At 71.9% G+C, this 53538-nt stretch carries 39 protein-coding genes (1 of these 39 only partly in view); 28 read left to right on the forward strand and 11 right to left on the reverse strand.

Going from position 1 to position 53538, the window contains the following annotated elements:
* The 13 genes from ACFWEE_RS05835 to ACFWEE_RS05895 all read left to right on the forward strand — a co-directional run.
* Positions 1-27: the end of an LLM class flavin-dependent oxidoreductase gene (locus ACFWEE_RS05835; protein ID WP_386886698.1), read on the forward strand. 1125 nt of this gene lie to the left of the window's left edge; only the last 27 of its 1152 coding nucleotides appear in the window; its start codon lies off the left edge, out of view; its stop codon occupies positions 25-27.
* A gap of 68 nt (positions 28-95) precedes the next feature.
* Positions 96-929, forward strand: coding sequence for an ABC transporter ATP-binding protein (locus ACFWEE_RS05840; RefSeq protein ID WP_386886700.1), 834 nt, complete (start codon positions 96-98; stop codon positions 927-929).
* A gap of 73 nt (positions 930-1002) precedes the next feature.
* Positions 1003-2019, forward strand: coding sequence for an aliphatic sulfonate ABC transporter substrate-binding protein (locus ACFWEE_RS05845; protein ID WP_386886702.1), 1017 nt, complete (start codon positions 1003-1005; stop codon positions 2017-2019).
* Entirely contained in the window at positions 2016-2933 is a 918-nt protein-coding gene (locus ACFWEE_RS05850) for an ABC transporter permease (RefSeq protein WP_386886704.1), read from the forward strand. The genes ACFWEE_RS05845 and ACFWEE_RS05850 overlap by 4 nt, the downstream gene beginning before the upstream one ends.
* A 697-nt stretch (positions 2934-3630) precedes the next feature.
* Entirely contained in the window at positions 3631-4662 is a 1032-nt protein-coding gene (locus ACFWEE_RS05855) for an amino acid ABC transporter permease (RefSeq protein ID WP_386886706.1), read from the forward strand.
* The gene (locus tag ACFWEE_RS05860; RefSeq protein WP_386886707.1) at positions 4659-5465 is read left to right on the forward strand and encodes an amino acid ABC transporter ATP-binding protein; all 807 of its coding nucleotides are present in this window, start codon (positions 4659-4661) and stop codon (positions 5463-5465) included. The genes ACFWEE_RS05855 and ACFWEE_RS05860 overlap by 4 nt, the downstream gene beginning before the upstream one ends.
* 117 nt (positions 5466-5582) lie before the next feature.
* Positions 5583-6602 (forward strand): transporter substrate-binding domain-containing protein, encoded by a 1020-nt coding sequence (locus ACFWEE_RS05865; protein ID WP_386886709.1) that lies wholly within the window; start codon positions 5583-5585, stop codon positions 6600-6602.
* Positions 6603-6672: 70 nt separating this feature from the next.
* On the forward strand, positions 6673-7782 hold the full coding sequence (locus ACFWEE_RS05870; protein ID WP_386886711.1) for an FAD-dependent oxidoreductase: 1110 nt from the start codon (positions 6673-6675) through the stop codon (positions 7780-7782).
* Positions 7783-7852: 70 nt separating this feature from the next.
* Entirely contained in the window at positions 7853-8620 is a 768-nt protein-coding gene (locus ACFWEE_RS05875) for a GNAT family N-acetyltransferase (protein ID WP_386886713.1), read from the forward strand.
* 65 nt (positions 8621-8685) lie between these two features.
* Entirely contained in the window at positions 8686-9921 is a 1236-nt protein-coding gene (locus ACFWEE_RS05880) for an LLM class flavin-dependent oxidoreductase (protein ID WP_386886714.1), read from the forward strand.
* The gene (locus ACFWEE_RS05885; protein ID WP_386886715.1) at positions 9918-11267 is read left to right on the forward strand and encodes an NtaA/DmoA family FMN-dependent monooxygenase; all 1350 of its coding nucleotides are present in this window, start codon (positions 9918-9920) and stop codon (positions 11265-11267) included. Before ACFWEE_RS05880 ends, ACFWEE_RS05885 begins: the two co-directional genes overlap by 4 nt.
* 101 nt (positions 11268-11368) lie before the next feature.
* Entirely contained in the window at positions 11369-11788 is a 420-nt protein-coding gene (locus ACFWEE_RS05890) for a hypothetical protein (protein ID WP_386886717.1), read from the forward strand.
* A 150-nt stretch (positions 11789-11938) separates the two neighbouring features.
* Positions 11939-13081 (forward strand): winged helix DNA-binding domain-containing protein, encoded by a 1143-nt coding sequence (locus tag ACFWEE_RS05895; RefSeq protein ID WP_386886719.1) that lies wholly within the window; start codon positions 11939-11941, stop codon positions 13079-13081.
* A 63-nt stretch (positions 13082-13144) separates the two neighbouring features.
* Here the strand turns inward: ACFWEE_RS05895 and ACFWEE_RS05900 are convergent, their stop codons facing one another.
* Entirely contained in the window at positions 13145-14218 is a 1074-nt protein-coding gene (locus ACFWEE_RS05900) for an endonuclease/exonuclease/phosphatase family protein (RefSeq protein WP_386886721.1), read from the reverse strand.
* Positions 14215-14715, reverse strand: coding sequence for a MarR family winged helix-turn-helix transcriptional regulator (locus ACFWEE_RS05905; protein WP_386886723.1), 501 nt, complete (start codon positions 14713-14715; stop codon positions 14215-14217). The genes ACFWEE_RS05900 and ACFWEE_RS05905 overlap by 4 nt, the downstream gene beginning before the upstream one ends.
* Positions 14716-14912: 197 nt before the next feature.
* On the opposite strand from ACFWEE_RS05905, the gene ACFWEE_RS05910 reads away from it, so the two are divergent.
* Together ACFWEE_RS05910 and ACFWEE_RS05915 are read left to right on the forward strand one after the other, a co-directional pair.
* Positions 14913-16406 carry an MFS transporter gene (locus ACFWEE_RS05910; RefSeq protein WP_386886725.1) on the forward strand — a complete coding sequence of 498 codons (1494 nt, stop codon included), beginning with the start codon at positions 14913-14915 and terminating at the stop codon, positions 16404-16406.
* A gap of 68 nt (positions 16407-16474) precedes the next feature.
* A complete protein-coding gene (locus ACFWEE_RS05915) occupies positions 16475-18037 on the forward strand; it encodes an LLM class flavin-dependent oxidoreductase (protein WP_386886727.1) in 1563 nt (520 codons plus the stop codon).
* A gap of 95 nt (positions 18038-18132) precedes the next feature.
* On the opposite strand, the gene ACFWEE_RS05920 is transcribed toward ACFWEE_RS05915, so the two are convergent.
* The 4 genes from ACFWEE_RS05920 to ACFWEE_RS05935 all read right to left on the reverse strand — a co-directional run bounded on the left by ACFWEE_RS05920 (position 18133) and on the right by ACFWEE_RS05935 (position 22472).
* Positions 18133-19500, reverse strand: a complete 1368-nt coding sequence (locus ACFWEE_RS05920; RefSeq protein WP_386886729.1) for an NtaA/DmoA family FMN-dependent monooxygenase — start codon at positions 19498-19500, stop codon at positions 18133-18135.
* Positions 19501-19510: 10 nt separating this feature from the next.
* The gene (locus ACFWEE_RS05925; RefSeq protein ID WP_386886731.1) at positions 19511-20626 is read right to left on the reverse strand and encodes an LLM class flavin-dependent oxidoreductase; all 1116 of its coding nucleotides are present in this window, start codon (positions 20624-20626) and stop codon (positions 19511-19513) included.
* A complete protein-coding gene (locus ACFWEE_RS05930) occupies positions 20619-22097 on the reverse strand; it encodes an MFS transporter (protein ID WP_386886733.1) in 1479 nt (492 codons plus the stop codon). The genes ACFWEE_RS05925 and ACFWEE_RS05930 overlap by 8 nt, the downstream gene beginning before the upstream one ends.
* Positions 22098-22331: 234 nt before the next feature.
* The gene (locus ACFWEE_RS05935) at positions 22332-22472 is read right to left on the reverse strand and encodes a putative leader peptide (protein ID WP_386886735.1); all 141 of its coding nucleotides are present in this window, start codon (positions 22470-22472) and stop codon (positions 22332-22334) included.
* A 276-nt stretch (positions 22473-22748) separates the two neighbouring features.
* On the opposite strand from ACFWEE_RS05935, the gene ACFWEE_RS05940 reads away from it, so the two are divergent.
* Entirely contained in the window at positions 22749-23573 is an 825-nt protein-coding gene (locus ACFWEE_RS05940; protein WP_386886737.1) for a DUF1684 domain-containing protein, read from the forward strand.
* 203 nt (positions 23574-23776) lie between these two features.
* Complete coding sequence (locus ACFWEE_RS05945) at positions 23777-24802, forward strand: PLP-dependent cysteine synthase family protein (protein WP_386886739.1); 1026 nt, start codon at positions 23777-23779, stop codon at positions 24800-24802.
* Between the two features lie 78 nt (positions 24803-24880).
* Here the strand turns inward: ACFWEE_RS05945 and ACFWEE_RS05950 are convergent, their stop codons facing one another.
* A complete protein-coding gene (locus ACFWEE_RS05950) occupies positions 24881-26425 on the reverse strand; it encodes a polysaccharide lyase family 1 protein (RefSeq protein WP_386886741.1) in 1545 nt (514 codons plus the stop codon).
* A 1141-nt stretch (positions 26426-27566) separates the two neighbouring features.
* Entirely contained in the window at positions 27567-28706 is a 1140-nt protein-coding gene (locus ACFWEE_RS05955; protein WP_386886743.1) for a hypothetical protein, read from the reverse strand.
* Positions 28707-29310: 604 nt separating this feature from the next.
* Between ACFWEE_RS05955 and ACFWEE_RS05960 the strand changes: the two genes are divergently transcribed.
* Together ACFWEE_RS05960 and ACFWEE_RS05965 are read left to right on the forward strand one after the other, a co-directional pair.
* Positions 29311-30834: a glycosyl hydrolase family 18 protein gene (locus ACFWEE_RS05960; protein WP_386886745.1), complete on the forward strand. Its 1524-nt coding sequence runs from the start codon at positions 29311-29313 to the stop codon at positions 30832-30834.
* 561 nt (positions 30835-31395) lie between these two features.
* The gene (locus ACFWEE_RS05965) at positions 31396-32895 is read left to right on the forward strand and encodes a peptide ligase PGM1-related protein (RefSeq protein WP_386886747.1); all 1500 of its coding nucleotides are present in this window, start codon (positions 31396-31398) and stop codon (positions 32893-32895) included.
* 59 nt (positions 32896-32954) lie between these two features.
* Here ACFWEE_RS05965 and araA read toward each other — a convergent pair whose 3' ends face one another.
* Entirely contained in the window at positions 32955-34466 is a 1512-nt protein-coding gene (araA, locus tag ACFWEE_RS05970) for an L-arabinose isomerase (RefSeq protein WP_386886748.1), read from the reverse strand.
* A gap of 53 nt (positions 34467-34519) precedes the next feature.
* Positions 34520-36166 (reverse strand): ribulokinase, encoded by a 1647-nt coding sequence (locus tag ACFWEE_RS05975; protein WP_386886786.1) that lies wholly within the window; start codon positions 36164-36166, stop codon positions 34520-34522.
* Between the two features lie 676 nt (positions 36167-36842).
* Between ACFWEE_RS05975 and ACFWEE_RS05980 the strand changes: the two genes are divergently transcribed.
* From ACFWEE_RS05980 to ACFWEE_RS06005, 6 genes are all read left to right on the forward strand, one after another.
* The gene (locus ACFWEE_RS05980) at positions 36843-37838 is read left to right on the forward strand and encodes an ABC transporter substrate-binding protein (RefSeq protein ID WP_386886749.1); all 996 of its coding nucleotides are present in this window, start codon (positions 36843-36845) and stop codon (positions 37836-37838) included.
* Between the two features lie 358 nt (positions 37839-38196).
* Positions 38197-39756: a sugar ABC transporter ATP-binding protein gene (locus ACFWEE_RS05985; protein ID WP_386886751.1), complete on the forward strand. Its 1560-nt coding sequence runs from the start codon at positions 38197-38199 to the stop codon at positions 39754-39756.
* Entirely contained in the window at positions 39753-40853 is a 1101-nt protein-coding gene (locus ACFWEE_RS05990) for an ABC transporter permease (protein ID WP_386886753.1), read from the forward strand. The genes ACFWEE_RS05985 and ACFWEE_RS05990 overlap by 4 nt, the downstream gene beginning before the upstream one ends.
* Entirely contained in the window at positions 40850-41875 is a 1026-nt protein-coding gene (gene yjfF / locus ACFWEE_RS05995; protein ID WP_386886755.1) for a galactofuranose ABC transporter, permease protein YjfF, read from the forward strand. The genes ACFWEE_RS05990 and yjfF overlap by 4 nt, the downstream gene beginning before the upstream one ends.
* Positions 41876-41944: 69 nt before the next feature.
* The gene (locus ACFWEE_RS06000) at positions 41945-43066 is read left to right on the forward strand and encodes an aldose epimerase family protein (RefSeq protein ID WP_386886757.1); all 1122 of its coding nucleotides are present in this window, start codon (positions 41945-41947) and stop codon (positions 43064-43066) included.
* Between the two features lie 137 nt (positions 43067-43203).
* Positions 43204-45906, forward strand: a complete 2703-nt coding sequence (locus ACFWEE_RS06005) for a beta-L-arabinofuranosidase domain-containing protein (protein ID WP_386886759.1) — start codon at positions 43204-43206, stop codon at positions 45904-45906.
* A 59-nt stretch (positions 45907-45965) separates the two neighbouring features.
* Here ACFWEE_RS06005 and araD read toward each other — a convergent pair whose 3' ends face one another.
* On the reverse strand, positions 45966-46685 hold the full coding sequence (gene araD, locus ACFWEE_RS06010) for an L-ribulose-5-phosphate 4-epimerase AraD (RefSeq protein WP_386886761.1): 720 nt from the start codon (positions 46683-46685) through the stop codon (positions 45966-45968).
* 519 nt (positions 46686-47204) lie between these two features.
* On the opposite strand from araD, the gene ACFWEE_RS06015 reads away from it, so the two are divergent.
* The 3 genes from ACFWEE_RS06015 to ACFWEE_RS06025 all read left to right on the forward strand — a co-directional run bounded on the left by ACFWEE_RS06015 (position 47205) and on the right by ACFWEE_RS06025 (position 53457).
* Positions 47205-48242, forward strand: coding sequence for a LacI family DNA-binding transcriptional regulator (locus ACFWEE_RS06015; protein WP_386886763.1), 1038 nt, complete (start codon positions 47205-47207; stop codon positions 48240-48242).
* 605 nt (positions 48243-48847) lie between these two features.
* Positions 48848-52261: a CARDB domain-containing protein gene (locus ACFWEE_RS06020; protein WP_386886765.1), complete on the forward strand. Its 3414-nt coding sequence runs from the start codon at positions 48848-48850 to the stop codon at positions 52259-52261.
* 167 nt (positions 52262-52428) lie between these two features.
* Positions 52429-53457 (forward strand): bile acid:sodium symporter family protein, encoded by a 1029-nt coding sequence (locus tag ACFWEE_RS06025; protein WP_386886766.1) that lies wholly within the window; start codon positions 52429-52431, stop codon positions 53455-53457.
* Positions 53458-53538: the final 81 nt, after the last annotated feature.

The following is a 53538-nucleotide window of genomic DNA, read 5'->3' on the forward strand; positions in this document are numbered from 1 at the left end:
ATCGTCCCGTTCGCGGGGCGGTCGTGAGCCGGGCGGGCTCCGCGCCGGGGGTGGCAGCACCGGAGGCTGCTGGGCGGAACAAGGCCGGGCCGGACATGGCCGGGCACGAGGCTGCGGTGCCGAGGGCGGCCGGGCCCGGGGAACGGTCCGGTACGGGTGCCGCGGCCGTCTCCCTGCGGGGCGTCGGGCGGGACTTCGGGCAGGGCCGGCGTGCCCGGAGCGTGCTGGCCGGAATCGACCTGGAGATCGCAGCGGGCGAGACGGTCGCGGTGCTGGGGCCGTCCGGGTCCGGCAAGTCGACGCTGCTGAGGATGATCGGCGGGCTGGACGTCCCCACGTCGGGTCAGGTGCTGGTCGACGGGCGGCCCGTCGTCGCGGGCGATCCGCGCACGGCGGTGGTGTTCCAGGACCCGCGCCTGATGCGCTGGCGCACCCTGTCGTCGAACGTCGCCTTCGGCCTGCCGAGGGGCACCGACCGGACCGAGGGGCGGGCCAGCGTCGCCCGGCGGCTCACCGAGGTGGGCCTGGACGGGTACGGCGGCCACCGCCCCGGCCAGGTCTCCGGCGGTATGGCGCAGCGGGCCGCGCTCGCCCGGGCCCTGGCGCGGGAGCCGGGTGTGTTGCTGCTCGACGAGCCCTTCGCGGCGCTCGACGCCCTCACCCGGATGCGTATGCAGGACCTGCTGGACACGATGCAACGCGCGGCGGGCACCACGGTGCTGATGGTCACGCACGACGTGGACGAGGCACTGCACCTCGCGGACCGGATCGTGCTGCTCGGGTCCGGCCCCGCCGCCACGATCGCCGCCCGGATCGACGTACCCGTCGCCCGGCCCCGGCCACGTGGGCATCCGGAGTCGGCGCCGCTGAGAGCCGATCTGCTGCGCCGACTCGGCGTCGGCGCCCCCGACCGTCCCCACCAGCCCTGAGAGACAGGCCATGAGAGACACCTCCGCGAGGACCACTGTGACCACCGCCGCGCGGACCGCCGTGCGAAGAGCCGTGCGTAGAGCCGCTGGAGCCGCTCTCGTCGCCGGTCTGCTGCTGACCGCCACCGCCTGCGTGTCGGGCGAGTCCGCGGACGGCTCCGCCGCGGCCGGCACCGAGCCCGGCGGCGCCTCCGTGACGGTCCGGCTGGACTGGGCGTACTACAACCCGGAGAGCCTCGTCCTGCGGGAGAAGGGCTGGCTCGGCACGACGCTCGCCGGCCAGGGCGCCGCCGTCACCTGGACCCAGTCCCTCGGCAGCAACAAGGCCAACGAGAACCTCCGCGCGGGGGCGATCGACTTCGGCTCGACGGCGGGCACACCCGCTCTGCTGGCCCGTGCCAACGGGACCGAACTGCACACGGTCGACGTGTACAGCCGGCCCGAATGGTCCTCGCTCGTCGTCGCGAAGGGCTCCCCGATCCGCTCGGTGCGCGAGCTGAAGGGCAGGAAGGTGGCCGTCACGAAGGGGACGGACCCCTACTTCTTCCTGCTCCAGGCGCTGGAGACCGCCGGCCTCGGCGCCGACGACGTCACGGTCGTCAACCTCCAGCACGCGGACGGCCGGACGGCTCTGGAGCGGGGAGACGTGGACGCGTGGGCGGGACTGGACCCGTACCTCTCGCAGAGCCAGATCGAGAACGGCTCCCGGCTGATCTACCGGAACCTCGCGTTCAACTCGTACGGCTTCCTCAACGTCTCGGCGGACTTCGAGCGGAACCACCCCGAGCTGGTCCAGACGGTCGTGGACGGTTACGAGAAGGCCCGTGCCTGGATCGTCGCCCACCCGGACGACGCCGTGCGCCTGCTCGCGAAGGAGTCCAAGGTGAGCGAGGCCGTCGCCCGACAGCAGCTGACCGGGCGCACCGAGCTCGACATCTCACCCGTCCCCGGCGACGAGCAGCGCGCGGTGCTCGACCGGATCGCGCCCGTCCTCGTGGAGGAGAACCTGGTGCCCGACCGCACGGCCGTCGACGGCGCGCTGGACTCGCTCTTCCTCCCCGAGTACGCGCGGAAGGCGGACCCCTCATGAGCGCCGACACCACGGAGACGACCGCCCGGACCACGGAGAAGACGGAGGCGGTGACGGTGACGGGCCGGGACGCTCCGGCATCCGGGTCGGTGACCGGCTCGGACGCCGTGCCGGTCACCGGCGGGCGGGCGCGCGTCGGCGGTGACCGGCTCGCCGCCACCGGGCGGGCGGCCGGGCGCGTGGCCGTGGGGCTGCTGGTCCCGGTCGCGCTCCTCGTCGCCTGGAACACGGCGGCGCGGTCGGGGGCGTACGCGCCGAGCCAGCTGCCCGAGCCGCTGGCGGTGGCCCGCGCCGCCCGGGTGCTCTGGGAGCGGGGCGAACTCCTCCACCACGTGGCGATCAGCGTGCAGCGGGTCCTGCTGGGCTTCTCCGCCGGGGCCGGGGCCGGGCTCGTGCTGGGGGGCTTGGTCGGGCTCTCGACCGCGGTGCGCCGGCTGCTGGGCCCGACCGTCCAGGCACTCCGTGCGGTGCCGTCGCTGGCGTGGGTCCCGCTGCTGCTGCTCTGGCTCGGCATCGGTGAGACACCGAAGATCACCCTGGTGGCGGTCGGCGCCTTCTTCCCCGTCTACACGACGGTGGCCTCGGCGCTCGACCACGCCGACCCCGGTCTCCGCGAACTGGGCCATGCCTACGGCCGCCGGGGTCCCGCGCTGCTCGCCCAGGTGCTGATCCCCGCGGCGGCGCCTTCGGTGCTTTCGGGGCTACGGCTGGGGCTCGCCCAGGGGTGGCTCTTCCTGGTCGCGGCCGAGCTCATCGCCTCGTCGATGGGGCTGGGCTTCCTCCTGATCGACAGTCAGAACACCGGGCGGACCGACATCCTGCTGCTGGCGATCGTGCTGCTGGCCCTGCTCGGCAAGGCGACGGACGCGGTGCTGGGGGTGGTGGAGAGGGCCGTGGCCAGGAGGTGGACCTGACCGCGCGGTCCGGCCTCGCGCGACGGAAGGTGCTCCGGTCACCGCGGTCGCCCTGTGACCGGACATGAAGCCCGTGTTACAGGGTCACGAAATGAACGCCGCCCGTGGCGGCGTCCGGCACCTGTCCGGACGCCGCCACCGGCCACCGCCCCGGTGACGTTTCCGCTGGTCGAGCCGGTGGAAGCGGGCCGCCCCAGCACGGTGGGGCCGACCCCGTACACCTGTTCACACAACTCAGGATCATATTGACGCCTTCTCCCTCGGATGGGTTAACTGACGCCGGACCGGCCCGGTGATTCCCCGGCGGTCCGGCGACCACGATCCCGTGGACCGCCCGTTCCACCGAGCGTGTCCCAGCGGCTCGCTCACTGCGGCGGAGAGACCAGGATGACCAGCATGGAGAGCGCACCGGAGAGGACGGCAGGCGTTCGCCGCCTCCGCTCCGCCGCGCCCTCCGCCACGCTGTCGCTCTCCTCCTCGCGTACGCCGTCGCACGAACGCGGTGCCTGCCACTCGTGTACCAGCGGGCTGCCGGCCTGCGCACCGCACTGCGGCTGCTGACCGGCCGGACCACCTCCGCCCCGCCCGTCTCGCGTTCCCCCGCACCCCCGCCCGGACTCGGGCCGGGGTTCCCGATCCGGCCCGACCGCGTGCCGCGCGCGCCGTCCGGCCACCCTTTGACCGCTGGAGCACCCACATGCCCGAGACGTCCGCGCCCCCGGAAGATCCGGTCACCGCCGGCTCTCCCTCCGCCCCGCCCGCAGAGCCGCCGGTCCCGAAGGCCGCCGCCCGCGCCGCTTCGGCACAGGATCCGCGTCATGCGGCCGAGCGGGTGCTGCCGCTGCGCCACCCGTGGCGGTGGGTGCTCACCGCGGCGGTCCTCGTCCTGGTGGCCCAGTTCGTCCACGGGCTGGTGAGCAACCCGTTCTACCAGTGGAGCCGGTTCTCGTACTGGTTCTTCCGCCCGGTGGTGCTCGACGGTCTGCTGATCACGCTCGAAGTCGCCGCCCTCAGCGCGGTGTTCGGCCTGATCGGCGGGGTGGTCCTCGCACTGGGGCGGCTGTCGCCCAATCCGGTGCTGCGGTCGGTCTCCTGGGTCTACATCTGGCTGCTGCGCTCGGTACCCCTGATCGTCGTCCTGCTCTTCCTCTACAACTTCAGTGCGCTGTACCAGACGTTGAGCCTCGGGGTTCCGTTCGGGCCGGCCTTCTTCGAGTTCGACGAGTCCCGGCTCGCCACCGACATGACCGTCGCCGTGGTCGGCCTCAGCCTCAACGAGGCGGCGTACGCGGCCGAGGTGGTCAGGTCCGGTGTGCTCTCGGTGGACCAGGGCCAGCACGAGGCGGCTTCGGCGCTCGGACTGCCCCGCGGGTACCAGTTCCGCCGCATCGTCTTCCCGCAGGCGCTCCGGGTGATCGTGCCCTCCTACGTCAACCAGCTCATCGGTCTGGTCAAGGGCACCTCGCTGGTCTTCTACGTCTCGCTGCTCGATCTGTTCGGCACCGTCCAGAGCCTCGGCTCCACCTACTCCGGGGACATCGTCCCCCTGCTGCTGGTGGCGACGCTCTGGTACGTCATCCTCACCAGCGTCATCTCGGTGATCCAGTTCTACGTGGAGCGCCACTACTCGCGCGGCGCGCTGCGCACCGTACCCCCGACCCCGCTGCAGAAGCTCCGGGCCGGTGTCCGCGCCGCCCGTTCCAGGACCGCGATCGGATCGAGCACATGAGCGTCATCACCCCTCGGAGCACGAAGAGCCCCGTCCGCGCCGAGCCGGTGGCGGTGGAGATCCACCAGGCCCACAAGTGGTTCGGTGAGCACCAGGTCCTGCGCGGCATCGACCTGACGGTCGAACCGGGATCGGTGACGGTGATCCTCGGGCCGTCCGGGTCCGGCAAGTCGACGCTGCTGCGTACGGTGAACCACCTGGAGAAGCTGGACATCGGCCACGTGACGGTCGGCGGCGAGCCGATCGGCGTGCGGCACCACCGCGGCCGGCTGAAGGAACTGCCCGAGCGCACCATCCGGGCGCAGCGCAGCCGCATCGGTTTCGTCTTCCAGAACTTCAACCTGTTCCCGAACCTCACGGTGCTGGAGAACGTGGCCGCCGCGCCCACCGCCATCGGTCTCGCGGACCGCGACGGCGCCCGCGAGCTGGCCCGTACCCTGCTCGACCGGGTGGGGCTGGCGGACAAGGCGGACAGCTACCCGCGCCAGTTGTCCGGGGGCCAGCAGCAGCGGGTCGCCATCGCCCGCGCGCTCGCCCTGGAACCCGGAGTGATCCTCTTCGACGAGCCGACCTCGGCGCTCGACCCGGAACTGGTCGGCGAAGTCCTCTCCGTCATCAAGGAGCTGGCCACCGGTGGCACGACGCTGATCGTGGTGACCCATGAGATCGGTTTCGCCCGGGAGGTCGCGGACCAGGTCGTCTTCCTGGACCAGGGCGTGATCGTCGAACAGGGGAGGCCCGCCGACGTGCTGGACAACCCGCGCGAGGCCCGTACCAGGGAGTTCCTCGGCAAGGTCCTCTGACTCACCGCACCCGCACCTGATAACTGGTCAGCCATACGTCTGAGCCGGCCTGTTCGGCCTGGCTCTCCTCCCCCACACGTCCTCTCACCTGAGCTCCATCACCCACAAGGAACCGACATGTCCCGCCGCAGATCCCGTCTGTCCACCCTCGCCACCGCCGGCACCGTCCTGGCCCTCGCCGCCGGGCTCAGCGCCTGCGGTGACAGCGACACCGAGGACTCCGCCGGCACTTCGGCCGCCGCCAAGGGATCGGTCGTCATCGGCGCCGCCTCGAACGGGGCCGCCAAGGAGATCACGCTGGACGTCCCCGAGGTCGCCTCGATCCGCGCCCAGCTGCCCAAGTCCGTCACCGAGGACGGGAAGTTCACCATCGGCCTGGGCATGCTCCCCGCCGGATCCCCGCCCCTCGGCTACGTCGGCGACGACCAGAAGACGATCACCGGTTCCGAGCCCGACCTCGGCCGCCTGGTCGCCGCCGTCTTCGGCCTGAAGCCCGAGCCGAAGAACGCGACCTGGGAGAACCTGTTCGTGGGGATCGACAGCGGGCGCACCGAGGCCGGCTTCTCCAACATCACGGACACCGAGGAGCGCAAGAAGAAGTACGAGTTCGCCTGCTACCGACAGGACAACCTCGGGTTCGAGGTGAGCAAGGAAGCGGCCTGGGACTTCGGCGGCGACTACGAGAACCTGGCGGGCAAGACCATCGCGGTGGGCTCCGGCACCAACCAGGAGAAGATCCTGCTGGAGTGGCGGGACAAGCTGAAGGCCGAAGGCAAGAAGCTCGACGTCAAGTACTTCGCGGACAACAACAGCGCCTATCTGGCGCTGAACGCCAAGAAGATCGACGGGTACTTCGGCCCGAACCCGGCCATCGCCTACCACATCACCCGGTCCGCGAGCACGCCGCAGGCCACCACCAGCGGCGGTACGTACTCGGGTGCCGGGGCTTCGCTCCAGGGGCTCATCTGCGCCACGGCGAAGAAGGACAGCGGGCTCGCGAAGCCGCTGGCGGAGGCCATCAACTACCTGATCGAGCACGGCCAGTACGCGAAGTGGCTGGAGGCGTGGAACCTCAAGGACGAGGCCGTGCAGAAGGCCGAGGTCAACCCCCCGGGCCTGCCGATCACCAACTCCTGATCCACCGGACCGCACCCCGGCCCGGCCGGGGTGCGGTCGCCCGCACGACAGCAAGAGAGGAGAGCCCGTCATGGCACCCAGCGTGGTGGTCGTCGGCGGAGGGGTCATGGGCGCCTCGGCGGCCTGGCGGCTGGCGGCCCGCGGCCACCGGGTCACGGTGCTGGAGCGGTTCGGGCCCGGTCACGACCGGGGCAGCTCGCACGGCAGCTCCCGCATCTTCCGGCTGACGTACGCCGATCCCTGGTACGTGGGGCTCGCCCTGCGGGCGCTGCCGCTCTGGCGGCGGCTGGAGGAGGAGGCGGAACGTCCGGTGCTGACGGTCACCGGGGCGGTCGACCACGGATCGCCCCGGGCCGTCGGGGAGCTCGCCGCCACGCTGGCGGCGGCAGGCCGCCCGGGGCAGGTGCTCAGCCCGGCCCAGGCGGCCGGGCGCTGGCCCGGACTGCGCGCCGACACGACCGTGCTGCATCACGCGGAGGGCGGCCGGCTGCACGCCGACGCCGCCGTGGCGGCGCTGCTCGCGGCGGCGTCGGGCCTCGGCGCGGACGTGCGGCACGGGGTGCGGGTGCGCGGCCTGCGCCCGACGGGGAGCGGCGTCGCCGTCGAGACCGGCGAGGGCGGGCCGGTCGTCGCGGACGCGGCCGTGGTCGCGGTCGGCGGCTGGTCGCCGTCGGTGCTGCCCGGCCTGGTGGACGGGCTGCCGCCGCTGCGGGTCACCCAGGAGCAGCCGCTGCACTTCGCGGTGGACGGTGCGCTGGAGTGGCCGGCGTTCGTGCACCACCCCGGCGCCGGGATCGACGAACCGGGCGGTGTGTACGGGCTCGGCAGCGCGGACGGCGTCAAGGTCGGGTTCCACGCGGTCGGGCCGGTCGTCGACCCCGACCGCCGGGACCGCACCCCGGATCCGGTGGCGGTCGAGCGGCTGGAGGCCTACGCGCGTACCTGGCTGCCCGGTCTGGCCCCGGCCGCGCCCGAGCCGGTCACCTGTCTCTACACGTCCACCCCCGACCACGACTTCGTGGTCGACCGGAGCGGCCCGGTGACGGTGCTCGCCGGCTTCTCCGGTCACGGGTTCAAGTTCGCCCCCGCCATCGGCGAGCTGGCGGCGGACCTGGTCGAGGGCCTGCCGGGTGCCCGGCGCTTCGCCCTCGGACGCCCCTTGCCCGCCGCCGCCCGCTGACCCGGACCCGCCCCGCCCCCGTGCCGTGCCGGAAAGCGGCACGGTCCCACCGAAGGAAGAACGGCCTCACATGTCCACCGAAGTCCAGCCACCGCGCTCCCTCCCCGGGACCGACCCCGTCTCCGCCCGGCCCACGCTCCCCGAACCGCACGTGCTGGACAACGCCGCCTGGGCCGCTCTGACCGGGGCGCACCGCCGTTTCGCGGAGACCGTCGGCTCCGCCGCCCGCTACCGGAGCGACGTCGCCCCCTTCGTGGCGCTGCGCGACCCCTCGGACCCGCGTGCCTGGGACGATCTGGCGGCGCTCCTCGGGCCCGGCGCGCAGACGGCGGTGACCGGGGTGAGCAGCGTGCCGGACCACTGGGAGACCGTGGAGAAGGCGGGGGGTGTGCAGCTCGTCGCGGACACGCTGGTCACGCGGTCCGACCCGGAGGCCGTCCGGCTGACCACGGCCGACGTCCCCGAGATGCTGGACCTGGTGGGGCGGAACAGGCCGGGGCCGTTCCTCCCGCGCACCATCGAGCTGGGCGCGTACTGGGGGATCCGGCGCGGCGGAAAGCTGGTGGCGATGGCCGGTGAACGGCTGCGGCCCCCCGGCCACACCGAGATCAGCGCGGTCTGCACGGACGCCGAGCACCGTGGCGAGGGCCTCGCCACCCGGCTGGTCCGGCATGTGGCCGACGGCATCCGGGACCGGGGCGACATTCCGTTCCTGCACGCGGCGGCCACCAACGAGAACGCCATCCGCCTCTACCTCTCGATCGGGTTCGCCCTGCGCCGGCGCAATCTCTTCGCCGTCGTCCGCGTCCCCGGGGGTGCCCCTGCCGGGGCGAACTGACCCCCGGAGCGGACCGGCCGCGTCTTCCCGTACTCCACAGCCGATCAGGAAAGGCACTTCCCGCCATGTCGCAGTCCCCCTCCTCACCTCCCGAACCCCTCCATCTCGCCGTGGCCCTGGACGGCACGGGCTGGCACCCCGCGTCCTGGCGCGAGCCGGGGGCCCGCGCCTCCGAGCTCTTTACCGCCGGCTACTGGCTGGACGCCGTCGAGGAGGCGGAGCTCGGCCTCCTCGACTTCGTCACCTTCGAGGACGCGCTGTCGCTCCAGTCCACCGACCCGACCGCCGACGACCGGCGCACCGATCAGGTGCGCGGCCGACTCGACGCGGTGCTGATCGCCTCCCGGGTGGCGCCGCTGACCCGGCACGTCGGACTGGTGCCGACCGTGGTGGCCACCCACACCGAGCCGTTCCACCTGGCGAAGGCCATCGCGACGCTGGACTTCGTGAGCGGTGGGCGGGCCGGGGTCCGGGTCAAGGTCGCCGCCTCGCCCCACGAGGCGGCGCACTTCGGCCGCCGGGACCTGCCGCCGTTCCGTCCGCAGGACTATCTGCTGCCCGAGACGCAGGTGCTGGTGCGCGAGCTGTTCGCCGAGGCCGCCGACTACGTCGAGGTGCTCCGCAGGCTCTGGGACAGCTGGGAGGACGACGCGGAGATACGCGACGCCGCCACCGGGCGGTTCATCGACCGCGAGAAGCTGCACTACATCGACTTCGAGTCCAGGCACTTCAGCGTCAAGGGCCCCTCGATCACCCCGCGTTCGCCGCAGGGCCAGCCGCTGGTGACCTCGCTGGCCCACGCCTCCCTTCCGTACGAGCTGGTGGCCGGGTCCACGGACGTCGGTTACGTCACCCCGCACGACACCGCCGAGGCGCGGGCGGTGACCGAGGAGATCCGGGCCGCCCAGGAGGCGGCCGGGCGGGGCGGGGAGACCGTCCACGTCTTCGGGGACCTGGTGGTCTTCCTGGACGAGACGGCACACGGGGCACAGGAGCGCCGCCGGCGCCTCGACGACGTGGCGGGCGCTCCCCTGACGAGCGACGCCGAGATCTTCACCGGCACCCCCGCCGAGCTGGCCGATCTGCTGCTGGACCGGCAGCGGGCGGGCCTGACCGGATTCCGGCTCCGTCCGGCGGTCGCGGCCCACGACCTGCCGGCCATCAGCCGGGGGCTGGTGCCCGAGCTCCAGAGCCGGGACGCGTTCCGCCGCGCGTACGAAGCCGACTCGCTGCGCGGCCTCCTCGGCCTCCCACGTCCCGCCAACCGTTACGCCCGGGTCCGGGCCGGAGGACAGTCATGAGCGACCACCTGAAGCAGATCCACCTCGCGGCCCACTTCCCCGGGGTCAACAACACCACGGTCTGGAGCGATCCGGAGGCCGGCAGCCAGATCGACTTCGCCTCCTTCAGCCACTTCGCGCGCACAGCGGAACGGGCCAGGTTCGACTTCCTGTTCCTGGCCGAGGGGCTGCGGCTCCGCGAGCAGGGCGGTGCGATCTACGACCTGGACGTGGTGGGACGCCCGGACACCTTCGGCATCCTCGCCGCGCTGGCGGCGGTCACCGAGCGGATCGGCCTGGCCGGTACGATCAACTCCACCTTCAACGAACCGTACGAGGTGGCACGGCAGTTCGCCTCCCTGGATCACCTCTCGGCGGGTCGTGCGGCGTGGAACGTCGTCACCTCCTGGGACGCGTTCACCGGCGAGAACTTCCGCCGCGGCGGCTTCCTCGCGGAGGAGGACCGCTACACCCGCGCCGAGCAGTTCCTGCGGACGTCCTGGGAGCTGTTCGACTCCTGGGCCGAGGACGACGTCCTCGCGGACGCGGAGGGCGGGCAGTTCCTGCGCAGCGCGGACGCCGGTACGTTCGCCCACCGCGACCAGCACTTCGACATCGCGGGCCGCTTCAACGTGCCGCGCTCCCCGCAGGGCCGCCCGGTGATCTTCCAGGCCGGGGACTCCGACCAGGGCCGGGAGTTCGCGGCGGCCACCGCGGACGCCATCTTCAGCCGTCACTCCGCCCCGGAGCCGGGCCGCGCCTTCTACCAGGACGTCAAGGACCGGCTCGCCCGCCACGGACGCGAGCGGGACGACCTGCTGATCCTGCCCGCGGCCACCTTCGTGCTGGGCGACACGGACGCCGAGGCGGAGGAGCGCGCGCACGAGGTGCGGCGCAGTCAGGTCAGCGGCCAGACCGCGATCAAGTTCCTGGAACACGTGTGGAACCGGGACCTGTCCGGCTACGACCCGGACGGGCCGCTGCCCGAGATCGACCCCGACACCGGTGAGCACACGGTGACCCGGGGGCGGGCGAGTGTGCGGATGGTCCGTGATCCGCTGGCGACCGCGGCCGAGTGGCGGCAGCGCGCGAAGGCGGAGGGCCTGTCGATCCGGGAACTGGTCATCGAGACGAGCGCCCGGCAGACCTTCATCGGCTCGCCCTCGACGGTCGCACGGGCCATCAACGACTCGGTGCAGAGCGAGGTGTCGGACGGCTTCATCCTCGCCCCGCACCTGGTACCCGGCGGCATCGACGAGTTCGCCGACACGGTGGTCCCGCTCCTCCAGGAGCAGGGCGTCTTCCGTACGGAGTACGAGGGGACGACGCTCCGCGACCACCTGGGTCTGCGTACGCCGAAGGGCTGACCGGACGCGCGGGTCCCGCGGGCGTTCGTTCGCCCGCGGGTCCCGCGCATTCCGTTTTACTCCGGCGCACGGCCCAGCGGGGCGAGTACCTCGCCGACCGGGTGGCCGCCCACGTCGGTTCCACCGAGGCGGCCGTCGGCCTGACGGACCGTTTGCTGGTGTCCGAGTCGGCGGTGGGTGCGCTGCTCCGTGAGACGAACACGCCCCGTCCCGCCCGCCGCGGCGGCACCCCCGTCGAGACGAAACCGTGGCTCGGCCTCTGGGAGCGGCTCGCGGCACACGTGGAGTCGATTCCGCCGGCCGAGTTCGAGCGCCTCCGACGGGCGAGCGCGCTCCGCGGCCACAGCACCGATTCGACCCATCCTCCGACCCATCTGCGCAGGGCCTGTCTGCTGGCGGGCACCTCCACCGAGGCGGCGGTGCGCACGGACGACGTCCGTGAGCAGCGGATCGCCGCAGAACTCGCCGATATCCGCATGGTGTTGGCTCGCAGGGTGTTCAACGACGGCCTCACCGGCTGAGGGCGGCGGGGCCACGGGTGCGACCTGACGGCCGAGGGACGGCAAGGACGCCGACGCGCCCCGGCGCGGGCCCGGCCGCAGCGGTCCGGAGGACCGCGCCGCGAGCGGCAGCCCGCCCGCGCCGGGGCGGAACCCGGCACAATGCCCGCCATGAAGATCAGCGCGCGCGAACTGAACCGGGCGACCCTCGACCGCCAACTGCTGCTGCGGCGGGAGCCGCTGGACGCCACCGAGGGGGTGCGCCGGGTACTCGCCCTCCAGGCGCAGCAGCCTGCCTCGCCGTACGTCGCCCTGTGGAACCGGCTCGCGGGCTTCGATCCCGCGGAGCTGGACGCGGCATTCTCCGACGGCGCGGTGGTCAAGGCGACGCTGATGCGGATCACGCTCCACGCGGTGCACGCCGAGGACTACCGGGTGCTGCGCGAGGCGATGCAGCAGACGCTGTACGCCTCGCGCCTCGGGTTCCGGTTCTCGGAGGCGGGCCTCACCCCGGACGACGCCCGCCGGCTGGTACCGGATCTGCTGGCGTTCGCCGAACGAGGTCGCACCAAAGCGGAGTTGGAATCCTGGCTGGAGGAACGAGTGGGTGCGGAGAAGAAGGACGGGGCACTGTGGGGGCTGCGGGCGTACGCACCCCTGCTGCACGTACCGGCCGGCGGGCCGTGGTCGTTCGGCCCGAGAGCGTCGTACGTGGCGGCGCCGTCCCGCCCCACGACAGCGGGACCGGAACACGCGCCGGAGGCGATGCGCCACCTCGTACTGCGCTACCTGGCGGCGTTCGGGCCCGCTTCGGTGGCGGACGTGGCGCAGTTCGCCATGGTGCGGCGCGGACCGGTGCGCGAGGCGCTGCGGGCTCTCGACGGTGTCGTCGAACAGCTCGAAGGGCCGGACGGGACGGTGCTGTTCGACGCCGTCGGGGCCGGACGCCCGGCGGCCGAAGTCCCCTCTCCGCCACGGCTGATGGCGATGTGGGACAGCGTTCTGCTGGCGTACGCCGACCGCAGCCGGGTGATCCCCGAGGAGTACCGGCGCGAGGTGATCCGTATCAACGGTGACGTGCTGCCGACCATCCTGGTCGACGGCCACGTCGCGGGGGTCTGGCGTCCGGTCGACGGCGGTGTCGAGGTGACGGCCTTTCGCGATCTGAGTCCGGCCGACTGGGACGGGCTCGCCGAGGAGGCCCGCTCCCTGAGCACTCTGCTGGCGGACCGCGACCCCCTGGCCTACGGACGCTACCGCCACTGGTGGACCAAGCTCTCCGGCTCGCAGGTACGGGTCCTGTCACCCCGGTGACTCCCCGGCCCGCTCCCGGACCCGCCCGCACGGCCCGGGAGCGGGGCGGGACGGACCGGTGGGTCAGCCCGTCAGCAGGACGGGCGCCCGTTGCGGGAGCACCGCGAGTTCCGCGACGACGGCCCGGTGGTCCGTCCCGGGCAGGGTGCGTTCGCGGACAGAGACCCCCGCGAGCCCGGAGCCGTGCAGCACGTGGTCCAGCTGGACGAGGGGAGGCGTGATCCCCGCTCCGACGGGCCAGGTCGGCGCCCAGCCCTCGCCGAGTTCGGCGTGGGTGTCGGTGAGTCCGGCGGCCAGCAGAAAACGCATCGGAGCGTGGTCCAGGGTGGCGTTGAAGTCGCCCAGGAACACGGTGTCGGGTCCGTCGTCGGTCGCCAGGGAGGTGAGGGAGTGCATGTCCCTGCTCCACCGCCCGGGGTTCCCGAGCGGGTAGTAGGTGTGGACGGCGACGAGCCGCACGGTGCGTCCGCCGACGGTGATCTTGGCGGTGGTCTGGGGCCACACGGTGTCGATGTCCGTGGTGTCCGCCCCGGTCAGCGGGGTGCGGGAGTAGATCGAGGAGTCGTACTCGGGGTGCAGCGCGTGGTACGGCAAGAGGGCGCCGAGGCCCGCCCGTTCGAGCGCGTCGAGCCCTCGCGCCGGTGTCTGCTCCACAGCGAGTACGTCGATCCGCTCGGACCGGACCATCGCCACCACCGCCGCCGGATCCACCGCCCCCTCGTCGGTGTTGAGGGTCGCCACCCGCAAGCGGGCGGCCGACGACGGCACGGCGACGGAGTCCGGGACGAACCTCGGTGCAACCAGCCAGACTTGGGCGGCGATCAGGAGCAGCGCCACGGCCGCCACGCTCCAGGACCGCACCGCGCGGACGGCGGTCGTGAGGACCAGCACCAGCAGCGCCAGGACGGCCGTGTGGGGGAACAGCACCATCGGGACGGCGAGCCGCGTGCCCGTGTCCCTTCCCGTCAGCCGTACGAGGAGCAGGGCGGCGGGTGCGGCGAGCACGAGCCCGCAGGCCGCCCTTCCCCAGACCCGGCCGCGCGCCGAGCGCCGCCGGACGCCTCCGCCGGTCACGTGCGGGGCGTCCGCGTTCGCGGAGTCCGTACGGCCGGCGCCCGGCACCGTACCGTTTCTCATGAGCTCTGCTCCGAGCCGTCCAGCACACGCCGGAGCAGCGTGGCCAGGGTCTCCCGTTCGGCGGGGGTGAGGCGGGCGAGGAAGACGTCCTGGGACGCTTCTGCGACGAGCCGCACCCGGCGCTGGAGGTCCGCCCCTTCCTCGGTCAACGCGACGAGTTGGCGGCGGCGGTCGGCCCGGTCCCGCTCCCGGCGCACCAGTCCGCGTTCCTCGACCGCGTCGAGGTAGCCCCCCAGGTGGCTGCGCTGGAACCCGAGCCGTTCCGCCAGCACGTGCTGGGGCAGCGGACCGAAGTCGGCGAGCGCCGTGAGGGTGGCGAAGTGCGGCAACCGCAGGCCGTGTCCGCCCACCGCGTCCACCAGCACCTCGTGCCCGAGGCGCGCCACATGGCTGACGAGGTAGGAGGGCAGCGCGAGGAGGCCGGGTGGGCGGGACAGGGGTGCCGCGCTCCTCTCCGGGGACGCTCCGCCGGTCCCGTACGCGGGGGTTTCGCTCATGTGTCCACGATACAGCGGCAGTTGCTGGACGTAAGGATGACGTCATGTAATGATTCCTTGGTGATATTAACTCGCCCGCCCCGTCGCGGTCCCGCCCCACTCCCGACACTTCCGGTCCGCCCGGTCCGTACAGTTCGCCCGGTCCGCCCGGTCCGCCCGGTCCGCCCGGTCCGCCCGGTCCGCCCCGGGGAGGTTCGATGAGCGACGTCCCCGCTCCGGCGTCCGAGACCCCCGCCGTCGCTCCGCCCCGCGGCACCGCGGCGCCCTTCGCGGCCCTGCTCCTCGCCGTACTCTCCTTCTCGCTGATGCAGACGATGGTCGTGCCGGTACTCCCCCAGCTCCAGCGGGAGTTCGCGGCCTCCACGACGTCCGTGTCCTGGGTGCTCAGCTCCTTCCTCCTCACCGCCTCCGTCGCCACCGCGCTGCTGGGCCGGGTGGGCGACATGTTCGGCAAACGCCGTGTGCTCGTCGCCAGCCTGGCGGTCTTCGCCGTCGGCACGCTGCTCGCCGCGCTCTCCGGCTCGCTCGCTCTGCTGATCGCGGCCCGGGCCGTCCAAGGCGTCGGATCGGCCGCCTTCCCGCTCGCGTTCGGCATCGTCCGCGACCAGTTCCCGCGCGAGCGGGTGCCCGTCGCGATCGGCCTGATCTCGTCCACGTTCGGTATCGGTTTCGGCGTCGGGCTCGTCGTCCCGGGTCCCATCGTCGACGCACTGGACTGGCACTGGATCTTCTGGACCGGACTGATCGTCGTCGTGGCGGGTGTCGCAGGAGTCGTGGCGTTCGTCCGGGAGTCCCCGGCCCGCTCCCCCGGACGCATCGACTGGTCCGGAGTCGTCCTTCTGAGCGCCGGGATCGTGGCCCTGCTGACCGCCATCAGCCAGGGCAGGTCCTGGGGGTGGGCGTCGGGCCGGATCGTCGGCCTGTTCGTCGCCGCCGTCGCGCTCCTCGCGGCGTTCGCGTACGTCGAGTCGAGGGTGCGCGAGCCGCTGATCGACCTCGGACTGCTGCGGCGGCCGGCGGTGCTGACCAGCCATCTCACCGCCCTCGTCATCGGGTTCGGGATGTACGGGGCCTTCACCCTGGTCCCGATGCTCGCCCAGACCCCTTCCTCCGCCGGGTACGGCTTCGGCGCCTCCGTCACCGGGTCGGGGCTGTTCATGGTGCCCATGGCGGCGACCATGCTGATCGCCGGCCCGCTCGCCGGACGGATCGGCGCGGCCACGGGGTGGAAGCTGCCGCTGGTGCTGGCCTGCCTCGTCGGCACGGCAGGCTTCCTCGTCTACGCGACCGCCCATGCCGACGCGGCGGCGGTGTACGCGGGTTCGGCGGTGCTCGGCGTCGGCGTCGGCTTCGCCTTCGCGGCGCTGGCCAACCTCGTCGTCAGCGCGGTCGACCGCGGCCGGACCGGGGAGGCGACCGGCATCAACACCATCATGCGCACCATCGGCGGGTCGCTCGGGGCGCAGATCGCCGCGTCCCTGGTGGCCTCCCCTACGGTGCCCGGCAGCCGACTGCCCGCCGAGTCCGGCTACACGACCGCGTTCGTGATGTCGGCGATCTCACTGGCGGTGGCCGCGGTCGCGGCGCTCTCCGGTCCGGGGAGGCTGTGGCGCGGAGCCACCGCACCCACCACCGGTGGAAAGCCCGCCACCGGGGAAGCGTCCCCCGCGGGGGACGTGTCCGGCACCTGACGCGACCGCAGTCCCCGCCCTCACCCGGCCGCGTCCGGCCGGGCCGACCATCGCAACGGAGTCGTCCCATGTCCGACTACGGGCACGATCTGCTCTTCGGCGCCATCCTGGTGCCGGTGTCCGAATACCCCGACGACGCGGTCGAGCTGGCCCGGACGGCCGACTTGGCCGGGCTGGATCTGGTCAGCGTCCCGGACCACCCCTACCGTCCGGACCTGCTCGACGCCTGGGCGACGCTCGCGGTCGTCGCCGCCTCCACCGCCCGGGTGCGGGTCTTCCCCAACGTCGCCAACCTGCCGCTGCGTCCCCCCGCTGTGCTGGCCCGCACCGCCGCCGCCCTCGACCGCCTCACCGGCGGCCGGGTCGAACTGGGGCTGGGCGCGGGGGCGTACTGGGAGTCCGTCGCCGCGGACGGCGGCCCCCGCCGCACCCCGGGGGAAGCGCTCCGGGCCACCCGGGAGGCGATCGAGGTCATCCGGGCGCTCTGGAAGCCGGGCGGACGGGTCCGCCTCGAAGGCGCCCATTACGGACTCGACGGCGCCGCTTCCGGCCCCGCACCCGCACATCCGATCGGCATCTGGGTCGGGGCGATCGGCCCCCGGATGCTGGATCTGGTGGGTAAGGCGGCGGACGGGTGGCTGCCGAGCGTCCCCCATGTGCCCCCGGCCCAACTCACGGCGGGTCACCGCGCCGTCGACGAGGCCGCGGAGCGGGCGGGCCGTGATCCGGGAGCGGTGCGCCGCCTCTACAACCTCTCCCCGGGCCGGGAGGGCTTCCCGACGGGACCGCCGGGGTCCTGGCCGGAGCAGCTGGCCGCGCTGACCCTCGAACACGGCACGAGCGCCTTCCTCCTGCCCGTACGGGATCCGGGGCTGATCGAGAGGTTCGCCGCAGAGGTGGCGCCCGCGACCCGGGAGCTGGTGGCCGCCGCGCGTTCCGGCGCGGCAAGGGCACCCGGCCCCGGGCGGGAGGCCGCGTCGGCAAGGAGCCGTACGGGCGCGGCGGCGGGTACGCCGCTGGATTCCGGCACCCGGCTCTCGGTCCGGGCCACCGAGCCCCCCGGGGAGCGGCGTTCCGCCGAGCGCCCGTGGGACGAGACGGCCCGCCCCTCGGCGCCGCCCGCCGGCCCGGAAGGGCGGTACGCGGCCGGTGGGCCGGAGGCGGCCCGGAACCTCGTCGCCGCGCACGACCGGCTCCGCGCGGATCTCGACCGGCTGAGGCAGGCCGTGCACGAGGTGCGGGACGAGGCGAAGGACACCGGAGAAGTCCGCTCCGCCGTTCAGCGACTGACTGTGCGTCAGAACGTGGGGAACATCGGTGCGTTCTGCGCCTCGTACTGCCGGGTGACCACCCTGCACCACACGCGCGAGGACCAGGACCTCTTCCCCCACCTGCGGCGGGCCGATCCCCGCCTGGGTCCTGTGCTGGACCGGCTGGCCGAGGAACACCACGCCGTCCAGGGGGTGATCGACCGCCTCGACCGCGAACTGGTCGCCCATGCAGGGGGGCGCACCGACGGGAAGGAGCTGGAGGCCGTGGTGGACCTGCTCACGGATGCCCTCCTCTCCCATCTCGCCTACGAGGAGGCAGAACTGATCGAGCCGCTGGCCAGGTTCGGCGTCGGCTGGTGACCTCCGCGAGCGGCGGGCGGGGACGGGCGGGGCACGCACCGGTACGCGGTCCCGTCCGCCCCGCGCCCTTCACGGGCCGGGCGGGACCGCACCGGTCAGCCGCCGGTTGTGGGGAGCGGCGGCAGGTCGAGGTGTTCGCGCAGGGTGGTGCCCCGGTACTCGGTGCGGTAGACGCCCCGTTCCTGGAGTTCCGGGACGAGCTTGTCGACGATGTCCGTGACGGAGGCCGGAAGCAGGTGCGGCAGGAGGTTGAAGCCGTCCGCCACGCCCTCGCGCACGTACCGGCTCCACTCGTCGGCGATCGACGCGGGGGTGCCGACGAAGGACGGATGACCCGGTGACACCTCCGTTACCAACTCGCGTATGGAAAGCCCCCGTTCGGCGGCGGTCTCGCGCCACTTGCGGATGGTGGCGAGCTTGCCGCTGCGCTGCTCGACGGCGAGGGTGCCCCGGGAGGGGTCGAGCTCCTGGTCGCTCGGCTCGATGTCGGGCAGCGGGCCGTCGGGGTCGTAGCCGGAGAGGTCGGTGCCCCAGTACTGCTCCAGGAAGGCGATCGAGCGGGGGCCGTTGACCTGTTCGCCGCGTACCCAGCGGGCCTTCTCCTCCGCGTCGGCCGGGGTGTCGCCGATGACGACGCTGGCGCCCGGCAGGATGCGCAGTGCGTCGGGGGTACGGCCGTGCCGGGCCAGCCGTTCGCGGAGGTCGGCGGCGTAGGCGGTGGCCTTGCCGAACTCGGTGTTGGCGGAGAACACCACGTCGGCGTGGCGGGCGGCGAGTTCACGGCCGCCGGGCGAGTCCCCGGCCTGGAAGAGGACCGGCCGGCCCTGGCGGCTGCCCGGCACGGTGGCGGTGGCCCGGAGCCTCACGAGGTCGGTGTCGCGTTCGACCGGGCCGATGGCACCGGGCGCGGCCCAGTGCCCGGCGCTCCCGTCCCGCGCGATCGCCTCGGGCGACCAGGAGGACCAGAGCTCCTTCGCCGCCTCGACGAACTGTTCGGCGCGCTCGTAGCGGCGTTCGTGCTCCAGCCAGCCGCCGTGCCGGAAGTTGGCTCCGGTCCAGGCGTTGTCGGTGGTGACGATGTTCCATCCGGCACGGCCCTCGGAGAGCAAATCGAGGCTCGCCAGGCGCCGGGCCAGGTCGGCCGGGTAGTTGTAGGTGGTGTTCTGGGTGGCCACCAGTCCGATGCGGGTCGTGACGGCCGCGAGCGCGGACAGCTGGGTGATCGCGTCGGGCCGTCCGGCGACGTCCAGGTCGAAGACGCGGCCCCGGTTCTCCCGTACGCGCAGCCCTTCCCCCAGGAAGAACGCGTCGAACAGGCCGCGTTCGAGGATCCGCGCGATCTCGACGAAGGTCTCGATCGCGGTGTGCGAGGGGGCGTCGGGCTCGGACCAGATCAGCTGGGGTCCCACTCCGGTGTAGAACACGCCGAGGTGGAGCTGGGGTCGGGGGTTTCGTGCGGTCATGTCGGTCACCTCAGGCGTTCGTGGCCGCCGGGGCGGCGGCGAACCGGTTGGCGGGGCGGGGAAGGCCGAGCGTGTCGCGCAGAGTGTCGCCGGCGCGCGGTACGGGCCGCTCCCCGGTCTCCTTGAGGGCCGGCAGCACCCGGTCGGTCAGGACCGGCAGATCGACGGCGAGCACGGCCGGGTGCAGCCTGACCCCGTCGACCACGGCGGACAGTCCGCGCAGCAGACCTACCAGGGCCTCGGGCGAGCCGACGTGGCGCAGCCGCCCGGTCCCGGGCCACGGGGCCGCCTCGTCCAGGGCGGCGAGCCGGTCGGCCGCCGGGGCGTCCGCGTCGAGGACCACCTCCACCTCGGCGAACACCAACGGCGCTCCGGCCTCCTTGGCGGTCTTCGCGCGTTCCGCGATCCCGGGGAGGCCGGGCCGGCCGACGAGCACGACGTCGGCGCGGGCGTCCGCGTCCAGCTCGTCCGGCACCAGCACGACGAGTCCGCCCTGCGGGGGGCGCGGGGTGATCAGGGGGCCCTTGACCGAGAAGGAGGCGCCCTCGAAGTCGACGGGGTGCACTCGGTCGGCGTCGAGGAAGCGCCCGGTCGCCCGGTCCTTGATGACCGCGTCGTCCTCCCAGGAGTCCCACAGCAGCCGGGCGGTGTCGATGACGTCGGCGGTCTCGCGGGCCAGCTCGGCGGGGGAACGTACCGGCTCGCCGACGGTGGCGGCGTCGTCCGCGCCGTTCGCCGCACCGACGACCCAGGCGCCCCGGCCGTGCGAGGCGTGGTCCAGGCCGGCGAGCTGGGTGGCGAGGTGGAACGGTTCCGTGGTGGTGACGTGCAGGGTGGGCGCGAGGCCGATGCGGTCGGTCAGCGGTGCGACGTACGCGGCGCGGGTCCCGGCCTCCACCCTGCCGGCCGGGCCGCCGGGCGCGCCGGGCGGCAGGGGCGAGTCCGCGAAGGTGACGAGGGCGAAGCCCGCGTTCTCGGCCGCGGTCACCACGTCCCGAAGGGCTTGCGGGCCGAGGACGGCGCCCGGCGGACGTCCCGAGTGCCGCCAGGACGCGGGGTGGGCGCCGTCGCCGTCCGCTTCGAGGGCGAGGTGCAGGCCGAGGGGCCCTGTGGGGTGATCAGTCATGAGGATGGTCTCCGGTCGACGGGGTTCTGGGGACGCACGGGTCGGTGTGCGCGGACGAGAGGGACGGAGCCGGTTCCCGGGACGGCGGGGAACCGCTGCGGGTACGGGCGCGGGTACGGGCGCGGAGGGAGGCGGCGGCCGGACCGGCCGCGACCCACGCCCGGGAGGCCCGGCCCGGAGCGGTGGTTCCCCGCCGTCGGGAGAGCAGCAGTGCCACCGCGAGAGCGGAGAGCACGGCGACCGCGGCTCCCGAGGCGAGCCCCCAGCGCACCCCGGCGTGCTGGGCGACCCAGCCGATCGCGGGGCCGCCGATCGGGGCGCCGCCCATCGAGACGACGGTGTAGATGGCCATCACCCGGCCGCGCATGGCGTCGGTGACCTCCGACTGGACGAAGGCGCTGACCGCGGTGTTGAGAGTCATCAGGGCGAATCCGGTGGGCAGCAGCAGGAGCAGGAAGGCGGGGTAGGAGGGCATGAGCGCGGCCACCGCCTCACTCACGCCGAACAGGACGGCGCCGACGACCACGGTCCGTACCCGGGCCGCGGCGCGGCGGGTCGCGGCGAGCGTCCCGGCGACGGTGCCCACGGACAGCGCGGTCGACATGAAGCCGAGGCCGCTGGAGCCGACGTCGAAGACCCGGCCGGCGAACAGGGTCAGGGTGGTGGGGAAGTTCACCGCGAAGGTGGCCACCAGGCCGAAGAGGGCCAGCACCCCGGCGAGTTCGGGGCGGGCGGCGACGTAGCGCAGGCCCTCGGCGCCCGCGCCCGTCCACCGCGCACGCCTGACGGGTTCCGGCTCGGCCACCGGTCCCCGCCCGCCCGGCGCTCCGGCCCCGAAGGCACCGGGCGTGGGCGTGGGCGTAAGCGGGGGCGTGCGGGGGCGGATCGTCAGCAGCCCCAGGGTCACGGCCGCGAAGGAGACGGCGTTCACCGCGAACACCCCGCCCGGACCGACGAGTCCGATCAGCACGCCGGCGATCGCGGGTCCGGTCAGGCGGGCCGCGTTGAGGGACAGGATGTTGAGTCCGGCCGCGTTCGGGATCAGCGAGGGGCCGACCAGCTCCGTGACGAAGGAGAGCCGTGCGGGGTTCTCCACGGTGAACACGCAGCCGAGGCCGAACGACAGCAGATAGACCGACCAGAGGGGCGCGTGACCGGAGCGCACGGCGGCCGTGAGGACGACCGCCTGGATCGCGTACAGGGACTGCGCCCACAGCAGGAGGGCCCGACGGTCGTACCGGTCGGCGAGCACTCCGCCCCACAGGCCGAACAGCAGGACCGGGGCGAACTGGAGACCGGCCGCCCAGCCGACCGCCGTTCCACTGTGCGTGAGGTCGAAGACGAACCAGTCCAGGGCCACGCCCTGCATCGCGGAGCCGATGTTGGAGACCAGGCCGGTACTCCAGTAGATCCGGTAGTCGCGGACGCGCAGCGCGGTGAACACCCCTGTTCGTGCGGTGTTCCTGGGCACCGTGATCCTCTCGTTCGGGGCGCGCGGGCAGCCGGGCGCGGCGGTCACGCTTTCGCGTGAGCACGACAGAAGGTGACGGATCGTCACCGAGCAGGGTGAGGGAGCCGCGCGGGAGCGGACGCGGAGGAGCTCAGCCCTCGGCCCGGGACCTCGCGGTGGGCGGACGTACGAGGAGGAGCGGACGCGCGTTCGGCGGCGGCGCGGTGTCCGTGTGCGGGAGCGGAGGGAGCGCGCTCAGTGGCGCGGGGCGGTGTCCGTACACAGCGCGCTGCTCACCCTGAGCAGATCGACGTGGCGCCGGACGACGCGGAACGCGAACGACCCGCCGTGGTGCGGAAGACGACTGCCGTGCTCGCTGAAGGGTCGCGCCCGCACGCCGGTCACCTCGCACTCTTCGGGTCGGTCGGCGGTCCGGTCCCGGCCGCCGATGCGCCGGATCACCACGTCGGTACACGGATGATCTCGTTGCAGGCTAACCCCTGGAGGATCGTCGGACAATGCCGCCCGGGAGGGCCGCTTCCGTGCGCGAAATCCGTTCATGCGGCGTTCACAGCATCCGGGAATGAAGCGCGCGCCGAGCGCGGTTGCGCTCTGGAGAACCGCACGGCCGCCCCGTCGGCCCTATCCGCCACCCGGCACGAGGGAGTGCGCATGACCGTCCCGCAGACCGACCCCGAGACGTTCGCCAAGGAGTGGGAAGCATGGCACCGCGAGAAGGAGGAGCAGCTGGCCGGACCGCACGGGTTCCTCGCGATCACGAGCCTGCGCTGGCTGGGTTCCGAGCCGGAACGCTTCGAGGACGCCCCGGGCGCCTGGTCCACCTCGGCCGAGGGCGTGGTGGTGGAGCTGGCGGACGGTGAGGAACTGACCGTCGACGGAGTGACGGTGACGGGCCGTCATTCCTTCGGCGTGATCGCCGAACGCGACAGCCTGTACCCGGCGTTCGGCGATGCGGTGATCGAGGTCGCCAAGCGCGGCGGGCACGACATCGTGCGCCCCCGCCACCCGGAGAACGCCCTGCGCACCGCGTTCACCGGCACTCCCGCCTACGCGCCCGCCCCGCAGTGGGTCCGTCCCGGCAGGTTCCTCCCCTTCGAGGAGCCGCGTCCGGTGACGGTCGGCGCGGCCGTCGAGGGTCTGGAGCACGTCTACGACTCCCCCGGCCAGGTCGAGTTCGAGGTGGACGGCGAGACGTACCGGCTCACGACGTTCAACGGCAAGCGTCCCGGATCGCTGATGGCGCTGTTCACGGACCGCACTTCCGGCGTGACGACGTATGCGGCGAACCGCTCCGTCCAGATCGGGGCTCCGGACGAACAGGGCGCCGTGCGCATCGACTTCAACCGTGCCGCCAACCTCCCCTGCGCCTACACCGACCTGGCCACCTGCCCGCTGCCGCCCGGGGAGAACCGTCTCCCGGTCGCGGTCGAGGCCGGTGAGCGCATCCCTCTGGAACGCGGCGGGCCGGCCGCCTGATGCCCCGCCCGCCCCGCCAAGATCTCCTTCTCCTCGCGGTTTCCGGGCCGGTACGTCCGGGGGCGTCGCCGACGGGTGGCGCCCCCGCGCGCGAAAGAGCCGCGGCACGGCGCGGGAGCTCCGGCGCGGCGTGCCGCGCGTCGTCCGCGCCTTCCCGGATCATCCGGTGGCATCAGCTTCAGCAGACGCAGGGAGTACCGCACATGGACGTCCACGCCTCACTGGCCGACGCGGTCGGCAACACCCCGCTGGTGCGCCTCAACCGCGTCACCGGCCCGGCCCTCGCACCGGTCTACGCGAAACTGGAGTACGTCAATCCCGGCGGGAGCGTGAAGGACCGCATCGCGCTCTCCATGGTCGAAGCGGCCGAGAAGCAGGGGCTGCTGGGGCCCGGCGGAACCATTGTCGAGGGCACGTCGGGCAATACCGGGGTCGGCCTGGCCATGGTCGCCGCGCAGCGGGGCTACCGGTGCGTGTTCGCGGTCCCGGACAAGAGCAGCGCGGAGAAGATCGCCGTGCTGCGGGCGTACGGCGCCGAGGTCGTCGTCTGCCCGGGCGACGTGCCGCGTGAGCATCCCGGGCACGTGCACGCCACGGCCGTCCGGATCGCCGCCGGGACTCCGGGCGGCTGGCTGGCGAACCAGTACGACAACCCGGCCAATCCGCAGGCGCATTACCGTACGACCGGGCCGGAGATCTGGCGGCAGACGGAGGGCCGGATCACCCATCTGGTCTGCGGGGTCGGCACCGGCGGCACCATCACGGGGACCGGCGAGTACCTCAAGGAGGTCAGCGGCGGGAGGGTGACCGTGGTGGGCGCCGACCCGGAGGCGTCGGTCTACTCGGGTGGCGACGGCGGCCCGTACCACGTGGAGAGCATCGGCCACTTCCGCCACCCGGAGACGGTGGACGACAGCTGGCCCGAGTCCTTCCACCCCTCGGTGGTCGACCGGTACGAGCGGATCAGCGACCGGGACTCGCTGCTGACCGCCCGGCGCCTGGCCCGGGAGGAGGGGCTGCTGGTCGGCGGCTCCGCCGGTACGGCGGTGGCCGGCGCCCTGCGGGTGGCGGCCGGTCTCGGTCCGGACGACCTGGTGGTCGTCCTGTTGCCGGACTCCGGCCGCAACTACCTCTCCAAGGTCTTCGACGACGACTGGCTGCGGCAGCTCGGCCTGCCGGAGGACGACGGGGCGCCCGCCGACGCGCGGACGATCCCGTCCCAGGGCTGAGCCGCGGCCACCGGCGGAAAAGCCGGTGGGGGCCGGGGCCGTCGCGTTCGACGGCCGCGGCCCCCACCGCTGCCTCGGTCAGGCGTACGTCTCGAACTCGGCGACCTTCGGGGTGCCGCTGGAGCTGGTGATCTCGAAGGTGACCTTGCGCAGCGAGGTCGAGGCGAACGAGATGGTGCCCGCTCCGCTGCCGGAGGTCAGGACCGCGCCGGTGTCACCGTTGAGGACCCGCCACGAGCCGATGCTGGAGCCGGACGCCTCGCGGATGTTGATCTTGGAGACCGTGGTCGCGGCGTCCCACTTCACCGAGACGGAGCCCGTCGATCCGGAGGGCGACCAGTAGGTGCTCAGGTTGCCGTCCTTGACGTTGCCGTAGCTGGTTCCGCTCGCCTTGCTGGAGCCGTCGGCGCCCCCGGAGAGGCTGAGGTTGGTGCCGCTGGGCTGCGTCGGTCCGGTGGTCGGCGTCGGCGTGGTGGGGCTCGGCGTGGACGTGGTCGGCTCGGCGGTCGGGGTGGTCGCCGTGCAGTTGCCGTCCGAGACCTGGAGGCCCTTGTTGGCGCCGGCCGTCTGGGTCACGATGCTCGGCACGCAGCTGGCCGCGTCGAGGCTGTAGGAGTACGGGATGCTGACCGTGGTGTTGGAGGTGGGGTTGGGCCCGGCCGGGTTGTTGTCGGAGGCGTGGGCGGACCAGGTCACGTTGTCGAAGGTGTTGCCGCTCACCTGCCAGTATCCGGCCGCGTCGGTGTAGAAGGTGCCCAGGACGTCCTTGGAGTCCTTGAAGTAGTTGTTGTCCACCTTCGCCTTGGCCCCGGCGCGGGAGTTGATGCCCGACTCGTTGAGGTTGACGTAGTAGTTGTTGTAGATGTGCGCGATGCCGCCACGCAGCAGCGGGGTGCGGGAGTCGAGGTTCTGGTACAGGTTGTGGTGGAACGTGATGAAGCCGTTGGAGAGTTCGGTCTCGCTGGACCCGATGAGGCCGCCTCGCCCGGAGTTGCGCAGGATGCTGTAGGACAGCGTCACGTACTGCGTGTTGTCCTTCATGTCGAAGAGGCCGTCGAACCCTTCGGCCTCGCCGCCCGAGGCCTCCAGGGTGGAGTGGTCGACCCAGATGTTGCGGACGTCGCTCTCCATGCCGATGGCGTCGCCTCCGTTGGAGGTGGGCGAGCCGGACTTCTTGACGTTCTTGACCGTCACGTTCTGGATGATGATGTTGCTGGACTCGCGTATGTGGATGCCCAGTTGGTCGAAGACGGCGCCGCTTCCCACGCCGACGAGCGTGACGTTGCTGATCTGCTTGAGCTCGATCACGCCGGCCGCGGTGTTGCAGCTGTCGCCCGACACCTTGGCGGTGTTGGCGTGGTTGATCGTCCCCTCCACCTGGATGGTGATCGGGGTGCTGCTGGTGGCGCGACCGCACAGGGCCTGGTGGATCTCGGTACCCGTCGTCGCTTTCACGACCTGTCCGCCGGCCCCGCCGGTGGTACCGCCGTTCTGGGTCGCGTAGCCGGTGACGCCGCCGGTCGCGGCCGATGCCGAGGGCATCGACACGATGACACCGGTCGCCGCCGCCAGGGCCGCCGTGGCCACTGCCGCGGAGAGTCGCAGTGCGACTGCTTTCCTCATGCTCGTCTCTCCCTGTTCGTCTTCGAATACGGGGTTGAGCGAATGACATGTTCATGCCATTCATGAAGCCGTGCCGAGCCCGCCGACACACACCGGTTACGTTCCGACCACCCCTGGCGCGCGGGCTCGATCGCGCCGGTCGGATCGAGTCGGCCGTTCTGCCGCGACCCACAAGCCTGCGCCGTCGGCGGCACCGGCCACGGGGTCTCCGCGTCCGCACCACCGCCCACTCCCGCCGGTCGCGCCGCGCCGGGGGCGAGGACACCACCCGGTGGACCGCCGCCGGGAAGTTCCGACGGCATGACCGGCCACCCGCTACAGGACGTCGTCGCCGCCAGAACCGCGACGGACGGCGTGACGGGCATCGATCATGGCGTACACCCTTCACTCCGCGGCGCGGCGACGTCCCCGATGCGGCACCGTTCCGGATCGGTGGCGGCTCGCCTGCGAAGTCTCCTGCGGATGAGGGGACTTCACGTTCACCGGTGCGGGGCCCTGGAGGGGGAAAGCGCTTTCTGAACGTGAGGATAGGGCGGCCGTCGCGAGGCTGGCAAGGTTCTGGACACGCACGGAATGGGCGCCACCGCGACGCGCGACCACGGCCGCCCCGTCCGGCGGGCCCGCAGAAAGCCGTCCCGCACCGCGAACAAGGTTCACAAACCTGAACGCGTACGCGGCTCCAGCCGATCTTCCCCGGGGAGGTGATGGATGAGATACCCGCAGCTCATGACCGCACACCGAAGGCCCCACCCGAAGGGATACGACACCACGTCCGGCGGCCGGGATCAACGCCTCCGCACCGCCCGTTGGACACGGGGAAGACCGCGCGGAATCAGCCGTCCGAAGATCCGGGCCCTCGACGAATTTTCCCCGGCACGTACGGGAGGGCACGCCGGCCGTCACCCGGAACACCACCCGGAACGCCGCGCAAGGGCCCGTCGATTCGTCCGCCCGCCCCGGCCCGTGGAAAGCGCGCACCCCGCGAGCGACCCGCTTCCGGCGCCGCCGTCGAGGACTCCCCCGCCGCGCCCACGCTCCGGCACCCACCGCCGTGTCCGGGGACCACGGGGGAGTACACGCACACGCACGACGTCGGTCCCGGGAGCCCGACCGCTCCCGGGACCGACTCGTGGCTACGGCGTCAGAACGCCGAGGTGTACGCGGCGAAGAACGGCGCCTTCACCGGAGTCCCGCCGGGGCCGAAGCAGTTGACGGGGAGCTGCACGGTGCCGCCCGACCTGACCCACGGGGCGTACAGGCCGCAGTATCCCGGCCCGCTGCCGTAGGCGGTGGCGTGCGCGGTGTCCGAGGGGACCGCGACCGACGGCAGGGTGACGACGAAGGGCGCACCCGAGCCGCCGAGGGTGTTGGTGGCGCCGCTGGAGTTGTAGTTGGTGAGCGCGGGCAGCGACCCGTTGTACCAGAGGTAGCCGAACGACTTCGGCGGGAAGGCCGACCCGTGGACCGCCCGCAGGTAGGAGTAGCTCAGCGTCCACTGGGTGTCGTACGGGGCGTCCGAGGCGTCGTAGCAGGCGACCACTGCCGTCTGCCCGGTGGCGCCCGGCGCCCAGTCGGACACCTTGCAGTGCGCCCCCTGCTGCGGATCGACCGCGGTGACCTGGAAGTCGCCCGCGTAGCCGGAGAGTCCGAGCCCGGGGAGCCATGCCTTCCAGATGCCGGTCGAGCCCTTGCTCACCGAGTTCACGGCGGTGGTGGAGTTGTACTGGGTGAGCACCGTGCCGCCGCTGTCGGAGTAGATGTAGCCGTACGACCCGGTCGGCGTGGCGGGCGTGCCGCTGCTGGAGGTGTACAGGACGGTGAAGGTGGAGTTGTCCGGTGCGCCGCTCGGGAGATAGCAGTTCACGAACACGTCCTCACCGGAACCCACCTGCTTCCAGTAGGCGATCTGGCACCAGTGGGCAGTGCTGTTGACCGCGGTGGCGTGGGCGATCCCGCCCGCGCCGCCGATCAGCGGGAAGTGCGCCACGTACGAGCCGAGGCCGAGCTGGTCGACCTTGACGGGGTTGGCCGACGGAGAGGTCCAGCTGCCCCACTGGCGGGTGGGGTCGGGCACGTAGCCGGAGGGCGGCGTCGGGTTGTCCAGGTAGGCGAACCCCCAGCGGTCGGGGACGGCGGCCTGTGCGGCTCCCGCGGTCGGGAGGGCCGCCGCCAAGAGGGCGGCCAGCATCCCCATGATGAGCAGAACGGCTCGGACGGGTCCGTTCGCCGTGGCGGCGGTGTGGACGCGTCTGCGCTTCGGTGCTGCGGTGCGGACGTGCATGGGCGTACCCCCTGTGGGTGAGGTCGGTGTTGCCTGCGCGGTCCGTGCTGTGGCTCGGGCGGGCGTACGCCGGCGCGTCGCCGCGAACGCGGCACGGTTCGGCCCGTCGGCGTACGGACGGTGCGTCACCCGCTCGAAGCCCGGCGCTCAAGGTGCCAGAAGAACGGTTCGCCGCAGCCTTGCCGCGTCGGCCGTTCTGGGCACCCGCGCATCCGCCCCAGGGGCCCCGCAGACCCCTCCCCCATCACGGGCCGCCGTGCGCGCCGCGCGTGCGGGCCGATTGCGGGTGGCCTCACGTCGCACGTCTCGCCTCCCGCCCCATCCCGCTCTCCGAGCACCACGGCCCGCCGTGGCCGGAACGGACACATCGGTCCCGAACCAGTCTCCACGACGTCCAAGTTGGCCAAATGCCGGTAAAAACGCGGTCGAGTGGTCCAGTCCACCGCGCACCTCCCACCAGCGGAAAACGCCACCCGAGAGCGATTGGTCCACTCCCGGCTTGGTCCAGACCATTGACGTGCATCTGCCACCGCCGATTCCATGCACCATGCCGCTACCGGAAGGCAGTCGGCGGCTCCTCCCCTCCTCCACAGCTGGGACATCCATGAGACTCACGCGCTCGTTCCGCACGGTCGTCACCGCCACGGTCACGGCGGTGGCCGCCGCAGGCCTCACGCTGCTCGGGGGGCCCGCCCAGGCGGCGACGCCTCTCCCCTCCCACGTGTTCGCCCCGTTCTTCGAGACCTGGACCGGCGACAGCCCCGCCGCGCTCGCGGCGCAGTCGGGCACCAAGCACCTCACCATGGCCTTCCTCCAGACCGCCACGCCCGGTTCCTGTACGCCGTACTGGAGCGGGGACACCGGGATGCCGATCGCGGCGTCCTCGTTCGGCAGCGACATCAAGACCATGCAGGCAGCCGGTGGCGACGTCATCCCGTCGTTCGGCGGGTACGCGGCCGACACCACGGGTACCGAGATCGCGGAGAGCTGCACCGACGTCAACCAGATCGCGGCGGCCTACGAGAAGGTCATCACCACGTACGACGTGACCCGCCTCGACATGGACGTCGAGGTCGACTCGCTGAGCAACACCGCGGGCATCGACCGCCGGAACAAGGCCATCAAGATCCTCCAGGACTGGGCCGCCGCCAACGGGCGCAAGGTCGAGATCTCCTACACCCTGCCGACCACCACCTCGGGCCTGGAATCCAACGCGCTCGCCGTCCTGCAGAACGCGGTCAAGAACGGGGCGCGCGTCGACGTCGCGAACCTCATGACGTTCGACTACTACGACAACGCCACACACAACATGGCGAACGACACCCAGACCGCGGCCCAGGGGCTCGTCAACCAGCTCGCGACGCTCTACCCCAGCAAGACCTCGGCCCAGCTGTGGAACATGGTCGGCATCACGGAGATGCCCGGGGTCGACGACTTCGGCCCGGCGGAGACCTTCACCCTCGCCAACGCCACCCAGGTCTACAACTGGGCCGTCTCGAAGGGCATCAACTTCCTGTCCTTCTGGGCGCTCCAGCGTGACAACGGGAGCTGCCCCGGCGGCGCCGCCGCGGACGGCTGCTCCGGAATCCAGCAGAACACCTGGGACTTCTCCCACATCTTCTCGCCCTTCACCGGGGGCACCACCACGACCCCGGCCAACGACTTCTCCCTGAGTGCCACCCCGGCCTCCGGCTCGGTGACCGCGGGCGGCTCGGTCACCAGCTCGGTGAAGACGGCGGTGACCGCGGGCTCGGCGCAGACGGTCGGCCTCAAGGTCACCGGCGCCCCGGCGGGCGTGACCGCTTCGCTCAGCCCCACCTCCGTGACGGCGGGCGGCAGTTCGACCCTCACCCTGGCGACGACCTCGGCCGCCGCCTCGGGCACGTACACGATCACCGTGACCGGCACCGGCGCGTCCGGGAGCCACACCGCGACCTACTCACTGAAGATCACCGGCGGTGCGACGACCGCGTGCACGGCCGCCCCGTGGGCCGCGGCCTCGATCTACACCGGCGGCCAGACGGTCTCGTACCAGGGCCACACCTGGAAGGCCCAGTGGTGGACCCAGGGCGAGGTGCCCGGCACCACGGGGCAGTGGGGCGTGTGGGTGGACCTCGGCGCCTGCTGAAGGGGCGGGCGATCGCTCCTCCCGAGCTCACGGGCTCTGAGGGTTCCTGATTCCTGAGGCCCCGGGCGCGCTCGAACAGATCCGGACAGGGTCGGCAGCATGTCTGCCGGCCCTGTTTCCTTTGTGTTCCTTCAGAAGTCCGAGGAAACAGTCGGCCAGAAGAAGTCTTGTACCCGCCGGACTCCCGGGGCAAGGTTGAGTGGTTGTCTCCTCCGTTTCACGGAAGGGACCCAACAGCCACCCAGCAGGGCTTTGTTAGGTGGTGTCCGCCGAAATTCACATCCGGACATCCGAGCATCCGGACATTCGATCACCCGGAAATCTGATCACCGAACCCGAGTAATGCATCGCCGATTTCACCGGTCGGAGCATGCGTCCGGCGAAGAATTCCGTGGAGGTCACCCCCTGTGGACACGCGCCCCTTCCACCAGGCACGCACGCGCACGGAACCCGTCGGCCGTCACCGGGTCCGCTCCGGGGCGGAAGGCCGTGACCCGGGGGCGGCCACCCGAGTTGTCGCCTTACGTAGTCCCATCCGGCACCCGTAGCTTCGAGGACGCTGTGACTGAAACGCATCGACGCCCCACGGCCCGCATCCATATCGAGAGCCGGGAATGCGGCCCCGAGGTGCTGGAGCGACTGACCGGCGCGACCTACTTCCCCGAACGGCTGCTGGGCCCCGCGATCGTCACCACCGTCTGCCGTGCCGGTGGCCATCTTCTCTACGTGACGGCGCCGAGCGTGATCGACGGCGAGGAACAGGTGGACTACTACCTCGGTCTCCTGCACGGCGGCGCACCCGGCGCGGACCGGGAAAGCATGCGACGCCGGCGCGAACTCGTACGCGTACTGCCGCTCGACGACGCCACCACCCGCTGGCTCAGCACCAAGGTGCTCGATCCGGTCAGCCCGCGTGCGGCCGACGTACGCACCGCTTTACGGGAGTTCGCCGAGTTCCACCGGAGCGCCGGGGCGGACGTACGGCTGAGCTACTTCGAACCGTCCGAGCCGCTCGAGGAGCTGGCCCGCGAGCTGAGGCTGCCCGGCACCCAGCCCTCTTCGGCCCACATCCCGCTGGGGACCAAGCACTCCGGCCGGGAGATCTTCGCCGCCGCGGGAATCCCGGTTCCGGCGGGCAGCGGGTTGTGCCACGATCCCGGGGCACTCGCCTCGGCGGTCGCCCGCCTCGCCGAGAACGGGCTGCGCGAGCTGGTGCTGAAGCTGGACAGCACGGCGTTCGGCGGGGGCCTCGGCAACGCCCTGCTCACGCTGGACGGCGACATCACCTCGCCGGGCGGCGACACCGTGGAGGAGCGGGTCGCGCGGGCGTTGCCCGGGGCGGCGCTCATGGACCCGAAGCTGACCTGGCAGGAGTACGTCACCCTGATGAAGGACGACGGGGTGATCGTCGAGGAGATGATCGGCGAAGTGCCCCTGCTCAGCCCGAGTTTCCAGGGACGCATCACCGAACGGGGCACCGTCGAGGCGGTGTCCACGCACGACCAGGTCCTCGCCGACGACGGGCAGACCTATCACGGATGCACCTTCCCCGCCGCCTCCGACTACCGGCGACAGCTCATCGGCCACGGTCTGCGGGTGGGCGAGGTGCTGCGGGAGCGCGGCGTCGGCAGCGGCGACTTCGGGGTGGACTTCCTCGCCATCCGGTCCGAGGACGGATGGCGTCTGCTGGGCTGCGAGATCAACCTCCGTGCCACCGCCACCAAGCACCCCTTCACCATGGCCGTGGGACTGCTCGGCGAGGAACCGACGCCGGACGGCCGGTTCGAGGTGGACGGCGTCGAGTACGTCTACGAGGCGTCGGACGTCATCATGGACCGCCGCTACCGGGGGCTGCGCCCGGCCCAGCTCATCGAGGCCGTCACCGGTTCGCCGATCGGCTACGACCCCGTGCGCAGGACGGGTGTGGTGCTGCACCTGATGAGCCCGGTCACCGAGTTCGGGAAGTTCGGCGCCCTGTGCATCGCCCGGAGCCGCGAGCAGGCGTCCGCCCTGATGCGGGAACTCCGCTTCCTCGTGGACGGGTTGACACCGCACCGCTGAGCCGGAGCGGAGGAGTGGCCCGGCCGGCCACTCCTGCGGTCCCGGTCCGCGCGGCGGGGTCACAGACCGCCGGCGAGCCGGTGGTAGGCCTGGTTCCAGCGCAGTTCACGGGCGAACTGCCGCGGTGTGGTGGACGCGTCGATGAGGACGAGTTCGGTACGCAGCATCTCGGCCAGGTCGTCCAGGTGCTCGGCCCCCAGGGCGGTGGTGAGCACCGTGTGGTGCGGGCCTCCGGCGGTGAGCCAGGTCTCCGTGGAGGTCCGCAGATTCGGCCGGGGCCGCCATACGGCGCGGGCCACGGGCAGTGCGGGCAGCGGCTCGGTGGGGGCGACCACGTCGATCTCGTTGGCGACGAGCCGGAACCGGTCGCCGAGGTCGGTGAGTCCGACGACGACCGCCGGGCCCGCCGCGGCGTCGAAGACCAGCCGGACCGGGTCCTCCCGGCCGCCGATGCCGAGCGGGTGGATCTCGCAGCTCGGGACGGAGTCCGCGAGAGACGGGCAGACCTCCAGCATGTGGGCGCCGAGGATGAGTTCGTTGCCGGGTGTGAGGTCGTAGGTGTAGTCCTCCATGAAGGAGGTGCCGCCGGGCAGGCCGACGGCCGCGGTCTTGAGGGTGCGCAGCAGGACGGCGGTCTTCCAGTCGCCCTCGCCGCCGAAGCCGTACCCCTGGGCCATGAGCCGCTGCACGGCGATGCCGGGGAGCTGCCGGAGTCCGCCGAGGTCCTCGAAGTTGGTGGTGAAGGCGCCGAATCCGCCGTCGGTGAGGAAGGTGCGCAGTCCGGCTTCGATGCGTGCCGCGTACCGCAGTGCCTCGTGGCGTTCGCCGCCCGCCCTCAGCGGGGCGGCGAGCCGGTAGGTGTCCTCGTACTCCTTGACGAGTTCGCCGACCTCCGCGTCGGTGGCGGCGTCGACGTGGGCGACGAGGTCGTTGACTCCGTAGGTGTTGACGGAGACCCCGAAGCGGAGCTGGGCGTCGACCTTGTCGCCTTCGGTGACGGCGACGTCGCGCATGTTGTCGCCGAAGCGGGCGACCTTGAGCGTGGCGAGTTCGGCGCGTCCGGCCGCCGCCCGCGCCCAGGCGGAGATCCGCGCCCGGGTCGCCGGGTCGGTGACGTGTCCCGCCACGGTCTTGCGCGCGACGCCGATGCGGGACTGGATGTACCCGAACTCCCGGTCGCCGTGGGCGGCTTGGTTGAGGTTCATGAAGTCCATGTCGATGGTGGCCCAGGGCAGGGCGACGTTCGACTGGGTGTGCAGGTGCAGCAGCGGCTTGCGCAGCGCGTCCAGGCCGGAGATCCACATCTTCGCCGGTGAGAAGGTGTGCATCCAGGCGATCAGGCCGATGCACCGCTCGTCGGTGTTGGCTTCCAGGCAGATCGCGCGGATCGCGGCGGAGTCCGTCAGGACGGGTTTCCAGACAATCCGGGCGGGCAGCCCGGCGGAGTCGGCGAGGGTGGCGGCGAGGGTGCCGGACTGTTCGGCCACCTGTCGGAGCGTCTCCTCTCCGTAGAGGCCTTGGCTGCCGGTGAGGAACCATATTTCGCGGGCGGAGGGGGCCTGGCTGGGCACGGGGACTCCCGGTGGGTAAGGGTGGCGGGCGAGGGGTGGGGTGTCCCGGCGGGTCAGTCGGCCGGGGTGCTGGTGAGCGCGTGGTTGCGGATGCGGCGCAGCCGGTGGAGGAGTCCGTCCCGGACACCGAACTCCTCGTGCAGGAGGCGGTATTCGGCGAAGAGCGCGTCGTAGGCGTCGGCGCGGGAGGGGTCGGGGACGTAGACGTTCCGGTGGAGCCTGCCCATGGCGGCGGTCGCGGTGCGGACGTCGAGGTGGGCTCCGGCGGCGACGGCCGCGTGGATGGCGGAACCGAGGGCCGAGCCCTGTTCGGAGGCGGCGAGGGAGACGGGGCGGCGCAGGACGTCGGCGTAGATCTGCATGAGCAGGGTGTTCTTCTTGAGCCCTCCGGTGACGATGAACTCGTGCACCGGCACCCCGCCGGATTCCAGCGTCTCGACGATGACCCGGGTACCGAAGGCGGTGGCTTCCAGCAGGGCCCGGTAGACGTCCTCGGGGCGGGTGGCCAGGGTGAGACCGACGACGACGCCCGAGAGGTGGTGGTCCACCAGCACGGACCGGTTGCCGTTCAGCCAGTCCAGGGCCACCAGCCCGTGGCCGCCGACCGGTTGGGCGGCGGCCTTGCGGGTCAGCAGGGTGTGCAGGTCCTCGCCCCGGGAGGCGGCCTCGGCCGCGTAGTCGGCGGGGACGCCCTGGCCGATGGCCCAGCCGAAGATGTCGCCGACCGCGCTCTGGCCGGCCTCGTAGCCGTACGCGCCTTCGACGATGCCGCCGTTGACGACTCCGCAGATGCCGGGAACGTCGGCGAGGGCGGGGCCGTTCACCACGTGGCAGCTGGAGGTGCCCATGATGGCCAGCAGCCGGCCGTTCTCCACCGCCTGCGCGGCGGCAGCGGCGACATGCGCGTCGACGTTGCCCGCGGCGACGGCGATCCCCTCGGGCAGACCGGTCCACTCCGCCGCCCGGGCGGTCAGCGAACCGACCCGTGAGCCGAGGGCCGACAGGGGGAATTCCAGACGGGTGCGCGCGAAGTCGGCGAAGTCCGGGTGCAGGGCGGCGAGGTACTCCTCGGTGGGGTAGGAGCCGTCCTGGTGGATGCCCTTGTACCCGGCGGCGCACGCGTTGCGGGACTCGGTGCCGGTGAGCTGCCACACGATCCAGTCGGACGCCTCGATCCAGCGGGCGCACCGGGCGTAGACCTCGGGATCCTCCTCCAGTACCTGGAGCGCCTTGGCGAACTGCCACTCGGCGGAGATCTTTCCGCCGTAGCGGGCGATCCACTTCTCGCCCCGCTCGTGGGCGAGCGCGTTGATCCGGTCGGCCTGGCCCTGTGCGGCGTGGTGCTTCCAGAGCTTCGGCCAAGCGTGGGGCCTGGCGGCGAGTTCCGTCGTGGCGAGCGGAGTGCCGTCGGCCAGGGTCGGGAGCACGGTGCAGGCGGTGAAGTCGGTGGCGATGCCGATGACGTCGCGGGGGTCGACTCCGGACGCCTCCACCGCGGCGGGCACGGCCCGGCGGAGTACCTCGCACCAGTCCTCGGGATGCTGAAGGGCCCAGTCCGGCGGGAGTTGCGTTGTTCCGCCGGGCAGTTGACGTTCCATCACTCCGTGCGGGTACTCGTGCACGGCGGAGGCGAGCTCCTCGCCGTCGCGCACCCGGACGACGACGGCACGTCCGGACAGGGTGCCGAAGTCGACGCCCACGGTGTACTGCTCGGCACCGGCCGGACCTGACGGGTCATAAGGCGTGCGGGACGGTTGGGAAGTCACCAGGGTTGCCCTTCGGGAAAGGTGGCCGACAGGCGGCCCACCAGCGGCAGCGATGTGCGGAGCCGGATGAGCGGGACCGCCGACAGCCGAAAGTGTGAACGCTAACAATTGTGAAATCAAGAGCAGTGCAGCCGCTTCGCCTTTCGTGTTCGGCGTCAACCCCTTCGGAGCAGCCCGCGCGGGACGGGCCCCCCTCCGGTGCCGCGCCCCTCGGTCCCGTACGCGCCCGGACGACCCCGGCGGACGGGGCGATGACTGCTCCACCCGGGCCGGCCCACCCGACTGGTCCACAACTCAACCCGACCGCAAGTGAGTTGGCCGAACCCTCGCGGACTTCCGCAGCGCACGGGCCGGTTCGTTCCCGGCCCGTCACCGCGTCCACCACGCACCCTCATGTCACAAATAGGTAACTCGCGCACAGGGCTTGAGATACCGCAGTGTTAGCGCTCACACTGCTCGCGGCGCACCCCATGAACCTCCCGCCGTCACCACCCGGGCTTCCGGCCTTGCCGCGGCCCCGCACTGTCTCCGGCCGGGCCCACTCCCCGTGCGGCGTACCGGATCGCACCACGTCGGCACCGAAGACATCCCTCCGAGAGGACACACCACCATGGCCCGCAGAATCGCCTACGCCCTCGCCGTCGGCATCCTCGCCGCGTCGACGATGACCGCATGCTCCGCCGAGACGACCCCGTCCGGCGGCGGCGCCGGGGGCAACAAGTCCGACGGGAAGCTCGTCCTCGGCTTCGCCCAGGTGGGCGCGGAGAGCGGATGGCGGACCGCCAACACCAAGTCCGTCCAGGAGGCGGCCAAGAAGGCCGGGATCACCCTGAAGTTCTCCGACGCGCAGCAGAAGCAGGAGAACCAGATCAAGGCGATCCGCACCTTCATCCAGCAGCGGGTGGACGTCATCGCCTTCTCGCCGGTGGTGGAGTCGGGCTGGGACACCGTGCTCAAGGAGGCGAAGGACGCCGGTATCCCGGTGATCCTGACCGACCGGGCCGTGGACTCGCAGGACACCTCGCTCTACAAGACCTTCCTCGGGTCGGACTTCGTCAAGGAGGGGAAGTCCGCGGGCGAGTGGCTGACCGCGGAGTACAAGAACGAGACGGGCCCGGTGAACATCGTCGAGCTCCAGGGGACCACCGGCTCGGCTCCCGCCAACGACCGCAAGGCGGGCTTCGGCGAGGTCATCAAGTCCGACCCGAAGTTCAAGATCGTCGCTTCCCAGACCGGCGACTTCACCCGCGCCAAGGGCAAGGAGGTCATGCAGGCCTTCCTCAAGTCCCAGAAGGACATCGACGTGCTGTACGCCCACAACGACGACATGGCCCTGGGTGCGATCCAGGCCATCGAGGAGGCGGGCAAGAAGCCGGGCAAGGACATCAAGATCATCTCGGTGGACGGCATCAAGGACGCCTTCACCGCCATGACCGAGGGCAAGATCAATGTCGTCGTGGAGTGCAACCCCCTCCTCGGCGACCAGCTGATGGAGCTGACGAAGAAGGTCGCGGCCGGCGAGAGCGTCCCGGCGCGCGTCGAGACCGTGGAAGGCGTCTTCCCGCAGGACAAGGCCGCGGCGGCCCTCCCGACCCGCAAGTACTGACGCCCCGCGGCCACCGGGCGACCCGCGCTACTGACGCCCCGCGGCCACCGGGCGACCCGCGCTACTGACGCCCCGCGGCCACCGGGTGACCCGAGAGCACCGGCATCCCGCGGACACCGCGTGACCCGCCGCGAGGCCGGTCGCCTCGCGAACACCGCGTGCCCGCGCGTACCGACGGCCCGCGCGCACCGGTGACCCGCACGGTGCGCGCGCCGCCCGGCCCGCGCGTACGGAACTTCCCCCAGGTGCGCCGGAGCCGACCGGTCGCACCCCCGGCCCACCGGACCGAGCCGGCGGACGCGCGACGAGGCCCCGGCCACGTCGTCTCCTCCGGCCACACCCGACGAGAGGAGGGCGGATGGCAGCCCCACCCACCCTTGAGACGAACCCCGCCGACCGCCCGCGGCCGGTGCTCGAAGCCCACGGCATCCGGAAGGAGTTCCCCGGCGTGCTGGCCCTGGACGGGGTCGGCCTGCGGCTCTTCCCGGGTGAGGTCCATGCCCTGATGGGGGAGAACGGCGCCGGCAAGTCCACCTTGATCAAGGTGCTCACCGGGGTGCATCCCGCGGACGGCGGCACCATCCTGGTCGACGGTGAGGCCCGCGCGTTCGGCGATCCGCTCCAGGCGCAGAACGCCGGGATCAGCACCGTCTACCAGGAGGTGAACCTCTGCTCCAACCTCTCGGTGGCGGAGAACATCCTCATCGGACGCGAACCGCGCAGATTCGGCCTGATCCACTGGTCGGCGCTGCGGCGGCGGGCGGGCGAGCTGCTGGCGGAGCTGGAGCTCGATCTCGACGTCACCGGTCCGCTGGACTCGCACTCCCTCGCGGTCCAGCAACTGGTGGCGATCGTCCGGGCGGTGGACGTCTCGGCGAAGGTGCTCGTCCTGGACGAGCCCACCTCCAGCCTCGACCGCGAGGAGGTGGCACAGCTCTTCGCCCTGGTGCGGCGGCTGCGCGACCGCGGCGTGGCCATCCTCTTCGTGACCCACTTCCTGGACCAGGTCTTCGAGATCTGCGACCGGGTGACGATCCTGCGCAACGGCCGCCTCGAAGGCGAGTACCCCATCGGGGAACTCACCCATGTCTCCCTGGTGCAGCGCATGATCGGCGGCGAACTGGCCACCCTGGACGAGCTCTCGGAGGCGGCGCACGAGGAGGCAGAAGAACACGCTGACGAAGAACCCTTCATCCAGGCAAGGAAGTTGGGACGGACCGGATTCATCGAGCCGTACGACCTCGACATCCGGCCCGGTGAGGTCATCGGGCTCGCGGGGCTCCTGGGCTCGGGCCGCACGGAAGCGGCGCGGCTGCTCTTCGGTGCCGACAGCGCGGACGCCGGGGAGTTGCGCGTCCAGGGCGAGGCGGTCTCGCTGCGCACCCCCCGGGCCGCCATCGCCCGCCGTATCGCCTTCTGCTCCGAGAACCGCAAGTCCGAGGGGCTGGTGGGCGAGCTCACGGTGCGCGAGAACATCGTGCTGGCGATGCAGGCGGCACGCGGCTGGACGAGGCCGATCTCCCGGGCGCGGCAGGAGGAGCTGACGCGGCGGTGGATCTCCGCGCTGGACATCCGCCCCGCCGACCCGGAGGCGCAGGTACGCCACCTCAGCGGCGGCAACCAGCAGAAGGTGCTGCTCGCGCGCTGGCTGCTGACCGACCCCAGGCTGCTGATCCTGGACGAACCGACGCGCGGCATCGACATCGGCGCCAAGGCCGAGATCCAGAAGCTGGTCGCGCGGCTCTCCGCCGAGGGCACCGCGGTGCTGTTCATCTCGGCGGAGCTGGAGGAGGTCCTGCGGCTGAGCCACCGTATCGGCGTGCTGCGGGACCACCGCATGGTCGCCACCCTGACCAACGACGACACCGTCACCCCCGAACGCATCCTGGCCACCATCGCCACCGGAGAGGACTCATGACACCGCACCCCGCCAAGGGCCCGTCGGCCGGCGGCGTCGGACCACGGCTGCTGCGCCACCGGCTGTTCTGGCCGTCGGCCGTCCTGGCCGCCCTGCTGCTCGGCAACCTCGCCTTCACCCACGACTTCTTCGCCGTCCACGTGCGGGGCGACCACCTCTACGGCAGCCTGATCGACATCCTCCAGTTCGGCGCCCCGCTCATCCTGGTGTCGCTGGGCATGACGCTGGTCATCGCGACCCGCGGGATCGATCTCTCGGTCGGCTCCACGGTCGCCATCGCCGGTGCGCTGGCCTGCGAGCACATCGCGGGTTCGTCGAATCCCGGCAGCGTCTCCACCGTGCTCGGGGCCGTCGGCGTCGCCCTGGGCGTCGCGGTGGTGCTCGGCCTGGTCAACGGCACGCTGGTCTCCCGGCTGGGCGTGCAGCCGATCGTGGCGACCCTGATCCTCATGGTCGCCGGCCGGGGCATCGCCCAGCTGGTGTCGGACGGTCAGATCATCACCGTCACGAGCGGCCCGTACAAGATGATCGGCGGCGGCTACTGGCTGATGTTCCCCTTCGCCGTCCTGCTGGCGGCGGTGATCGTCGTCCTCACCTCGCTGGTGACCCGGCGCAGCGCGCTGGGGCTCCTGATCGAGTCGGTGGGCGGCAACCCGGTCGCCAGCCGTCTGGTGGGCATCCGGGCGACGGGTCTGCTGATCGTGGTCTACGTCTTCTGCGCCCTGTGCGCCGCCGTCGCCGGTCTGATGATCAGTTCCAACGTGTCCAGCGCGGACGGGAACAACGCGGGGCTCTGGATCGAGCTCGACGCCATCCTCGCCGTGGTCATCGGCGGCACCGCGCTGACCGGCGGCCGGTTCTCCCTCGGCGGGACGGTGCTCGGTGCCCTCATCATCCAGACCCTCTCCACGACGGTCTACACCCTGGGTGTCCCGCCCGAGACGACGCTGGTCTTCAAGGCCTTCGTGGTGATCGCGGTCTGCCTCATCCAGTCGCCCGTGTTCCGGGCGAAGGTACTGAGCCGCCGCGGACCGGCACCCTCCCGACAGCCCGCCGAGGCGGACGACAGCCCGCTCCCGCAGGAGGTACGTACATGAGCACCGGCATCGCGGGTGTCGCCGACACCCTCGCGCGGCCGTTCCGCGCCCCCCTCTCACCCCGCGCGCGCACCCGCGTCCCGCTGGTGGTCACCGCGGTCCTCCTGGTGGCGATGTTCGCCGTCGGTTCGGCGCGCTACGACGGGTTCTTCTCCGCCCAGGTCCTGCTGAACCTGCTGATCGACAACAGCTTCCTGCTGGTGGTCGCCATCGGTGTCACCTTCGTCATCCTGACCGGTGGCATCGATCTGTCGGTGGGCTCGGTGGTGGCGCTGTCGACCATGCTCACCGCCTGGCTGGTGGAGCGGCAGGGCTGGCCGCTCTTCGCCGTCGTCCCGCTGGTCCTGCTGGTGGGCGCGGGCGGTGGCGCCCTGATGGGGTGGGTCATCCACACCTTCGAGATCCAGCCGTTCATCGTGACGCTGGCCGGCATGTTCCTGGCGCGCGGCCTCTGCTACACGATCAGCACCGAGTCCATCTCCATCAGCGACCCGACGACGGTCACCCTCGCGCAGACCCGGCTGGTCATGCCCGGCGGGCTGTTCGTCTCGCCCGCCGTGGTCATCGGGCTGGTCGTGCTCGCCGCGGCCTTCGTGGCGCTCCACCACACCCGGTTCGGCCGCAACGTCCACGCGCTCGGCGGCAACGAGACCTCCGCCCGGCTGATGGGGCTGCCGGTCGGCTCCACCAAGGTGGCCGTGTACGCGGTGAGCGGGCTCTGTTCCGCACTCGGCGGTGTGCTGCTGACGTTCTACATGCTCTCCGGCTACGCGCTGCACGCGGTCGGCATGGAACTCGACGCCATCGCCGCGACCGTGATCGGCGGCACCCTGCTCACCGGCGGCTCCGGGTTCGTCCTGGGCACCGCGCTGGGGGTGCTGGTCCTCGGCATGATCCAGACCGTCATCAACTTCCAGGGCACGCTGAGCTCCTGGTGGACCCGGATCGTCATCGGGGCGCTGCTCTTCGTCTTCATCGTGCTCCAGCGGGTCCTGGGCGGAAACCGCAAACCCACGGGCTGACCCGGACGCCGACCCCGTCCCGCCCCACCGCCCGACCACCGAACCGACACCGAACACCGAGGGACACATATGCACCGCCCGCCCGAGTCACCGGCCGCCCCGCCGTCGGCGTCCGACGAGCGTCCGGACCCGACGGGCCGCCCGTACCGGCTGCCCGACACCGGTACGGGCGACCGCTGGGTGTTCGGCTTCCCCGGGCAGGCGCGCGCCGAGGTCCACACCCTCGGCGCCCGGCTGCACTCGCTGCTCCTCCCGGACCGGTGGGGCCGTTTCGCCGACGTGGTCCTCGCGGCGTCCGACGCCCGCACGGTGCGCGGACCGGCCTCCTACTTCGGTGCGACGGTGGGCCGTTACGCCAACCGGATCGCCGGCGGCCGGCTCGTGGTGGACGGAGTGGTCCGGCGGCTGGACACCCAGGACACCGGCCACACCCTGCACGGCGGACCGGACGGCTTCGACCGCAGGGTGTGGCGCGCCGAACCGGTCCACACCTCCGACCGCACCGGCGTACGGCTCTTCCTGCGCAGCCCCGACGGCGACCAGGGCTTTCCCGGCACCCTGAGCGTCCGGCTCACCTGCACCCTGGACCGGGACGACACGCTGACGTTCGACTACCACGCCGTGAGCGACGCGCCGACGGTCGTCAACCTCACCAACCACGCCTACTGGAACCTGGAGGGAGAGGGCAGCGGTGACGTGCTCGGCCACGAGCTCCAGATCCACGCACCGCGCTGGACCCCCGTCGACGCGGCGCTGATCCCGGACGGCCCGCACCGGCCGGTCGAGGGGACCCCGTTCGACCTGCGCCGCCCCCGCCGCCTCTCCGCGGTGTTCGCCCGCGACGACGAGCAACTACGCCTGGGAGGTGGCGGCTTCGACCACAACTGGGTACTCGGCGACGCGCCGGACGGGGAACTGCGCAGCGCCGCCGTGCTCCGCGCACCCGCCTCGGGGCGGCGCCTGGAGGTGCACACGGACGAACCAGGGATACAGGTGTACACCGGCAACCTCCTCGCCGGCGAGATCACCGGCAAGAGCGGGCGCCCCTACGGCCCGCACGCGGGGATCGCCCTGGAGACCCAGCACTTCCCGGACTCCCCCAACCGCGCCGACGATCCCAGCACCCTCCTCGGGCCCGGCGAGGTGTACCGCTCCCGCACCGCCCTGCGCTTCTCCGTCGTGGAGGAGTGACCCCGGGCCGCCCGGCAGAACGCGACCTTCCTGGTCACCGGCTGAGCCCGCCCGGTCCCCCCGTACGACGCGTCGCACGGGGGGACCGGGAGACCCCGTGCCGCCGCATCCACCCCCTTCGGAAGGACGACCACTCCATGACCGCCATGAACCGCCGGCTCTTCTTCTCCGCCTCGGGAGGGGTGGCGCTCGCCGCGCTCGCCCCGGCGCTCGCCTCCTCCCCCGCCGTGGCGGCCACCGCCGCCGCCGACGCGGTCGCTCCGGTCCGCGCCGAGACCGGCGCACTCGTGCAGCCCTTCCCGCTGGGGAGCGTCCAGCTCACGGCGGGCCGCTGGCGGGAGAACATGGACCGTACGCTCGCCTATCTGCGCTTCATCGACCCCGACCGCCTGCTGTACAACTTCCGCACCAATCACGGGCTTTCGACCAAGGGAGCCGAGCAGTGCTACGGGTGGGAGGCCCCGGACTTCGAGTTCCGCACCCACAGCCAGGGGCACTTCCTCAGCGCGTGGGCGCAGGCGTACGCGGTCACCAAGGAGAGCGTCTTCCTGGACCGGCTCGTGTACATGGTCGCCGAACTCGCCAAGTGCCAGGCCGCACCTACGGGTTACCGCGCCGGGTACCTCTCCGGGTTCCCGGAGTCGGACTTCGACACCGTCGAGACGGGCGTGCGCAAGGGCGTGCCCTACTACTGCGTCCACAAGACGCTGGCGGGTCTGCTGGACGCCTGGCGGCTGGCCGGGCTCGCTCAGGCGCGGGACGTGCTGCTCGCCCTCGCCGGGTGGGTGGACGTGCGGACGGCACGCCTCACCACCGCGCAGATGCAGACCACGATGAGGACCGAGTTCGGCGGCATGAACGCGGTCCTCACCGACCTGTACCAGCAGACCGGCGAGAGCCGCTGGCTGACCGTGGCGCAGCGCTTCGACCACGCGGCGGTCATCGACCCGCTGGCGGCGGGCACCGACAGCCTGGACGGGCTGCACGCCAACACGCAGATCCCCAAGATCGTCGGGAGCGCGCGGGAGTACAAGGCGACCGGGGCCACCCGCTACCGGGACATCGCGGTCAACTTCTGGAACATCGTCACGACGCACCACTCCTACGCGATCGGCGGCAACAGCGTCGGCGAGTTCTTCAAGGCTCCCGGAGCCATCGGCCAGTACCTCACGGACAACACCTGCGAGAGTTGCAACACGTACAACATGCTCAAGCTCACTCGTGAGTTGTTCACCCTGGATCCCAACCGGACGGCGTACGCCGACTATTACGAGCGGGCACTGACCAACCAGCTCGTCGGGCAGCAGGACCCCGCCGATCCGCACGGCCACGTCTGCTACTTCACGCCGCTCAACCCCGGCGGCCGACGCACGTACAGCAGGGATTACGACACGTTCACCTGCTGCCAGGGCACCGGGCTGGAGACGCACACCAAGCTGATGGACTCGGTGTACTTCTCCGACTCCGCGGGACTGTGGGTGAACCTCTTCGTCCCCTCGGTCCTGACCTGGGCAGAGCGCGGAGTCACGGTCACGCAGACCACCACGTTCCCCGCGTCCGACACCACCGTGCTGAAGGTGACGGGCACCGCGGGCCGGTGGTCACTGCGGGTGCGCGTCCCGGGGTGGACGTCCGGCGCCTCGGTCGCCGTCAACGGCACCACCCAGAACCTGGCCCTGACGCCGGGCAGTTACGCCACGCTCGACCGCACCTGGGCCTCCGGGGACACCGTCACCCTGCGGTTCCCGATGCGGCTGGCGCTGACCGGCACCCCCGACCGGCCCCAGGTGCAGACGGTCTCCTACGGCCCCGTGGTGCTCAGCGGCGCGTTCGGCTCCACCGCTCTCGGTGGCGTACTCCCCCTGCTCACCACCTCGTCGATCACGGCGACGTCGACGCCCCTGACGTTCACCGCCCGGGCGAACGGCACCCCGGTGAGCCTCATCCCCTTCTACGACAACCACCACCAGAACGCAGGCGTCTACTGGGACGCCGACGGCAGGGCCGGTGTCTCCGGCTTCCGGCTCGTCAACGCGCAGAGCGGTCTCGTCCTGGGCATCCAGGACATGTCGACGGCCGACGGCGGCGTGGCGCTCCAGTGGGACGACAGCGGCACCGCCGACCACGACTGGCAGCTCGTCGCGGACAGCGGGGCGCTCAAGCTCCGCAACGCCAACAGCGGCAAGGTGCTTGGCGTGCGGGACATGTCCACCGCCGACGACGCGGACGTGCTGCAGTGGAGCGACTCCGGTACGGCCGACCATCTCTGGACGCCGCTCGACACGGGCGACGGTACGCACCGGCTCCGCAACTCCCACAGCGGCAAGGTCCTCGGCATCAGGGCCGGTTCCACCGCCGCGGGGGCGCGGGCCGTCCAGGACAGCGACAACGGCGGTGCGGACAACGCCTGGTGGTTCGTCCCCAGCGGGTACCACCGCATCCAGAACCTGCGCAGCGGGCTGCTGCTGGGCATCAGCTCCATGTCCACCGCCAACGGCGGGCTCGCGGTCCAGTGGGGCGACAGCGGCACCGACGACCACCTCTGGCTGGCCGTACGGGACACCGGCGGGCGCTTCCGGCTGCGCAACCTCCACAGCGGCAAGGTCCTGGGGGTCGAGGGGGCGTCCCAGGCGGCCGGGGCGCGGGTGCTCCAGTGGGACGACAACGGGACCGCCGACCACCTGTGGCAACTGCGCTACGGCTCGGCCGGCTGCTTCCGCATCCGCAACGCCAACGGCGGCCGGGTCCTGGGAGTGCTCGACGCGTCGACCGCCAAGGGCGCGCAGGTCGTGCAGTGGGACGACAACGGCACGGACGACCACCTGTGGCGCTTCGTGTGAGGGGCCGGTGCCGGTCCGGTGGCGTCCACCGGACCGGCACCGCTCCCGTCGCCCGGGGGTCAGGCGTTGCCGTAGTAGGCGTCCGGCCCGTGCTTGCGCGTGTAGTGGCGGTCCAGCAGATGCTGCGGCGGAGGTGTCGCACCGGCTCCGCCGGGCCGGAGGGCGAGGGTGTGCAGCGCCATCCGGGCCACCGCCTCGCAGATGATCGCGTTCTCCAGCGACGCGGTCGCGGTGGCCCCCCAGGTGAACGGTCCGTGGCGCGAGACGAGCGCGCCCGGCACCTCGCGGGCGCGGCGGTCGTCGCCCTCCAGCAGGGAGACGATGACCTGACCGGTGTTGTACTCGTAGTCCCTGGCGCACTGTTCGGCGGTGAGGTCGGCGGTGACGGGGACGGGTCCGTTGAAGGTGTCGGCGTGGGTCGTGCCGAGTACGGGTATGGGCACGCGGGCCTGGGCGAACGCGACGGCGTGCTCGGAGTGGGTGTGGGTCACCCCGCCGACGGACGGGAACGCCCGGTACAGACAGCGGTGGGTCTCGGTGTCGGTGGACGGCCGCAGCCGCCCCTCCACCACACTGCCGTCCGCGAGCGAGACCACCACGAGGTCGCTCTCGGTGAGGTCGGCGTAGGAGACACCCGAGGGCTTGATGACGAAAACCCCCGCCTCACGGTCCACCGCGCTGACGTTTCCCCAGGTCAGCGTCGCAAGGCCGGCCTGCGGAATGCGCAGGTTGGCGGCCAGTACCTCACTGCGCAGTTCGCGGAGTGTGGTCTCGCTCATGACACGTTCACCGTCCCTCTGGACCGTCTCTCTGGCAAGGACAACAGCAACTGCTCCCCGGCACCCGCCCACGGGCACGCGGACCGGGCCCCGCACGGCCCCGGAGCACCACGGTCCCGGCGTGCCTCGGCCCCGGCGTGCCTCGGCCCGGGTGCGCCTCGGCCCGGGTGCGCCTCGGTTCGGTCCGGGTGCGCCCGGGCCCGGGCGTACCGCGGGCGTCCGCGTACCGCCCGAACGCCCGCGAGCCCGTACGCATGACGTCACACGTACTGACGCAGCTAGATTGTGAGCGCTAACATGACACGAACTCAAGCCCCACGCGGTAACTGACAAACAACCAGGCGATGGGGAGGTGCCACGATGTGAGCGCACACTCCCCCGGGACGAGCGCTTCGCGGCAGCGACCTTCGTACACCTGCACACGGCAGGTACCTTGAGGTCGAACTGTTTCCGACGCTCCGGACTCCACAGAGAGGAACGGATTTGCCCCGGCCCGCAGACGCCGCGAGGGCACCCACGATGGCGGACGTGGCACGCGTGGCAGGCGTGTCGCACCAGACCGTCTCGCGGGTCCTCAGCGACCACCCGAACGTGAGTGTGAAGACCCGAGCCCAGGTCACCGAGGCCATCGAACGGCTCGGCTACCGCCGCAACTCGGCGGCCCGGGCGCTCGCGACCCGGCGCACCCACACGCTCGGGGTCATCGCCGTCAACACGACGCTCCACGGGCCGGCGAGCACCCTCGCGGGGGTACAGGAGGCGGCACGCGACCGGGGATACCTCGTCTCGGCCGTCACCCTGCGGGTGGCCAGCCGGGCGGCCCTGACCGAGGCGATGGAGCACCTCAGCGCATGGGGCGTGGAGGGGATCATCGCCATCACGCCGCAGCGCGACGCGGTGCGCGCGCTCACCACGCTCCAGGCTCCGTGTCCGGTGGTGACCGTGGAGGGCGGGCATGATCTCGACCTGCCGGGAGTCTCCCTCGACCAGGAGCTCGGCGCACGCATGATCACCGAACACCTGCTCGCCTCCGGCCACTCCACCGTCTGGCACGTCGCCGGACCCCGTGACTGGCTGGAGAGCGAGGCCAGGACCGCCGGGTGGGAGGGCGCGCTCCGTGCGGCGGGGGCCGAGATCCCGGCACCCCTGCGCGGCGACTGGAGCCCGATGTCCGGGTACCGGGCCGGGCAGCAGCTCGCCGGGCGTGTCGCGTCGTCGCCGCAGGGCCCCGGGCTCACCGCGGTCTTCGTGGCCAACGACCAGATGGCCCTGGGGGTGCTGCGCGCCCTGCGGGAGGCGGGTTTCCAGACCCCCGAGGACGTCGCGGTGGCCGGGTTCGACGACATCCCGGAGGCGGAGTTCTTCCCGCCGCCGCTCACCACGGTCCGCCAGGACTTCGCCGCGCTCGGCCGCTACAGCATCGAGCTGCTGCTGGAGCACATCGAGGGTACGGCCACGGGCACGGAGCACCTCACCGTCGCACCGGAGCTCATCGTCCGGGCCAGCACGGCACGCCGCCACGGGACGCGGCCCGCCGGGCGCGACGGCGGCCGGTAGGCGCATGACGGCGCTCGCCGCCACCCGGGGCTCCCCCTTCGTCTGAGGCGCGACGACCGACGGAGCGCGGCGGCGGGGCGCTGCCGCGCTCAGCGGGCGTGCGTCTGCTCGGCCGCCCCTTCCGAGCCGACGCCGGGGTGCGCGGACGAGCGCGCACCCCGCCGGATTTCCCCGGGGCGCGCGTCGAACACCGCCGGCCTTCCGCGCCGCGCCGCCCGCGCAACTTCCGCACCGCTCGCCGCACGCTCTCCGCGCCGACCGGGAACGGCCCGCGCTCCGCCCGCCTGCGCCGCCGAGCTGCGTGAACACACCGCCGACCGTCGCACCGGTGCGAGAACCGTTGACAAAACGGAGGCCTACTAGAAACCTGTCACCTCGGCACCGCAAAAAATCAACTAGATCTCTCAAATTACCAAGCAAGGAACGCGAGTTCGCGGCAGGCGGCCTGCTCCTCGCTCCTGCCGATGTCCCGATCGACCCCCCACCCGGCGTACCGGCAGCCCGCACGCGGCCGTCGCCGGGGGTCCGACGCCGCGCGTCGGACCCCCGGCGCATGCGCTCCCCGTGTCCGGCCGGCGCCGCAGGCCCACGGAACTGAGGACAGCATGAGAGGGAAGCAACACGGATGGCGGCGGCTCGTCATCGGTGCGGTGACAGCCGCGCTGATGACCGTCGGACTACTGCCGGCCGCCACCGCCTCGGCGGCCGGACGGACCACCGACCTGGCTCTCGGCAGGCCGGCGTCGGCCGGCGGTTCGCTCGGCGCCTACCCGGCGTCGAACGTCACCGACGGCAGTCAGCAGACGTACTGGGAGAGCCCCGGAACGTTCCCGCAGTGGGTCCAGGTCGATCTGGGCGCCACGACGTCCGGCGTCGACCAGGTGGTGCTGAAGCTGCCGAACACCTGGGAGGCGCGCACCCAGACGCTCGCCGTCCAGGGCAGTACGGACGGCTCCGCTTTCAGCACCCTGTCCGCCTCGGCCGCCCGGTCGTTCACCCCGGCGGCCGGCAACACGGTCACCGTCGGCTTCGCCGCGGCCCAGGTGCGGTACGTACGGGTGCTGGTGACCGCGAACACCGGCTGGAACGCGGCGCAGCTCTCCCAGCTGGAGGTCTACGGGGAGGCGGCCGGCGGCACGGACCCCGGAACACCGACGCCGACCGGCACCAACCTCGCGCTGAACAAGCCGATCGAGGCGTCCTCGTACGCGCAGACGTACGTGGGCACCAACGCCAATGACGACCGGCGCGACACGTACTGGGAGTCGAACGGCTATCCCGCCACGCTGACGGTGAAGCTCGGCTCGGACGCCGATCTCTCGGCGGTCGTCGTCAAGCTCTCGCCGGACGCGGCGTGGGGTGCGCGGACGCAGAGCCTCCAGGTGCTGGGCCGGGCGCAGTCCGCCACCGGTTTCACCTCGCTGAAGAGCCAGGCCGACTACGCCTTCTCCCCGTCAGGCAACGGAAACACGGTGACGGTCCCGGTCAGCGGGCGGTACGCCGACGTGCAGCTGAAGTTCTTCTCCAACACCGGCGCTCCCGGCGCCCAGGTCGCCGAGGTCCAGGTGGTCGGCACGGCCGCACCCAATCCGGATCTGGTCCTCTCCGACCTGACCTGGTCGCCCTCCGCTCCCTCCGAGAGCGACGCGGTGACCGTGAACGCCACGGTGCGCAACGCGGGTTCGGCCGCCTCACCCGCGACGACGGTCGACGTCAGCCTGGAGGGCCAGGTCGTCCAGAGCGCCTCGGTGGGCGCGCTCGCGGCCGGCGCCTCGGCCACGGTCGCGGTGAGTGCGGGCAAGCGTCCGATGGGTACGTACTCCGTCTCGGCGGTGGTCGACCCGACCGACACCGTCGTCGAGCTGGACAACAGCAACAACAGCCGCACCGCGGCGTCGAAGCTGGTGGTCGCCCAGAGCCCCGGGCCCGACCTCCAGGTGACGGGCATCTCCTCCAGCCCGTCCAGCCCCGCGGTCGGTGCCGCGGTCACCTTCACCGTTTCGGTGAACAACCGGGGTACCACGGCGGTGAGTTCGTCGACAGTGACCCGCCTCCAGGTGGAGAGCACCACGCTGAACGGCACCACCGGGGCCATTCCCGCCGGAGGCACGGTCACCGTGCCGATCAGCGGCACGTGGACCGCGAAGAGCGGCGGGGCCAATCTGACCGCCACCGCGGACGCGACCGGGGTCCTCGCCGAGACCAACGAGAACAACAACGTCTTCTCCCGCGCCATCGTGGTGGGCCGCGGCGCGGCGGTGCCGTACACCGAGTACGAGGCGGAACAGGGCACCTACCAGGGCACCTTGCTCACCGCCGACCAGAAGCGCACCTTCGGGCACACCAACTTCGCCACCGAGTCCTCGGGCCGGCAGTCGGTGCGGCTCAACTCCACCGGCCAGTACGTCGAGATCACCTCGACCGTGCCCACCAACTCCCTGGTGGTCCGCAACTCCATCCCCGACGCGCCCGGCGGCGGCGGTACGGAGGCCACGATCAGCCTCTACGTCAACAACACCTTCGCCCGGAAGCTGACGCTCTCCTCCAAGCACAGCTGGCTGTACGGCGACACGGACAGCCCGGAGGGACTGACCAACCAGCCGCAGGCTGACGCCCGCAGGCTCTTCGACGAGTCGAACGCGCTGCTCGGCCAGACCTACCCGGTCGGCACGAAGTTCCGCCTCCAGCGCGACGCGGGCGACACCGCGTCCTTCTACATCATCGACCTCGTGGACCTGGAGCAGGTGGCGGCCCCGGCCGCGCAGCCCGCGGGCTGCGTCTCGATCACCACTTACGGGGCCGTGCCGAACGACGGCATCGACGACACCGACGCCATCCAGCGGGCGGTGACGGCCGACCAGAACGGCGAGATCGGCTGTGTGTGGATTCCGGCCGGGCAGTGGCGGCAGGAACAGAAGATCCTGACCGACGATCCGCTCAACCGGGGACAGTACAACCAGGTGGGCATCAGGAACGTCACGATCCGGGGTGCGGGCATGTGGCACTCCCAGCTGTACTCCCTCATCCAGCCGCAGAACGCGGGCGGCATCAACCACCCGCACGAGGGGAACTTCGGCTTCGACATCGACGACAACACCACCATCTCCGACATCGCGATCTTCGGTTCCGGCACGATCCGGGGCGGTGACGGCAACGCCGAGGGCGGTGTCGGCCTCAACGGGCGCTTCGGCACCAACACCAAGATCACCAATGTCTGGCTGGAGCACTCCAACGTAGGAGTGTGGGTGGGCCGCGACTACGACAACATTCCCGAGCTCTGGGGACCCGGCGACGGTGTGGAATTCACCGGAATGCGCATTCGCAATACCTATGCGGACGGCATCAACCTCTCCAACGGGACCCGTAATTCGACGGTCTTCAACTCCTCCTTCCGGAACACCGGCGACGACTCGCTCGCCGTCTGGTCGAACAAGTACGTGAAGAACCAGTCGGTGGACATCGGCCACGACAACCACTTCCGCAACAACACGATCGCCCTGCCCTGGCGGGCCAACGGCATCGCGGTCTACGGCGGTTACGGCAACACCATCGAGAACAACATCGTCTCCGACACCATGAACTACCCCGGCATCATGCTGGCGACCGACCACGACCCGCTGCCCTTCTCCGGGCAGACCCTGATCGCCAACAACGCCCTCTACCGGACGGGCGGCGCCTTCTGGGGCGAGGCGCAGGAGTTCGGCGCCATCACCCTGTTCGCGGCCGGGCCCGACATTCCCGGTGTCACCATCAGGGACACCGACATCCAGGACTCGACCTACGACGGCATCCAGTTCAAGACGGGCGGGGGCTCCGTACCGGGAGCGCAGATCTCGAACGTCAAGATCACCAACTCGCTCAACGGCTCGGGCATCCTCGCGCACGGAGGAGCCAGGGGCAGCGCCACACTGACCAACGTGACGATCACCGGCTCGGCCCAGGGCGACGTGCTGATCGAACCCGGATCGCAGTTCGTCGTCAACGGTGCCGCCAACACCGCCGCGGCGTCCGTCCGGTAGCGGACCGGCTCCCGCCGTCGGCCGGTACGCCTTGTGAGCGTGCCGGCCGACGGCCCCGGCCCGTCCCCGGCCCGCAGCCGGTCCCCGGTGCGACACATGATGGATGCAGTGCCCACATATCGAGACGGGTTTGCGGCAGCACACGGAAAAAGAGTCTTATCGCGGCTGTGCGAAGCGAACAGACGACACCGGATCACACAGCCGCCGACGGCACGGGCACCGACAGCAAGGCGGCGCGGCGCGCCGTCACGGTCTTCCCCGTCCTCGTCCTCGTGGCGGGCGCGGCCGGCCTCCTCACGCCCGGGACCTTCGAGGGCTGGACGAAGGCGGTGCCGTACCTGCTCGGCGTCGTCATGTTCTGCATGGGGCTGACGATGACGCCCCACGACTTCAAGGGCGTGGCGAAGCGCCCCTGGGCGGTCGCCATCGGGCTGGTCGCGCACTACGTGATCATGCCGGGCCTCGGCTGGATCATCGCCCACCTGCTGGACCTCCCGCCGCAGCTGGCCGCGGGCGTGATCCTGGTGGGCTGCGCGCCCAGCGGCACCGCCTCGAACGTGGTGACCTTCCTGGCCCGGGGCGACGTGGCGCTCTCGGTCTCCGTGGCCACCGTCTCCACCGTGCTCGCCCCGCTGGTGACGCCCCCGCTGACCCTGCTGCTGGCGGGCACCTATCTTCCCGTGGACGCCGGTTCCATGGTGACCGACATCCTCAAGACCGTGCTGCTGCCGGTGATCGGCGGGCTGGTGGTGCGGCTCGTCGCGGGCAAGCTCGTCGACCGGGTGCTGGGCGCCATGCCCTGGCTCTCCTCGCTGGCCGTCGCCGCCATCGTCTGCGCGGTGGTCTCGGGAAGCGCGGGCGCGATCAAGTCGGCCGCCGCCACCGTGCTGATCGCCGTCGTCCTGCACAACGGCCTCGGCCTGGCACTGGGTTACGGCGCGGGCAAGCTCACCCGTCTCGGCCAGCCGGCCAGCCGCGCCATGGCCTTCGAGGTCGGCATGCAGAACTCCGGTCTCGCCGCGTCCCTGGCGACCGCCCACTTCAGCCCGCTGGCCGCGCTTCCGGCAGCCGTCTTCTCCGTGTGGCACAACATCTCGGGCGCCCTGGTGGCGGCCTGGATGTCGTACCGCTCCCGGCAGAGCGAGCGCTCCCTCGCCGCGCCGGCCGGCGCGGGGGCGGCGAGCACCGCGTCCTGAGGCCCGTCCCGCCCGGACGCACGCGCGGGCACGGAGTTCCGGCCACCGGAACTCCGTGCCCGCGCGTGCGTGCCCGTACGG

It is taken from the genome of Streptomyces sp. NPDC060184 (genome assembly GCF_042728795.1).
Taxonomy (GTDB): Bacteria; Actinomycetota; Actinomycetes; order Streptomycetales; family Streptomycetaceae; genus Streptomyces.

Bases quoted from the DNA above. Each gene is read 5' to 3' on its own strand.
- ACFWEE_RS05840 (WP_386886700.1), top strand. From the start codon at position 96: ATGGCCGGGCACGAGGCTGCGGTGCCGAGGGCGGCCGGGCCCGGGGAA.
- ACFWEE_RS05850 (WP_386886704.1), top strand. From the start codon at position 2,016: ATGAGCGCCGACACCACGGAGACGACCGCCCGGACCACGGAGAAGACG.
- ACFWEE_RS05855 (WP_386886706.1), top strand. From the start codon at position 3,631: ATGCCCGAGACGTCCGCGCCCCCGGAAGATCCGGTCACCGCCGGCTCT.
- ACFWEE_RS05860 (WP_386886707.1), top strand. From the start codon at position 4,659: ATGAGCGTCATCACCCCTCGGAGCACGAAGAGCCCCGTCCGCGCCGAG.
- ACFWEE_RS05865 (WP_386886709.1), top strand. From the start codon at position 5,583: ATGTCCCGCCGCAGATCCCGTCTGTCCACCCTCGCCACCGCCGGCACC.
- ACFWEE_RS05870 (WP_386886711.1), top strand. From the start codon at position 6,673: ATGGCACCCAGCGTGGTGGTCGTCGGCGGAGGGGTCATGGGCGCCTCG.
- ACFWEE_RS05875 (WP_386886713.1), top strand. From the start codon at position 7,853: ATGTCCACCGAAGTCCAGCCACCGCGCTCCCTCCCCGGGACCGACCCC.
- ACFWEE_RS05880 (WP_386886714.1), top strand. From the start codon at position 8,686: ATGTCGCAGTCCCCCTCCTCACCTCCCGAACCCCTCCATCTCGCCGTG.
- ACFWEE_RS05885 (WP_386886715.1), top strand. From the start codon at position 9,918: ATGAGCGACCACCTGAAGCAGATCCACCTCGCGGCCCACTTCCCCGGG.
- ACFWEE_RS05895 (WP_386886719.1), top strand. From the start codon at position 11,939: ATGAAGATCAGCGCGCGCGAACTGAACCGGGCGACCCTCGACCGCCAA.
- ACFWEE_RS05900 (WP_386886721.1), bottom strand. From the start codon at position 14,218: ATGAGAAACGGTACGGTGCCGGGCGCCGGCCGTACGGACTCCGCGAAC.
- ACFWEE_RS05905 (WP_386886723.1), bottom strand. From the start codon at position 14,715: ATGAGCGAAACCCCCGCGTACGGGACCGGCGGAGCGTCCCCGGAGAGG.
- ACFWEE_RS05910 (WP_386886725.1), top strand. From the start codon at position 14,913: ATGAGCGACGTCCCCGCTCCGGCGTCCGAGACCCCCGCCGTCGCTCCG.
- ACFWEE_RS05915 (WP_386886727.1), top strand. From the start codon at position 16,475: ATGTCCGACTACGGGCACGATCTGCTCTTCGGCGCCATCCTGGTGCCG.
- ACFWEE_RS05920 (WP_386886729.1), bottom strand. From the start codon at position 19,500: ATGACCGCACGAAACCCCCGACCCCAGCTCCACCTCGGCGTGTTCTAC.
- ACFWEE_RS05925 (WP_386886731.1), bottom strand. From the start codon at position 20,626: ATGACTGATCACCCCACAGGGCCCCTCGGCCTGCACCTCGCCCTCGAA.
- ACFWEE_RS05940 (WP_386886737.1), top strand. From the start codon at position 22,749: ATGACCGTCCCGCAGACCGACCCCGAGACGTTCGCCAAGGAGTGGGAA.
- ACFWEE_RS05945 (WP_386886739.1), top strand. From the start codon at position 23,777: ATGGACGTCCACGCCTCACTGGCCGACGCGGTCGGCAACACCCCGCTG.
- ACFWEE_RS05950 (WP_386886741.1), bottom strand. From the start codon at position 26,425: ATGAGGAAAGCAGTCGCACTGCGACTCTCCGCGGCAGTGGCCACGGCG.
- ACFWEE_RS05955 (WP_386886743.1), bottom strand. From the start codon at position 28,706: ATGCACGTCCGCACCGCAGCACCGAAGCGCAGACGCGTCCACACCGCC.
- ACFWEE_RS05960 (WP_386886745.1), top strand. From the start codon at position 29,311: ATGAGACTCACGCGCTCGTTCCGCACGGTCGTCACCGCCACGGTCACG.
- ACFWEE_RS05980 (WP_386886749.1), top strand. From the start codon at position 36,843: ATGGCCCGCAGAATCGCCTACGCCCTCGCCGTCGGCATCCTCGCCGCG.
- ACFWEE_RS05985 (WP_386886751.1), top strand. From the start codon at position 38,197: ATGGCAGCCCCACCCACCCTTGAGACGAACCCCGCCGACCGCCCGCGG.
- ACFWEE_RS05990 (WP_386886753.1), top strand. From the start codon at position 39,753: ATGACACCGCACCCCGCCAAGGGCCCGTCGGCCGGCGGCGTCGGACCA.
- yjfF (WP_386886755.1), top strand. From the start codon at position 40,850: ATGAGCACCGGCATCGCGGGTGTCGCCGACACCCTCGCGCGGCCGTTC.
- ACFWEE_RS06000 (WP_386886757.1), top strand. From the start codon at position 41,945: ATGCACCGCCCGCCCGAGTCACCGGCCGCCCCGCCGTCGGCGTCCGAC.
- ACFWEE_RS06005 (WP_386886759.1), top strand. From the start codon at position 43,204: ATGACCGCCATGAACCGCCGGCTCTTCTTCTCCGCCTCGGGAGGGGTG.
- araD (WP_386886761.1), bottom strand. From the start codon at position 46,685: ATGAGCGAGACCACACTCCGCGAACTGCGCAGTGAGGTACTGGCCGCC.
- ACFWEE_RS06015 (WP_386886763.1), top strand. From the start codon at position 47,205: ATGGCGGACGTGGCACGCGTGGCAGGCGTGTCGCACCAGACCGTCTCG.
- ACFWEE_RS06020 (WP_386886765.1), top strand. From the start codon at position 48,848: ATGAGAGGGAAGCAACACGGATGGCGGCGGCTCGTCATCGGTGCGGTG.